Below are 46113 nucleotides of genomic sequence, written 5' to 3' on the forward strand. Positions count from 1 at the left end.
AAGACGGCTCGATATCCCGTTTGTGTGGCTACTTGATGCCGATAGCCTTTTACCACTTGATTTTGAGTGACCGTTGTTAAAATAATGGTGGCAATGGCGACACCTAGGGACCCTAATATCTGGCGAACCGTTGTGATTACTGCCGTTCCATGGGCAATCAAATTATCGGCTAATGAATTAGCACCTAAAGTGGTGGCCGGCATCATTACAAAAGCATTTCCGCCTTCAATTAGCATAGCAATTCCCATCATCGCAATTAAATTTAGCGACCTGGAACATACAAAAAGAATTCCCCATCCCATTGTGATCATGCCCATTCCGATTAAAAGGACGCGCTTAAAACCGATCCGATCAGCTAGTTTTCCTGTCACAGGGTTTAATAAGCTAAGTAGCACCGCCCCCGGCACTAATGCCATTCCAGAAGCAAAGGGTGATAAATGCAGGACACCTTGGTAATAAAGCGGAAAAATAATCGTGGTCACAATCAATGCAATGTAAGAAAAACCTGTCAATAAAACAGCTAGATCATAATTAAATGTTTTAAGGACACGTAACTCAAGCATCGGTTTCGTGGTATGAAATTGACGATAAACAAAATATACCAACATGAGTAAGCTCACTGCCAATAGTCCAAACTGGGCTGGCCAGTTAACACCCGGTTTCCCCAGCTGATTAATCACAAATAATAACCCAATCAAACCAACTGAACTGATAACCGATATAAAATCCAATTGCGTTGGCTTTAAAGTCATCACATTAGAAATGAATCGAAACGACAAGGCGAACACAAGCGTAATAATAAGCGCGAAAACGACAAACAATCCTTGCCAAGTGGTAAATTTCAAAACAATTCCTGAAATGATTGGGCCAATTGCTAAAGCCGACCCCATTACCAAACCAGCCACACCCATTGTCGCACCACGCGATTCAGCAGGTGTAATGGTCAGCATGACACTTTGATACGCAGGGAATAAGATCCCCACTCCAACAGCTTCTAAAATTCTTCCCAACATCATAATTGGAAAGCTAGGTGCCACCAAAATAATTAATGTGCCCACATCAAATAGTAATAAAACGGCTTGAAATAAACGTTTAAACGGCACGTTGTTTAGCAGCCACGGACTGATTGGCATCATAATACACATAATTAACATAAATCCAGTGGTCAACCATTGAATGGTAGTCGCTGACACTCCAAAGTACCGCATCAAGGTTGGATACGCGGTTGACAGTGAAGACTGACTGATTGACATCGTAAATGTGCCTGCCAACAAAATTGCCACAAACCAGTTGCGTAACTTTTGATTGCCTTTAAACCGACTTACTTGTTCCTCCAAAGAAATCACTCCCAACTAACCTATGCCTAAGTTAGAATCATTTTAAATCGATTTAATTGTATTTCATATTTAGTCTGATGTAAACTACACATGTCAATTATTCATCAAAGTGCATGAATTCAAGTTGAAGTAATCTAAAAAAAGTGATTAAATAAGTATACTTACTAAACGAAAGAAGGACCAACTATGGGCAGTGAAGTTGACGAAGCTTTTACAGAATTACAACGCCGACACGTGCGTATGACGCCGCAACGTCGCACAATTTTGACCTACTTAGTGACTCATCACAACCACCCTACCGTGGAGACCATTCACGAAGCTTTAGATCAACAAACACCCAATATGAGTCTGGCAACCATTTACAACACCTTAAAATTGTTTGTCGATTTAGGAATCGTCATCGAACTAGCCAATGGAGAAGATGGCGTACATTATGATTATTACAACAAACCTCATTATCATGCCATTTGTACCAATTGTGGCCGCATTGCAGATGTCTTTTATCCTGACTTTCCTAAAGTTGCACAACAATTGGAAAAAGAAGCTGCTGATCAAACGGGATATCAAATTACTGGAAATCACATCGAAGTTTACGGTTTATGTCCACAATGTCAGAAAAAACTAAATTCAAAATCATAAAAAGCATTCAAATTTTGTCATCAATTTGAATGCTTTTTTGTAAACTGCAAACCATGGCTTTCACGACACGCCATTATTTTTGCAGTAACCATCCTCAGGACAACTCCGCAAATCAGTAAGCGGCATTTAAACGTGGCTCCATGCGGGATTGCCATCCCGCCTCTGACCACACCTGAAACTACCTGTATTTGTTCACTTTCCTCAGGACAACTCCGCAAATCAGTAAGCGGCATTTAAACGTGGCTCCATGCGGGATCGCCATCCCGCCTCCGGCCACACCTGAAACTCCCTGTATCTGTTCACTTTCCTCAGGACAACTCCGCAAATCAGTAAACGGCATTTAAACGCGGCTCCATGCGGGATTGCCATCCCGCCTCCGGCCACACCTAAAACTACCTGTGTTTGTTCACTTTCCTCAGGACAACTCCGCAAATCAGTAAGCGGCATTTAAACGTGGCTTCATGCGGGATCGCCATCCCGCCTCCGGCCACACCTGAAACTCCCTGTATCTGTTCACTTTCCTCAGGACAACTCCGCAAATCAGTAAACGGCATTTAAACGCGGCTCCATGCGGGATTGCCATCCCGCCTCCGGCCACACCTAAAACTACCTGTGTTTGTTCACTTTCCTCAGGACAACTCCGCAAATCAGTAAGCGGCATTTAAACGTGGCTTCATGCGGGATCGCCATCCCGCCTCCGCCACGCTTAATTTCCGCTTACTAACCGATTTGCTCCGTTCACTTCTTTTTTTAGGACCGCTCGGCAAAACAAAAGGCGGAAATTAAGCACAACTCCCACGGGATCACGATCCCGCCTCCATCACTTTTCCCCCTGCTTTTTTCCGCTAAGCCCTAGGACCGCTCGGCAAAACAAAAGGCGGAAAATAAGCACGATTCCCGCGGGATGGTCATCCCGCCTCCATCATGCTTATTTTCCGCCTTTTACCGTTTTGCCTCGCGCACTCTACCTTACCTGCGCCGCCGTCATAATTGCCACCTTGTACACGTCTTCTTCACTCGCTCCTCGCGACAAATCCGACACCGGCGCATTCAATCCCTGCAATATCGGCCCAATCGCCTCAAAATGACCCAATCGCTGCGCAATCTTATACCCAATATTTCCTGACTGCAACTCTGGGAACACAAACACCGTTGCATGCCCTGCCACCTTCGAACCCGGTGCCTTACTTGCCCCTACATCCGGTACGAACGCCGCATCAAACTGCAACTCACCATCAATTTCCAACTCCGGTGCCTTCTCCTGCGCCAGCTTCGTCGCCTCCTGCACCTTTGTCACCATATCGCCCTTTGCAGAACCCTTTGTAGAAAAGCTCAACATCGCAATCTTCGGATCAATATCAAAGATCTCTGCCGTATGCGCGCTTTCCACCGCAACTTCCGCCAATGTAGCTGCATCCGGATCAATATTAATAGCCGTATCTGCAAAGATATAACGCTCATGATTACGCTGCATCACAAATGCACCACTAATTCGCTTCACACCCGGCTTGGTTTTAATAATCTGAAGAGCCGGACGAACCGTATCACCCGTTGCATGTACCGCGCCAGAAACCATGGCATCCGCCTTATGCAAATACACTAACATCGTCCCAAAGTAATTCACATCTGTCAGCATCTTTTGGACTTCTTCAACCGAGTTTTTGCCCTTGCGGCGTGCCACCAAAGCCTCAACCATAGCTTGCTTATCATTTTCAGGATACATATCTGGATCGATGATCTCCACATGTGCCAAATCCACATCATCTTTAGCTGCTTTTTCTTGAATTGTAGCTACTTTACCAAGTAACACTGGTTTTACTAAATCTTGTTGTGCTAACCGTGATGCAGCGGCATAAATCCGAGGCTCCTCACCTTCAGGAAAAACAACCGTCCGCTTTAAGCCTTTAATTTTTGCCTTTAAATTGTCAAATAAATCCATCATGAATTCCTCCCTGCTAACTCTGTGATTGCTTATTATTCTTCATTCTTAAAACGTTCAACTTCACGCGCAATTGCCAACTCTTCGTTAGTTGGTACAACCAAAACTTTAGCTTTGGAATCTGCAGCACTAATATCTCGTAACTCACCTTGCACCTGATTTTTTTCGTCATCAATCTTGAGTCCAAAGTAATCTAATTCGTCCACGATCATTTTCCGAACCAGCATGCCGTTTTCACCGATTCCTGCCGTAAAGACTAACGCATCAATACCATGCATTTCTGCGATATAAGCCCCAATATATTTCACAATATTATTGACAAAGATTTCGACAGCTAATTCCGCACGGCGACTTTTATGCCGAGCTTCCAAAACATCACGCATATCTGAAGAGATTCCAGAGATTCCCAACAATCCAGACTTAGTATTCAAAATTTTGATCATATCGGCAAAATTAGTAATCTTTAACTTTTCCATCAAATAATTCACTAAAGAAACATCGATATCTCCCGAGCGAGTCGCCATTGTGATGCCAGAAACCGGCGTAAAGCCCATCGACGTATCATAAGATTGTCCATTTAAAATGGCGTCAATGGAGGAGCCAGCTCCCAAATGCAAGGTGATCATTTTCAAAGCGCTTAAAGGCTTTCCAAGTAGTTTAGCAGCATCTAACGCTACTGATTGATGGCTTGTCCCGTGAGCGCCATACTTTCGTGCCCCATATTGGGTGTAATATTCATAAGGAATACTATACAAATAATTTTTCGGTGGTAACGTCTCGTGAAATGAAGTATCGAATACCGCCACATTAATTACATTGGGCAGTACTTTTTGCATAGCGCGTATGCCCACCACATTTGCTGGATTGTGCAGTGGAGCGTACTCTGACAAACTTTCGATTTGTTGAATCACTTTCTCCGTAATCTTGACAGAGCCCTTAAAGATCTCACCACCAGCAACCACACGATGTCCGACACCCGTGATCTCGTCATAACTTCTGATGATCTTTAGGTCAATCAACGCATTTAACACGATATTTATCGCCACTTCATGGTTTTTTACTGGCTTTTCAATTCGAATATTTTGCTGATCTCCATAAATAATTGTAAACGTAGACCCATCAATACCAATTCGGTCCACCTGTCCACTCGCCAAAACTTTTTCACTTGGCATTTCAAACAGTTTGAATTTAAATGATGAACTTCCTGCATTAATCGCAAGTGTTTTTTCCATAATTATTAAGCCCCACTCTTATTCTTTATGCCTGCAATTGAATCTTGATCACAATCTCACTTTACCGCGTTCAGACTAAATTCTCAACGCACATTCACATAAATTATACCTTATTGTTTTAAATAAGAAAACTCAATACATATGCCCATAAAAAAAGAGATTTGTTCTACATAACGTAAATTCATATAGAATAAATCTCTTGGAAATAGTTAAATTTTATTTGTTTGTTAACTTGCTTGCAGCTGCTTCATCCAGAATAACGGTGACATTTGCATGCTGTTGTAAGATACTTGCTGGTAAGTCTGGGGTATCTGGACCTTCAATCATCCCTTTAACTGCATCAGCTTTTTCAGCACCATAAGCTTCAAGCAAAATGTGTTTTGACTTCATAATTGAAGCTAATCCCATTGACAAAGCTTCCTTAGGCACATCGTCCTCGTTAGCGAAGAAACGTGCGTTGGCATCGATAGTCGATTGTGTAAGTGATACTCGGTGTGTGCCAATATTACGTGGTGTGCCTGGTTCATTAAAGCCAATGTGGCCGTTACGACCTAGACCCAAAATTTGTAAATCAATTGGATTGTCTTCAATAACCTTATCATAACGTTTGGCTTCAGCTTCAATATCCTTAGCTAAACCATTTGGTAAATAAGATTTTTTGAACGGCTTTTTGTTAAACAAATGTTCATGCATAAAGTAATTATAACTTTGGTCATTATCAGCTGATAATCCGATGTATTCATCCAAATTGATTGAAATAGAATCACTAAAATCTAGATCACTGGCAATAATGTCGTTATAGGTTGTAATTGGTGTGCTTCCAGTTGCTAAGCCAAAAACATGTGCCCCATTTTTCTTTGCATTCTCGAAAATTTTGAAACCTTCTTGGCCGCCTTCAACCTCATTTTTTACAACGATAATTTTCATGACTAATCTCCTTTTTGTTTTTGATGTCATTTTGTAATTGTAAACTTCAACTACCACACGAAATGTCCAGTCGAACCGAGCCAAAAACCGGCAACTTATGCTAGCTTCCTACTGTTCTTAATGCCGTTTTACAATCACAAAATCCAATTCATATTGGTATAGCCCAATTATATAATCTCCGCGTTTAAATTGCAAGGGTATAGACCAAAAAGTTCCTTTATTCAATCTTTCGGCTCTTTAATGACCTTGTTATGGCACGAAATCTAACATCACACCCCCGAAGGCTATGAGTTGCTCATTTCAATTTTTCTAGTTATACTAAACTCATATTTGAATACAGGGGTGCTGGATCCAATCCGGCTGAGATAAAAACTAGTGGTTTTTGACCCTCGAACCTGATATGGATAATGCCAGCGCAGGAAGTTGTAATCTTTACGTGATCATAAGATGGTCACGTAAAGATCCATTGAAACAGACAAAGCTTGAGCTGGCGATTTATCGTCGGCTTTTTATTTTGTTTCAAGAAAGGAAAAAATTATGAATACAAGTGTTGCCATCCAAATTCTCCCCATGTTGGAGGATGATCAAAAAGTTGTGGCTGTCGTTGATAAAGCAATTGAATACATCCAATCCACCGGTGTGTCGTATGATGTGGGCGCCTTTGAAACAACCATTGAAGGCGATTATGATCAACTAATGGAAATCGTAAAAAATATTACAAAAATTGCGGCCGAAGCAGGGGCACCACAGGTCATGACGTACGTTAAGATCGACTACAAGTCAAAGGGCAAGGTTCTAGGCATTCATGAAAAAACAGACAAATATCAACATTAATGTTTTGCCATTTTTACTGATTATTGTTCTCCTGTTCGTCTGGCAGGGAATAAGCTATTTTCAAATGGTCCCCACTTATCTACTGCCTTCACCGATCAGTGTTGTTCAGGCTTTTATCGCTGACTTCGGCACCTTAATGGCCAATGCTGGGGTAACTTTGTTGGAAGCTTTTTGGGGCTTATTAATCGGTGTCATCAGCGGTGTGCTTATTGCGATTGTCATGGATTTGTTCACCCCGCTTTACAAGGCCGTTTATCCACTTCTCGTGATTAGTCAAACAGTCCCTGCTGTTGCCATTGCCCCTCTTTTAATTTTGTGGTTCGGCTACGGCATGTTGCCGAAAATTGTGCTAATCACCATCACCACTTTTTTCCCGGTCGCCGTCGAAATGCTGAGTGGTTTTCGATCCACAGACCCGGATTTGATTCATCTCATGAACACAATGGGCGCTACAAAATGGAAACTTTACTACTATGTCAAATTTCCGAATTCCTTAAATCACTTTTTTGCTAGTCTTAAAATATCTGTTTCTTATGCTATTGTCAGTGCCGTTATTTCCGAATGGGTAGGTGGCTTTAGTGGTCTGGGTGTTTATATGACCCGTGTCATGAAATCATATGCCTACGATAAAATGTTTGCTGTTATTTTTTTAATTTCGGGATTAAGTTTGCTTTTAATCTGGTTAGTGACATTCATTCAACACAAAATAATGCCTTGGGAGACGAATAAAAAATGAAATTTTTCAAACCTTTTTGGAGTTATCTCGGTATCACGCTTTTACTCATTTTGGTGTTAAGCGGGTGTGCTTCCAACTCTCAAAACACAAAGACTAAAACCATTACGGTTGTTCTCGACTGGACGCCCAACACCAATCATACTGGGATGTATGTAGCCAAACAAAAGGGCTATTACAAAAAAAATCACCTTAACGTGAAGTTTGTTCAACCTCCTAAAGATGGTGCCGAGCAACTCGTGGCAAGTGGCAAGGCACAAATTGGCGTTTCCGCACAAGATACTTTTGCAGGTGCCATTGCTCGTCGTAACCCGCTACCAATCACCACCATTGCTGGAATTGTCCAGCACAACACCTCAGGCATTATGTCTCGTAAAGCAGATGGTATTACGGCACCGAAGAAAATGATGGGTAAACGTTATGCCACCTGGGACTTACCTATTGAGCAAGCCACCATTAAGCAAGTCGTCCAAGATGATGGCGGCTCCTATGGCAAAATAAAAAAAATTCCTAACAACAGTACCGACGAAGTAGCCACTTTAAGAGCTAAGCAAGCAGACGCCATTTGGGTGTTTTATGGCTGGGCCGGAGAAAACGCGCAAGTTAAAAACTTTCCGATTAATTACTTCTCGTTTCGTTCTTTAAATAAAGTTTTTGACTATTACACCCCAACACTCATCGGCAACGATCGCTTTTTAAAACGCAATTCTCAGGTAACCAAAGACTTCTTGAAAGCCACTGCTGAGGGTTATCATTTTGCCAGCAAGCATCCACAAACGGCTGCAAATCTCCTAATGGCCGCGGTACCTGAATTAAAAAGTAATCGTAAACTAATTTACGCTAGTCAACGCTATCTTTCGAAGCAATATTCATTGGGCACTGACCAGTGGGGAAAAATTGACGCTCAACGCTGGAATCGTTTCTACAGCTGGCTTAACCAAAATCACTTGGTCACTCAACAGCTGAAAAAGGATCAAGGCTTCACAAATCGCTATCTTTCAAAATGAGGGGTTCATATGATTCTTTTACAAACACAACATATTTCTAAAACTTATACACAACAACCAATCCTTTCTGACATCAACATTCACCTGAATCAAGGAGAACTTGTCAGTATTTTAGGCGTGAGCGGCATTGGAAAAACCACCTTATTCAACATCATCGCGGGTTTAATTGCGCCACAAACCGGCCAGGTCCTCCTAAAGGGACAGTCGATTACCAATCAAACCGGGAAAATCAGCTATATGCTCCAAAAAGATTTATTGTTACCCTACCGAACCATTATGGGAAACGTTATTTTGCCGGCTCTTATGCAAGGCGTGGCGAAACACGAAGCAGAGGAAAAAGCCGCCCCTTTGTTCAAGGTCTTCGGGTTAGAAAAAACCGAACGTCTTTATCCCAATGCCTTATCCGGCGGTATGCGGCAAAGAGCAGCCCTACTTCGAACTTATATGTTTTCCAAGGAGGTGGCCCTTTTAGATGAACCATTTAGTGCGTTGGATGAGATTACCAAACATCAGGTTCATGACTGGTATTTGAATTTAATGAAAAGAATCAACCTTTCCACCTTATTAATCACCCATGATGTTGATGAAGCCATTTTGCTTTCAGATCGTATTTACATTTTAAATGGCCATCCCGCAACTATTTCTAAGGAAATTCAAATTGATGCACAGTTAAAACAACAAGCTGATTTTGAATTGAGTCCCACTTTTCTTAAGTACAAACGACAAATTTTAGATCTGCTTTAAAATACACTTTAAATAGCCAAATCCTTTGCTTTCAATAAAGTTTTAGTTTATATTCTAGTTGAGTGCAGTAAAGCTTACGCTAATGCATTAGTTTCGTTACGACTTATTCTAATAATCAATCGTAAAGGAAATGTTTTTTGAAATTAAATTGATATCTATCTTAAAGGAGCTGTGACTTATGGCAAGTGAAATTGTATTTTTTAATCCCGGTGACTCACTAGGAAACTTTCATGATTACAATGAGGCGGTTCGCAGTGGTCAACTTTACAAACATAAAGACCAAACCCCTCATGAACTCGTAATTGCAACTGACCCTAAAAATAATGAAGAATATGTTGTTTTTTATGCTAAAGACGCCGTTGATCCGGCAGATAAGGATAAGCATGGCACCCAGTATCATGTCTCAAAGCATCTTTAAATTTTTGGCATGCGCCCTAACAAAGGAGGATTTGTCATGACTTTTGCAGAGCAACTTCTGACACAACGTAAACGAGCTGGTTATACGCGCAGTGCTTTAGCTAAAGAGCTAAATGTCAGTCCAGATCTCATCTCAAAATGGGAACATGGTGAAAACGAACCGAATGTCGACGAATTACGTCAGTTACATGAAATTTATCAAATCAGTCTGGATGAGCTCATATTGAATACATCCCCAAATAAAGCTGTAAATCCTTCCCGATGGCTTACGCAAATCGATAAAGCTTTAAAACGAAAATAACAAAATGTGCTTACGTTCATCAAATTTTAGATAACAAAAAAGGCTGAGGAATCACTCCCTCAGCATTTTTCTATGATTTAGTAAACATCAACGTTTGAACCGAATTCTGCTTCTAAATCTTCTAATAGTGTTTTTCTTTCAGTTTTACATTCTTTTTCAGAATATTTAATAAATAAAAACCTCGCTTCATTAATGCCTAAGCAGTGACAATCGTATTAACGATTTACTGTTTTTGGACATTAACAGCTTGTGGGCCACGATCGCTATCTTCAACATCAAAAGTAACTTCTTGGTTTTCTTCTAAAGTCTTGAAACCGTCACCTTGGATTGCTGAAAAATGAACGAATACATCGTCACCATTTTCGCGGTTGATAAAACCAAATCCCTTATCAGGGTTGAACCATTTAACTTTGCCTTTTTCCATGTGGATAAATCCTCCTAGCGCAGTGCGCTTTTTTAATTTTGTATCCCACAGCCAATTACGAAAGGAGTAATACTTGGAAACTCCGTACCTTTAATAACAAACTAATAAAACACATTAACCATAGCTTAACAGTTAACGCCACACAATACAAATAAAACGACCTATTCTTTCCATATATTTTTTTACCGGGCCGCAATATCTGTTGTGCTGTCCACATTAGCCGGGTATGATGGTTCTAGGGAGTGAGTTATCATGAATGATTTCTTTACATTTTTAATTATCATTAGTTTACTGGGGTTTATAATTTTGGAGATTATCAACCTCTACCATAAAGTTACGCACAATCGGTCTTTTTACACTAAAAAAAGCACCAATTTTATTTTGGCAACCGTCCTTATTTTTTGCGTGGCGATGTTTGGCTTTCTCAGTACTGATCCCACACCGTCAATGAGTACCCAGCCTGTTAAAAAAATTTATAAAACAGAAACCGTGGGTAAAGGTCAACTGACATCTGCTAAACTTCAGGCCTACCAACTGGCAAAAGTCTCATCTAAAGTCACCTCGCAATCTGATTCTGTTGTCAAACTTGCGCATCAAGCGACTTCTCAAAAGGAAGTCTACGCAACATCAGTTTCCGCACAAAAAGCGCAACAAAACTCAAAAAGTCTTGCCGCACAAAAAGCCTCAGAAAGTCAGGCCAAGGCGCGTACCAAACAGGCGGTACAAGCTAAAAAGGCCGTTGCAACTAAAGCGAGCCACACCAGTTCAAAACGTGATTTGGATACCGGATCGAAACAAATGATTATTGGTAATGTGAATTCACATATTTACCATGTTCCGGGACAAGCCGGTTATCATATGAACGCTCAAAACGCCGTTTACTTTAAAACGGAATCGCAAGCACAAGCTTCTGGGTATCGCAAAGCCAAGAGATAGTAAGGAGACCTCGTAAATGTTCATTGGTATCATTTTTTTAATTATTGCACTTTTTGCCATCATCGTGGCTTTTCGACAACGTAAAGACCGAATTTGGTTCATTTTACTGGCTGTCATCACCCTTTTTTTAAGTTGGAACCAAGCTGGTACTTACGCTCGTCATCGTGCGTTTCATCGTGAAAATATTAACTCAACTAAAGTCATTACCAAAGTCAATTCAAGTGCCAAAAAATTAGCAACTTCGCTCAAGACCAAAAACAGTCACTTGGCTACTGGTTTATCATCTAAATCTGCCTCTTTGAAGAAAAAAGCTGGTAAATTACATATGGCAATTGCCCAGTATCAGTCTAAGGCTAGCCAAACACGAACTCAAAGTACAGATCAATCCCAATTAGCTAATAAAACTTTTTCAGGTCAACAAACGATCCTTGTGAATCAAAATCAACCCGATTTTACCAGCCGTGATTTAGCCACAACACGTGGCGCTTGGCAAACGTATGGTAACTTAGACCACTATAATCGTGTCACCGCCGCCAATGCTTTACTAAACAAACGATTAATGCCAACGCAAGCGCGTGAAGAATTAGACGTTGATCCGACTGGCTGGCATAACAAAAAAACGGCCAATGGGTGGCTGTATAATCGTTGTCATTTGATTGGCTATCAGTTAACTGGACAAAATAATAATGCCAAAAATTTAATGACGGGCACACGTTCTTTAAACGATCCCGAAATGACCGTCTATGAAAATAAGGTAGCGGACTATCTAAAAGCATCTAAAACCCACTATGTGCGTTACCGCGTGACTCCTATTTTTCGTGGCAGCGAGCTAGTTGCGAGAGGTATTCAGATGGAGGGCCAATCAATCGGCAGCAACGCTATTCATTTTAATGTTTATATTTTTAATGTTGAATCTGGCTATACCATTAATTATCAAACCGGAACAAGCGTCAAGAAATGAGGTTGAGAAATGAAAATTGTCTTTCATATTGATGAAATTGCTAAGTGGCAAACAACTATTAGTAACATCACTAATGCTTTAAATTATGCACAGGAACAAAACGTAACCATAGCTTTAATTGTCGTTGTCAACGGTGCTGCCATTACAGAATATCGGGATCCTAAAATTAGAACATTTATCAAAAGTCATCGCACGCAAGTAACTTTTCACGCTTGCCAAAACGCGATGAATAGTCACCAAGTTACGGCGCAACAACTTCCCGATAGCGTTAAAATTGTTCCGGCTGGGATCATTGACCTAGCCCAGCTACAAGACCAAGGTTACCGTTACATCAAGCCTTAATGACCCTCTTCCAAAAGATTCTTTTGATATTCTAAATTACTTTTTGACTATTTCAATCAAAATTAGTGGTATGCTTAAGGAAGAGATGATTTTTAATCCTTCTTAAGTTTTATCAAGTATTTTAAAATAAATCAGCCTAAAATGAATTAAAGTTTTTTAAAAGGTAAGCCAAACCAAATACTGGCTTACCTTTTTGTGTGCTGAAAAATGATAGGAGTAAGATTTATGCAATCACAACAATTAACCTCAAATAAACAGGTTTCAAGCCACACTATTTTAGCCATTCTTGGGACTGGACTGCTTTCTTTTTGTGGTATTTTATTAGAAACCGCAATGAATGTCACCTTTCCCACGTTAATGCACACTTTTGGTGTCTCCATCTCGGCGGTGCAATGGTTGACATCCGGTTATCTGTTGGTTGCTTCCTTAGTCATGACCTTAGCCTCTTATATGCATAAACAATTTAAATTGAAACTCTTATTCATTTGGGCGGTTGACCTCTTTTTCGTAGGTCTCTTTTTATGTATTTACGCCATTAATTTTCCCATGCTACTCATTGGCCGTTTAATTGGCGGGATTGCCACAGGAATGTCTACACCGCTTTTGTTTGGGATCATTAACTATGATATCCCGGTTCAAAAACTCGGTCGCTACATGGCAATGGGAGCCATCATCGTTTCTATGGCTTCAGTAGGTCCAACCTATGGTGGTTTAGTGTTATTCCATTTAGGTTGGCGGGCAATTTTTTGGATTGTTCTTCCCTTGGCTGTCTTTGCGGCAATACTTGGTATTTTCAACATTAGACAAACCCGACCGATCCACAAAACACAATTAGACTTAAAGGGATTCCTTTGGTTAGCTGGTGTATTTGTTCTCATTTCTTTAGCTTTCAATGAGGCGGCTGTTCATGGTTGGGCAAGTCTTTTCTTCTGGATATTACTGCTATTAGGTTTTGCTTCAGGTTGGTTATACGCCAATCATGCGCTACACCTTTCCACAGCTTTAATCAATATTCACATTTTTAAATATCATCGGTTTGTTTTAAGCTTTGTGGCCTACGCCTTATGCCAATTAATCAACATTGGCATGAGTTTCTTATTGCCCAACTATGGTCAGTTAGTGGTTGGTGCAAACTCCTTATGGGCTGGTTTATTACTCTTACCTGGTAGCCTGTTACGCCTGTTTTTGATGCCTTTTGGTGGCGTTGTTTTAGACAAAAAAGGAGCTGCAATGCCAATTCTAACTGGAATCAGTACCACACTCCTTTCAGGAATTTTATTTTTAAGTTTTCAATCGTATTTAACGATTCCTTTAATGACTCTCTTTTATGCACTTTTTAGTGCTGGCTTTTCTTTAACCTTTAGTAATCTGCTGACAGATGGCATGAAACAGCTTCCTGGCGATCTCAAGGGAGATGGTAATGCCGCTTTTAACGCCATTCAGCAATACGCTGGTTCAATTGGGGCTTCCTTAATGGCTACTTTTATTTCGATTAGCCAATTGCACGCCAATGGTTTAACAACCACTCGTGCCACGGCTCGAGGAAGTATGCATGACTTTGTGGTACTCATTGTAATGGCATTACTCATGTTGGGGCTGCAGATCTTTAATTTTAGACTCGCTAAGCAAAAGACGAATGATAGTAAAGTTCATTAGGTGGCGTCAAAATAGTCTGCTATTTTAATTGCCTTAGGACAGCTTCACAAAGCAAGCAAGTAAAAATAGACACACCTTCCGCGGGATTACGATCCCGCATACGGTTCCGACTTTTTTGCTTTCCGCTGAGTCTGAGGACAGCTCCACAAATCAGTCAAAAAATATAAGCAAGGCTCCCAGCGGGATGCAATCCCGCTTCCGCCTTACTGTTTCTCTATTTTTTCCACCGAGCATTAGGACAGCTTCACAAAGCAAGCAAGCAAAAATAGACACACCTTCCGCGGGATTACGATCCCGCATACGGCTCTGACTTTTGGCTTTCCGCCGAGTCTGAGGACAGCTCCACAAATCAGTCAAAAAATATAAGCAAGGCTCCCAGCGGGATGCAATCCCGCTTCCGCCTTACTTATATTTTTTGACTACCGATTTGTTACGCTCACTAAATCTTTTTCCACCAACTTCTCCGCAATCTGCACCGTATTCCAGNCTCTGACTTTTGGCTTTCCGCCGAGTCTGAGGACAGCTCCACAAATCAGTCAAAAAATATAAGCAAGGCTCCCAGCGGGATGCAATCCCGCTTCCGCCTTACTTATATTTTTTGACTACCGATTTGTTACGCTCACTAAATCTTTTTCCACCAACTTCTCCGCAATCTGCACCGTATTCCAGGCCGCACCCTTCAACAAGTTATCCGACACCACCCACATATGGTAGTTACCAGAATTCTCCTCATCTGCTCGCACGCGCCCTACAAACGTCTCTCGCTTTCCTTCCGCATAAATGGGCTGTGGATACAATTGCTTAGCTGGATCATCCTGCAACACTACCCCAGGCGCCTTTGCCAATAACTGCTGAATCTTTTCTCGACTTGCCCCTTTTTCATCTTTCACTTCAAAGTAAACTGCCTCACCATGACCAATTCCAACCGGAACTCGCACACAAGTTGCCGTTACCTTAATCGCCTTTGCATTCATATCATCCAACATAATCTTCTTGGTTTCATGAATCATTTTCCATTCTTCATGCGTATAGCCACCATCTTCAAACACATCAATCTGTGGCAACAAATTAAACGCCAATGGATAATGCTTTGCTTCACCTTTCACAGGATAAATAGTGCTTGTCATCTCTTCGCCATTTAAATGCTGTTGTGCCTGCGCATTCATCTCATTCCATGCCTGCTGACCAGCACCCGAAGCCGCTTGATAGGTAGACACAATCACTTGTTTTAAGCCAAATGCCTTTCGAATTGGTTCCAAGGCAACCACCATCTGAATCGTTGAACAATTTGGATTAGCAATAATCCCATGATGCCGTTCTAGCGCCTTCTCATTAACCTCCGGAACCACCAAAGGCACATCCGGATCCATCCGAAACGCACTCGTATTATCAACACAAACAGCCCCACGTTTTACGGCTTCTGGCAACAATCGTTTTGAAACCGCACCCCCAGCTGAAGCCAAGACCAAATCAACTCCCTCAAAAGAATCAGGGGTTGCCTCTTCAACTGTGACCGGTTCACCCTTAAAGGTTAACTGTTTCCCTGCTGAACGTGATGATGCCAAAAACTTAACTGTTTTTACCGGAATTGTGGATTGTTCTAATTGTTGAATAAGCCGTGTTCCTACTGCTCCAGTTGCTCCTAAAATTGCGACATTATAGGTTTTCATCTACTTTACCCTCTTATTGTTTGCTTAATTCTCTATGCTACAGATGACTCAGACTTCGCAAAAGCTTCCAAATTAGCCATCGCAGCATGTAAATCTTCTACACTAGCGGCATACGAAATACGAATATAGCCTTCACCACCAGGGCCAAAAGCACTTCCTGGAATAACACCGACTTTAGCTTTTTGTGCTAACTCAGTGGCAAATTCGACTGAATTTTGTGAATAACGAGCCGGAATTTTAGCAAAGATATAGAACGCACCCTTTGGTGGTACCGTTTCAAATCCTAATTTATCCAAACAAGCAATGACATAATCACGACTCTTTTTATACTGAACACACATTTCTTTAGGATCATCCATTCCATTAGCTAAAGCCTCTGCTGCTGCGGCTTGCGCCGGATTAGATGGTGCCGTAACTAAAAAGGCATGCATTTTTGCGGCGTTTTTAATAAACCCAGCTGGTGCAGCAATGTAGCCCACTCGATATCCAGTCATGGCGTGCGATTTCGACAGTCCATTAATCAACACTGTTTGTTCTGGAATCATCGCTGCAATAGAATGATGCGTCACATCATATGTAAGCTCACTATAAATTTCATCAGCAATCACAAAAATAGGTTTTTGCGCGACAACATCCGCCAAAGCTTGTAACTCTTTTTCAGAATATTCGACACCTGTAGGATTATTGGGATACGTCAATATTAAAGCCTTGACGGCATCCCCCTCACGCGCCAAAGTCTCGTTCAAACGTTCGGCAGTTAAAATGAAGTGATCCTTCGAAGTGTCCACTTCCACCGGAATACCACCCGCAACGGTAACTAAGGGTACGTAAAGTGCGAAGGCTGGCGTGGGGATAATCACTTTATCTCCGGGGTTTAACATGGCTGATAAACTAGCCGCTAAAGCCTCAGTAGCCCCAATTGTGGCCACAATCTCAGTTTCAGGATTATAATCCAAGCCGTGCCTCTTCTTCAAAAATCCACTAATGGCATTGCGTAAAGCTGGTGTTCCTTTTTGCGCAGAGTAATGAGAATCATTGTTCTGAATACTGCGAATGCCAGCTTCTTTTACATGTTCTGGGGTGTTGAATCCTGGTTCTCCCAAAGTTAATTTAACGAGTCCAGGAATGCCAGAAATTTTTTGGTCAAACGCGCGGATCCCTGACGGTCCAATTGAATCTAATTTTTGATTGACTTGTCCTTTTAGTGCTGCACTTAATTCTGGCATGTAACTACTCCCTTATGTTATTTAATTTAAAACGTTCTCTAAACCAACTGCTAACTCTGATAATGTGGCAACTTGACGGACTGCAATGGCAACACCTTTCATAAAAGAGTCACGATTAAATGAATCCTGACGAATGGTTAACGCCTCTCCAGCACCACCGAATAAGACCTGCTCATGAGCGACATATCCTGGTAATCGCACGGAATGAATCCGGATTCCCTGATAATCAGCCCCACGTGCGCCCTTAACAGATTCTTTAAATTCTGGTTGAACCGGAGCTTTACGAGCTTCACTAATGGCTTGGGCTGTACTGAGTGCCGTCCCTGACGGTGCATCTAATTTATCCTCGTGATGCATTTCAATGATTTCAACATCGGGGAAATAAGTAGCCGCTTCTTTGGCAAATTTCATTAGCAAGACTGCTGATATGCCAAAATTAGGTACAATTAGCCCGGATGTTTGCTGTGTTTTAGCGAGTGCCTTGAGTTCTGTAAGTTGTGCTTCGTTTAAACCGCTTGTTCCCACAACGGGGTGAATATGGCTTTTTAAAGCAAACTTGGTATTTTCAAACACAGCCGTGGGCGTACTAAAATCGATCCACACATCTGCTGACTTCATTTCGGTTCCTAAATGATTGAAAACCTGTACATCATCAGCTAAACCATACTTTTGTGGTTGCAACTCAGTCACATGTGGACTGTACACGCCGACTAAGTGAAAATCGGCGGTTTGTTTAACCAATTCAACGGTCTTTTGACCCATTGAACCACGAAATCCGGCGACGATAACATTAATCATTTTTAACTCCTAACTGTGCTAATTTGGATGCTTCTAGGGCATCTTTTTTTAGCCCTAATGCTTGCGCTAAAGTTTGCTGTTCACTTTTATTCAACGGCAGAATTGGTAGTCGACACCCACCAACCTGATAGCCTTGCGCATTCAAAACAGCCTTGACTGGTGATGGTGAAGGATACAAAAACAAGGCTTGCATCTTAGGCGTTAACTTTCTTTGTAAACTTGCTGCCAAATTGGTATTTCCTTCATAAAAGGCATCCAACATTTGACGCATGTCTTTACCATAAACATGGGCAGCTACCGAAACAACGCCTTGAGCGCCAATGGCAATTGCGGGAAGCGCTTGTGCATCTTCACCGGTATAAACCATGAAATCTTCAGGGGTATTTTCGACTAAATATTGCAAATCATCCAACGTGGTACATTGTTTGACGGCCTGAATATTAGGATGGCTTGCCAACGCGACCACCGTGCCATTTGCCATCGTCACGCCTGTGCGACCAGGGATGTTATAAATAGCAATTGGAACTGGTGATTGATCAGCGACGGCCGTAAAATGAGCCTTCATGCCACGTTGATTAGGTTTATTGTAATATGGAACAACGACAAGCGCCATATCAATTCCAGGAATTTTACCGACTTCTTTAGTAAATTCAATGGTTTGTTTGGTATTGTTACTCCCAGTTCCAGCAATGACGGGTACCCGGCCGTCCACAATCTGTGCAAACTGAGTGTATAAATTCATTTTTTCATCATGAGTGAGATTGGGCGTTTCTCCGGTAGTGCCGCCAATAATAAACCCATGGCTACCGGTAGCTAACAGATGCTCCGTAAGTGTCTTGAGGCTTTTAAAATCAATCTGATCTTGTTCATTAAACGGCGTTACAATGGCAGTTAAAATATCTGCATTTTTAAACATGTTTCCACTCCTCACTTATTTTCCATACGATAACTTAAAAAGCCCTTGATGGCTTCAATACCTAATTTGATGGCTCGTGGATTGGGTTTTAGCGTTGCAGAATGTAGCTGCGACGTATCTGCCACTCCCAACCAAAACATGGTACCTGGAAACTTGGCTAACAAATACCCAAAATCCTCGCCTGTCATTGCGGGCTTAGTTTCAATGAATTGGACATGGGAGGCCGCCTTCATATACTGAATGAAATTGCGGGTCAACTCTGGATTGTTTTCCACAGGCCAGTAGCCTCCTTGATTTAAATCAACCACTACTTTTGCCTGATAACTCTCCGCAATACCACGCGCGACTTCGCGAATTCGTTGGTCAATGTGCGTGATCATTTTCTGCGTGAGTCCCCGAATCGTTCCTTCAAGGCGCGCATGACCCGCAATCACATTGCGAATACTTCCTGCATCAAACTTGCCAAATGTAATGACCCCGCCTTCAATCGGATCCACACTACGTGAAATAATGGTTTGCACCTGCACAATAAATTGGCTGGCTGCCACCACCATATCATTAGCGTCTTGAGGAAAGGCTGCATGGCCACCTTTACCGTAAAAATCTACATTTACTTCTGTCGTTCCGGCAAATAAAGTCCCCATTCGACATCCAATCGCACCGACAGGTAGTTCAGGATTATCATGCAACCCATAAAATTCATCTGGACGCCACTGACCTTGAAAAATTTGTTTTTCATAGGCCGTTTTTCCACCGTTGAGACTTTCTTCAGCTGGCTGAAAGAAAAACAACAAGTTATCCACAGGTTGGTGAACGGCAAAATAGTTTAATAACCCCAAGGCAACTGACATATGAATGTCGTGACCACAGGCATGCATCACTCCAGCATTTTGCGACGCAAACGGCAATCCCGTCTGCTCTTGCACAGGTAACGCATCAATGTCTGTCCGATAGCCAATGGTTCGTTGAGGTTGTTTCCCATGAATCAGCACCAATAACGCAGTGGGAAGTGCCTTAGGGGTCCGAATTTCTAAATAGGTCTGATCAAACTTGCGTATGGTCGCCAATAAAAAGGCGTGCGTCTGCTTTTCTTGCATAGCCAATTCAGGAATTTGATGTAGCTGTTGATAAATCTTAATTAATTCTGGTTCTGTTAATAAAGTTTGTTGAGTCATATCTTTACAGCTTTCTTAAAGTATCCTCTAATTCCGTTTTTGAACGTGTCTGGTCATCAATATCTTTCATTTTTCGAGCAGGAACGCCAGCCACCATCGTGTTAGGTGCCACATCTTGAGTCACCACGGCTCCGGCGGCTACAACAGCACCTTTACCTACATGAACGCCCTCTAAGACGACTGCATTGGCCCCAATCATGACATCATCATCAATCCGAACAGGTTGCGCCGATGCGGGTTCTACTACGCCGGCTAAAACGGTGCCGGCACCAATATGTGCATGTTTTCCCACGATCGCACGGCCACCCATAACGACCCCCATGTCAATCATAGTTCCCTCACCAATTTCTGCACCGATATTGATTAAAGCACCCATCATAATAACCGCATTGTCTCCAATCACAACTTGGTCACGAATGATGGCGCCGGGCTCAATTCGCGCATTGATATTTTTAGTATCTAACAGCGGAACTGCTGAATTACGCCCGTCATTTTCAACTTCATAATCTTCGATATAATTCTTATTTGCTTCAAGGAATGGTTTCACGTCTGCCCAATCACCAAAGATTGTGCCTATCCGATGTGCCACAAATGCACGAATTTCCCCAGGCACTTGAAGATGATCTAAGTCACCCTTTAAATAAACTTTAACTGGTGTTTTCTTTTTGGCATTACTAATAAAGTCAATGATTTCACGTGCATCTAATTGTGCCATGTCAAAACCTTCCTTACTCTCTATTTTTTAAATAACTTTCTATATTATATGGTATTTTCTAGTTAAACAAAACGCTCATCCAAACGAACAAGATCTTCATAACTTTCACGCCGAACAATTTGTTTGGCGTGCCCATTTTCGACAAAAACAACGGCTGGTCTTGGATTTCGATTGTAGTTGGAAGCCATGGCGTATCCATATGCACCAGTTGCGTTAAGTACTAAAAGATCTCCCGGCTGTGATTTGGGCAACGCCTGATTTTGAATTAAAATATCACCAGACTCACAATATTTTCCTGCAATGCGGACCGTTTCAACTGGCTTTTCATTGGCATGATTGGCAAGTACTGCCTCATACTCAGCCTGATAAAGTGCTGGGCGAATATTATCACCCATGCCACCGTCAACTGTCACATATGGTTGGATACCTGGAACATCTTTGCGAGAGCCAATGGTGTATAAACTATACCCGGCTGGTCCCGCAATACTGCGTCCTGGTTCAATCCAGATAGCTGGCATCTTGAGACCTTTTTCAGACACCCGTTTTTGAACGGCTTTCACAATGGCATCCACAAACGCTTCGGGTGCCAGCGGCTCATCGGCTTTAGTGTAACGAATACCAAAACCACCACCCACATTTAGAATTTGGGTTTCAAAGCCAAAATGGGCCTGCCACTCTGCTGCCAGATCCACCAATTTGTTAGCAGCCATCACAAATCCATTAACTTCAAAAATCTGTGACCCAATATGGGCATGGATTCCAATTGGTTCCATATTTGGATTACTCATCACTTGTTGCAAAGCTTCCTGCGCTTGACCCGATTGGATATCAAATCCAAATTTACTATCTTCTTGACCCGTTTGATCATATTTGTGGGTATGTGCAGACACACCAGGTGTTAAACGTAACATCACCTTCATCTGTTGATGTTTTTCTAGCAGAATCTCGCTTAACAACTGAATCTCATAGAAATTGTCTAAAATGACCACACCAATATGGTGATCTACCGCCATTTCTAATTCTTCACGTGATTTATTATTTCCATGGAAACTCACCTTATGCATTGGAAAACCGGCTTTGATGGCTGTATATAATTCCCCACCAGAGACCACATCAATATGGGCCCCCTCCTGATTGACCAACTGAAACATCCCAACTGTGGCAAACGCCTTGCTTGCGTAACTGACAGCATAGTTCACCTGATTACTTTCAAAAACTTTTTTGAATCGGCGAATCTGTTGACGGATTGCTGAAACGTCATAAGCTACCAATGGTGTCCCAAATTTTTGTGCTAAGGCCACGCTGTCTGCTCCGCCAATCACTAAATGCCCCGCATCATTTACTTGTTGTGCTGTTTGTTCGCTCATTTGTTTACCCCACCGTTACGATTATTTATGTCAATAAAAAAAGGATCTTTTTGTTTTGCGCAAACAAAAAGATCCCAGAATGAATTTCACGTATATTCTGTATCAATTGTCGATAGCGCCCCGCAGCCGACATATTTTGCTGCGACAGTTCGCAGTCTCTTAAACTACGCCCCAGCTAGCCGAACCCCCTATCCAGATCCAGTGCTTCGGCAACCGCCCCTTTCAACAGCTTCAAAGTTCGATAGAAACTCTACTGCTTACTCTTGTTGGTTGCAACCTCTTAAATTATTAAAAAGCTTATAATACTTTTTTAAGGTAGTCAAGTCCTTTTAACTGATTTTTACGGATTTCATCATGGTCCACATACATTTAAATCAAATTTTGAAGCTTATGATTAATTGCCTGTGACAGGTTCTCTTCAAGGTCATCAAGCTGTCAGAGCTACCCACAAACAATAAATTTAGGAGCACTTCTTACTATTACCTGGCAAGAAAAAATGCAGTTTCAATTCACAAAAACAAGTTGCTATTCAAAAATAAAATGCTAAAATTCACAATAACTAATTAAATTCTCATAAAAAATTATGCAGATAGATAAAAGGAGACGTGAACCATGAAAGTTGTTAAATTTGGCGGCAGTTCTTTAGCAGATGGCAGTCATTTTCAAAAAGTTATTCACATTATTCAATCTGATGTAACCCGCCAAGTAGTTGTGGTCTCCGCACCTGGTAAACGATTTGCTGAAGATACGAAAGTCACCGATCTGTTAATTACTTATGCTCAACAAGTAATTGCACAAAAACCAACTGAAACTATCGTTCAAAAAATTAGTCAACGCTACAAATCAATTGGTACTTTTTTTAATTTACCAGCTAGACCAATTGATAAAATCATCAAAAAATTGTGTTCTTTACCTGATGAATACTATCCAAGTCATGCCTATTTGATGGCTGCTTTTAAAGCACATGGTGAACGCCTGAATGCCATGTTACTCACCAGTGTATTGAATCATCTTGGAATTAAGGCACGCTTTGTCGATCCTTTTGAGGCGGGCATCATCGTTACTGACAATCCGGCAGATGCCACAGTAATGCCTGAAACGTATCAAAATTTGGCACAACTACACTTTAAAGATGAAAAATTGATTTTTCCTGGTTTTTTCGGCTTTACGCCTAACGGTCAGATTGCCACCTTTTCGCGCGGAGGTTCTGATATTACCGGTGCCATTGTCGCTCGCGGCTTAAAAGCTGAACTCTACGAAAATTTTACCGACGTCGATGCCATCTACGCGGTCGACCCACATATTGTCCCTCACCCAGAGGCCATTAAAAAAATGACTTACCGAGAAATGCGAGAACTCTCGTACGCCGGCTTTTCTGTTTTTCACGATGAAGCTATTATTCCCGCAATTGAAGGTCAGGTCCCAATCAAAGTTAAAAATACCAATCATCCTGATTTACCGGGAACATTGATTGTCCCAGAAACACATTTCACCCCTCATCACACTATTACGGGAGTGGCTAGTTCCGAACGTTTTGCCGCATTATATTTACACCGTTATTTACTAAACAAGGAAGTCGGTTTCACCTTAAAACTGCTTCAAATTTTATACAAATACGATGTATCCTATGAACACATGCCTTCCGGAATCGATGACTTAACCATTATCTTTGATAAAAATCAATTGAACCGTCAAACGATTCACGAAATGTGTCATGATATTCAAAACACCTTACATCCTGACCAACTGGACTGGATTGACGATTATGCGATCATCATGGTAGTTGGCGAAGGCATGCGGTCTAAAATCGGTACCATTGAAAACATCATTCGCCCGCTTGCAGAAAATGGCATTGGCGTGCATATGATTAATCAGGGCGCCTCACGAATTTCTATTATGCTGGGCACCAAACAGGCCGATGCCAAAAGAGCCGTTAAGGAAATCTATACACATTTTTTTAACACTGTCAGTACTGAAAGGAAGATTTTATATGCAGATTGATAAAGTTCATGGATCCGAAAATCATTTTTTTCTGTTGGATCAAACTGAATTACACAGTAAATTAAACGATCACGAGCTCATTACCTTTACCACCAAAATAACCAATCCACAAACTGGACTTTTAAAGGGTGCTGATGGTGTCTTAGTGGTGGATGAAGCTACCCATAAAGATGCGTTGGCACAGATGCGCGTCATTAATGCCGATGGCAGTGAAGCTTCCATGTGTGGCAATGGGTTAAGGACTGTTGCCCGTTATTTATCCCAAAAATTTCAGGTAGACCAATTTAAAGTTCAAACATTAAATGCGGATCTTCAGGTCAGCAAAGCCACACCTTTTGCAACTGGGGTGCCTGCTTTTAGCGTAGAAATTTCTCCTGTGTCTTTTGACGCTGACAAATTGCCATTTCACCGCGCAGAACATCGACAACTTATTAATAAAACTTGGCCCGAACTTCTGCCTGACCTAAAATTTACGGCTCTGTCTGTGCCCAACCCACACCTCATTAGCTTTGTTTCGGCTGAGGAATTAGCTTCCGACGACTTGGGCACATTAGGCAAACGCCTGAACGCACCTAATCCTTATTTTCCAGACGGCGTGAATGTGAGTTTTGCACAAATTCTCGATAAAAATCAGCTTTTTGTCCGTACCTACGAACGGGGTGTGGGATTCACCAATGCATGTGGCACAGGCATGTCAGCTACTAGCCTGGCATTCGCACTGACGCACCCCCAACAAGGTCATTTTGACCAAGAGATCACTGTTTATAATCCGGGCGGCTTAGTCAAAACGAATGTGCATAAAATTGCTGATACCTACACTATCGCGTTGATCGGAAATGCCACCGTCACCCATCATTTAGAAATTTCGGAAAGTGATTTGCACACGGCAACTTTAGATCACGTTCGCATTCGAGAAACCGAAGAGGAAACCAGCTATTTACAATTTGTGAACCATCTTCCCAAAATTAATGATATTGCTGTCAAAGCTTAAAAAATCCTCAGATTAGTTTTAAACTAGTCTGAGGATTTTTTTAATTTTACGATAACTGTGAATTTTATTGTTTTTGTTCTGCAACTTTTTGAAGCTTCCAGCCAGGCAATAAGTGAAATTCATAATCCTGACTCACAAACTGATGATTTGCTACGCCATTTCCAAATAACAAGCGCCATTCCTCGTTACGATAAACCCGTGTGGTTCGAGTTATCTTAACCTGATTCAACTTGGCCTTTTGTTTCAATGTCACATTGCCCGTACTTGGATTGGTCTTGGCTAACTTTTGTTGCAAAGGATTCGTAGCGTAGTAATAAATACGTTCATTTTTAGTCCCCAGCTGCCGGTACAGCAACACGTGTTTCCCCTTTACACTTGAGGTTAAAGGATAAGTCTGTGTCTGTTGTACTTCTTTCATTCCCAGATAAGTATTATAGTTAAGGGTCATTAACACAACACTGCCCACACTTATCACCAAGCCAACCAGTACCCAAATAAACTTATTAATTCCGCGACGCATAAAGATCATACTGCAAGCCAACAAAACGGTTCCTATAAATAAGAAAACGACAATCATATTAATAGCCCCCTCGCGTATCTTTTTTCAAGAGAAACGTTAGTAAAAAGCCAATCACGGCAAATACTGTCGCAATCAAAAAGGCATAACGGAATCCAACCACATTCGCATTCAAAGCTAATTTTTTAAACAGAATGGGTGTGGCATGTGCAACTGAGGCACTAGGTGTGTGACTGATCGTAAGACTAGACATAATCGAAACCAAGATCGCTGTTCCCATTGATGCAAAAACTTGGCGCGCCGTATTATTCACTACGGTTCCATCCCCAATTAAATTCAATGGCAAAGCATTCATTCCTGTTGTGGTAATCGGCATCATAACCATCGAAATGCCAAACATCCGGACCATGTACAAACAAGCTAAGTAAAAGACTGGTGTTTGTGCCGTAATGGGAATAAAAGAAGCGGTGGTTAAAGATAAAATAAACATGCCAGCAATGGCCATGTTACGGGCCCCCAAACGGTCAAAGACACGTCCAGTAATGGGGTTCATAACACCCATCATAATGGCACCTGGCAATAGCGTTAATCCAGAAGCCAGTGGCGATTCTCCTCGAACGGTCTGTAAGTAAAGTGGTAGGACCAACGTAAAGCCGTTCATAGACATAAATGAGACAGAAACTAAAATGGCAGATAGCGTAAAGTCTGATTGCTCAAATACTTTGAATTGTAGCAATGGATTTTTAATTTTTAATGACCGCCAAATGAAAGTTGCCACTACTAAAACTCCGAGAACTAATGTGCCATACACAATGGGATCTGTCCATGAATAAGTTCCCACTGACGAGAAGGCAAAGAGCATCGAGCCAAATCCAACCATGGATAAGAGGACGGATGTCCAGTCAACTGGGGCCTTTTTTGTAGGTAATACTTTACGAAGTGTGAAATACCCCATGATCAAAACAAATAATGAGATGGGCATAATGGCCAAAAACAGCATCCGCCACGAATAATTAATCAAAATCCAACCAGCAAAAGTCGGTCCAATCGCGGGAGCCAAGCCGACAACAATTCCGGCACTGCCCATCGCTGCACCTCGTTTAGAAGGCGGAAAAATGGATGTCATAATCGTTTGGTAAACTGGAGATGTAATTCCAACACCAGCTGCTTCGATTAACCGACCTGCCAAAATGGTCCAAAAGTTCTGGGCAAAATAACAGACAACGGTCCCTACAAAGAAAATGACAATGGCAGATAAGTAAAGTTTACGCGAATCAAACCGTTGTAAAAAGAATCCTGTGATTGGAATGACAATTCCCATCATTAGCATAAAGCCAGTCGTTAACCACTGCACGGTATTCGCTGAAATGTTAAAAGAGCTCATTAAGGTTGGAAATGCCGTTGTTAACATCGTAGAAGTCAAAAAAGTACTAAATGTTCCAATTAAAAGAGTAAAAACCAACAGAAGTCGGTTATATGGGCGGCCATTTTGGTCGACGGGTCGATCTTCTGCATTCGTACTGTTCATCAAAATGTTCACCTCAAAATTAATTTATTAATTATGTACATATAAAAAAGACACAAAGATTATTGTATCATATAAAATTCATAAAGCTCAAAAAATTGTCAGTTAAACTAACAAAATTTAGTCTCATCTCATAGTTAACGCATTTAAACTTGATTTAACCTTTCCCATTTATGATAAAAACGGAATTGATGAAACGTGACAAACTCTTTAATTTTGTTACCGGACATTATCAATTGCAATCTTAACCCGAAAGATTGTATGATTGTTACGGTTAAATTACAAAGCTTTTATTAATCTTAAGTCTTTTATTTGACAGCTGAATGGATGACTTTCATAATACAAGAGTTATTATCATCTGGAATATTTGCTAAAGACAGCTTCCATAGACTGGTTTAAGCAAAACAAACTCAGGGGGGAAAAGAGAAATTGGCTAAAAAAAATCAGGGACTTAAGTGGGGCTTACTGGGTCTCTGTCTCATTATTATTATCGCTGGCATTTTCATATGGCGTTACGGGCAAACGCATTTTGCACCTCACACCACCATTAATGGTCAGTCTGTAGGGCGTTTAACTGCTAAACAGGCAACCAACAAGCTTGCTGCCACTTCTACAAAAGTAACTAATCGTGTTTATCTGAATGGTAAATTACTGACTACTGGAAAAACACAAACGTTGGCTCCCGTTACTGAGACGCAAGTTCGTTCGGCATTGAAGACCCATCATGGCTTGTTCTCTTCCAAACAAAATAATGCTGTCAATTTAAGCAGTTCAGAAAGTGCCGTCAGTTATCGTACGAATGACCTCAAAGCACAAGTTTCTAAAGCATTAACGGCTTATAACAAACAGGCCACAGCAGCTCACCCAACTTACTATTACCTAAAGAACGGCCAAATCAAAACACAAGCTAGCACCAAAGGCACACAAGTTGATGTACAACAGGCTTTAAATAAATACCAGAAACAAATTAAGCAACTTAAAGACGTTAAAATCACGATTGCATATAAAAAACCAACCCAAACTCAAATTACGAGTGCAAAAAAAGTAAAACAAAGTTTGGAACAAGCACGTAAAAAGACATTGGTCTACCACGTAGGCGGGAAAAATTACAGTTTAAAAGGTAGTGACTACGTAGTCAACTCCACTCCCGGTGAGAAGGCAACTGTTGATTTAACTGCTTTAGAAAACAAACTTACCAAAATCAATAACAGTGACAGCACGCAAGGAAAGTCGCTTAGCGTCAAGCTCTTAAACAACGGTAAAACTGTGACCACTAATAACACATCCGAGTCCAATTACGGTTGGTCGCTAAATGTACAATCTGAGGCTAAGATGTTGGCAAATAAGTTCATTAATTCAAACGTGCAATCAAATGCAAAAGTTGATATGACCAATTATAGTGGCCAAAACATTAGTTATAATCGAAGCAGTGCCATTGGATCGACTCGTGTCGAAATTAATTTGACCACCTTACATGAATACATTTACGTAGATGGCAAATTAAAGGCCAACATTCCGGTTATGAGTGGTACTTTAACAGGTGGTAACAAGACACCAACTGGTTTGTTCCATATCTTGTATAAACAAAGTCCTTCAACTTTAACTGGAAAAAATGATAATGGTTCAAATTATTCTAGCAAAGTAAACTACTGGGAACCTATTACTGAAGACGGTGTTGGTATGCATGATAGTTCCTGGCAACCGTCCAAAGTCTATGGCAATCCAGAATACCGTAGTACGTATCATTCTCACGGCTGTTTGAACAACCCACCTAGCAAGATGAAAACTGTTTGGGAAAATACCTCTACAACAGAACCCGTTATTATTTACGAATAGGTCTAAACAAAGCGGCGAGATTTTTCTCACGCTTTTTTTGTATGGTTAAAAGATTGATTGTATTCTTAAGTCTTTTTCCAATATTTATTATTAAAAAATACGAAAAACCATTACGTTTCTCGCATACTATCAGTTTACCTATTCACTAACTTTGATAATAATTTTCCCTTGTGCATGACCTTTTTCTGAATAATCTAAGGCTTTCTGTGCATCTTGTAATGTAAAGATTTTATCCACAGCTGGTTTTATTTTATCAGCTTCAATCCACATTGTGAGCTGCGCCAACTCTTTACCATTGGCCTGCATAAACAAAAAATCATAAGACACTTTAGATCGCCGCTCCAATCGTGAAAGATTAAGCGTAACTAAACCAAAAAGTAGCATTTTAAACCAACCTAATTTTCTTTTTCGCGCAAACTTTGCGTCAGGTAAGCCTGATAATGACACAATTTTGCCATTCGATTTAACAATCTTAAATGCTTTTTCCAACTGTTTACCACCCAGTGTATCAAACACCATATCATAGTCTTGTAAAACAGCTTCAAAATCTTGTTTGTGATAATCGATGATCTGATCTGCGCCTAAAGTACGGACCCATTTTTCATTTTTTGCACTCGTAGTTGTGGCCACATAAGCACCTAAAATTTTGGCTAACTGAATGGCAATCGATCCCACACCACCAGCACCAGCTTGAATAAACACTTTTTGATTTGGCTTTATATTGGCAATCTCAACCAAGGCCTGATAACTAGTCAACCCGACCAATGGTATTGCTGCTGCCTGAACAAAAGTTAAATTTCGAGGCTTCAAAGCAATATCATCCACATTTACCGCCAAATACTCGGCAAAAGTCCCTATTCGTGAATCTCGTGGTCTGCCATACACTTCATCACCAACTTTAAACGCGGTCACTTGTTTACCAACTTTAACGATCACCCCAGAAAAATCATGTCCCAACGTTAATGGCATTTGGTGTTTTACCAGTAGTTTTACTTCCCCATCACGTGTTTTAGAGTCAATTGGATTCACACTTGCAGCTCGAATTGCCACCAACACATCGTTTGCACCAATTTTAGGAATTGGCACTTGTTTTGAAACCAATGGGCCATGACCATAGTTTTCGATTTGCATCGCACGCATTAACTTAGTCATTTTGTTCATTCTCCTCTACTAATCGTTCAATAATTGCGGCCGTTTTCTGCATAATGCCAAAGCTTTCGTTCGGCTGAACGGCATAATAATGCTTAGTACCATCTTTTCGAATCGAAACGAGTTGCGCTTCTTTTAGAATTTTCAAATGATGTGAAACAGCAGGCCGAGACAAATGTGTCTGCGCCGTTAATTGACCCACACGCATGCCATCGCACCCCGCTTCTAGCAAAGAAACCAAGATCGACTGTCGATTTTCATCCCCTAAGGCTAACAAGATATCCTGTGTTTGCACGAAACCGTCCTTAATCTTTTGAAGATCTGCTTGTCTACTCATTTTATCGTTCCTCCGTTGAAACATTTAAACCTTTTGAAACTATCTTAACGTGTTTCGTCACGAACCGCCACATTGGAAAAGAAAATCGAGACAAATAAAAAATCCAATCTATTTGCTAACAAATTGGATTTCTAAATCAAATATTAGTTGTGTTGTCCGAAAAAACTTTTTATCACATTTCTGGTCCACGCTGATAATTGTAAACTAATGCAGCTGACAATAAGCCAACACTGCCGACCAAAACAATAATTGTCATGATACGTGTTTGGTTTGGATTGATCAACAAGCCAAGTGGATAAAATGTGAGTTGCTTATCCATTCCAAATATGATGTAAAAAAAGGTTACTAGTGCTCCTAAAATACCGGTGTACATACTTCGCGTAATGATCGCAATTGAGCTCGCAATTGCACCCCATAAAAAAGCCGTCGACACACCCCCAAGCACGAAGACTGGTATCAATATTTGATGATTAAAATGATGCAAAAAAATCACCCAGACCAACATGAAAAAGATAGTAATCAGCATTTCTTCAAAGACTCGCAGCATCCAAATCTTTCCTAATGAAAGGGACTTAATGTTTAATAAACTCGAAAAATCACGATCACTTTCTGGATAATTGACAGTACCGATCAAAATAAAGCCTATCAAACTCATATAGATTTCCGTGACCATGGCTGCTTGGGTAAGTTGAATTTCCCGAAAACTTATCATCAATGGTAATAATAAGACTAACCCCAGACAAACTAACAATTGCTTATTCACGATAATTTGATGTTGATACCAAAGCACCCGTGCCCAATTTTTAACTGTCATCGCGTCGATCACCCCGTTTCATGGAATTAACCCACACGGCCAAGAAAAATAGAATAATACTCAAAACAAGGTAACAAAACCGATTCAAATAAATACTTTGCTCAAGTTTATGATAAAGGACCCAGTTATCGGCGATATTAAAGCGAATTAATGGTGACCAAGTTGTATAGCCATTAATATCTGTTACTCCTAACGTAAACAAGCTTAATCCTAAACTCATAATCAGTGTCAAAACAGGGTTAAATAATTGAACAAGTAATAAAATCACTGCCGTAATAAATATCAGCGTTGGCAGAACAAACAACGAGATCGTTTTGAAAAAGGCAAATGGATCAACAGTCACGTTTAAAAATTGACCGACTTTGATTAATTGAAAGGTTGGAAAGATTGCGAGTAACAACACGGCCACATACAACGTACCAACAACTACGAGAAATTTATATCCTAAATAACGCCAAGTTGGCAGCGTTCGTCCCCCAAAAACATCTTGGCAATGCTCCTGCGCTTCTTTGGTAAAGTACAAAAGGATTGGAAAAATGCTAAAGAGCATCATAATAATGCCCATGTAGTCGCTAAACAAACGCGCAAACGGTCGCGTGAGTTGATCGACTTTTAGCTTTTGGTGATAATTTTGTAAGGCCGTTTTGTAAGTGAATTTTTTACCACTCGCAAACAAAGTTGTTAACTGAGCGGTCTGATAAATCGAACGGCCACCAATAATCGCATTTATACGCCGCGTAGTTTTCAAAAATTGTGCATAACTTATTCGCTGATAAAATTTCTTCCAAGTAACCTTCGTCACTCGCTTTTGCGTGATTGGTTGTTGCATTAATCGCTCGTAGGCATCCCGAATTTTTTGTTGATCTCGTTTATTCAAGTGCACATTTTTCAAAAACATGAGCGGATACGTGGGATACGTATTCTCTTGGTAATTCATCTGTAACGTTCCTAACACATCTTTCATAAGCACTTGATGGTCTATTTGATAAGATTCTCCGAAATCCTTGCTGGTGACCGTGGGTTTCATAAAATAATTAACTGCGTCATACCGGCCGGCTTCATGAAGTTGCGTAATTTGATGATTGACGGAACTTTGATATTGTGTAAAGTACAGGGCAAATGCCGCAAGAATAAACGCTAAAAAAGTTAAACTCTTCACAAAAAGTCCTAGTTCTGTTTTAAAAATCTTCATCATAATCACCCCTAATTAAGGCCAAATATTTAGCTTCCAACTTATCTGGATCCTTCACAAAATCACTTGTTTGTCCTTTAAAAACGAGTGATCCTTTTTCTAAAATCAGCAATTGATCACTGATATGGGCAATATCTTCTACAATGTGCGTTGAAAAGATCACAATACGTTTTCTTCCCAATTCACCAATAAGTTGGCGAAAATTGTCTCGTTCTTCTGGATCAAGCCCTACAGTGGGTTCATCCACAATCAATACTTGTGGATCGTTCAATAGTGCTTGTGCAATTCCTACGCGCTGTTTGAGGCCACCCGACAATTCCTTAATTTTATATTTGCGATACCGAGTTAAATTCAGCCTTGTTAACAGTCCTTCAATCCGGTCCGTTAAAAGCGACTGCTTAATTTCAGATAATAGTCCTAAATAATTAAGGGCATCTTCTACTCGCATATTGCGATAGAATTGAAAATTTTGTGGCAAATACCCTATTATAGTCCGAATCTTCCGCACTTCTGTGACAGAAATGTGATTTATCAAAACTTCACCAGCATCTTTCTTTAACAAAGTCGCCATGATTTTCATCAAGGTTGTTTTTCCGGCACCATTGCGTCCCAATAAACCTACCACACCGGTTGAAATTTCAAAATTGAGGTGTTTTAAAACTGGTTGTTGCTTAAAACTTTTATTTAAATTGGTGACCTGAATTTCTGTCATGATTTATTTTTCCTCCGGATTCCATGTTAAGATCCATGATTAAACACAGTACCATTAAAATGCCCTGACTGAGCAATGTCGCGGTCAGTCCCGCATTGAGTAAAATCAAAACTAACGTTGTTAAAATCATCACAAGTACTAACATAACTTTAAGCCGTCGTTGCCATTTTAACTGTCGTCTTTTGGTTACTTGTGCTTCTAGTTGCGCATCTTTTTCTAATTGACCGACTTTATTCCACATGTGAATTAAGAAAATACGATCTTCATCATTTTTCTTCATTTTTCAACCCTCTTAATTTCCACTTTAACCGGCTGCACCGAATTCTGGCGTTTCCCGCACTAATATTCATAAGCTCCGCAATTTCTTTAAATTTGAATCCATAATAAAAGCGCAGAATAACCAGATGATAGTCCTCCGCCTTTAAAAGTGGCTTTAAACTTTGGACATAATCGCCTGGCTCAGCTTGCTCAAACGAAATCGTAAAATTATCAATATCCACTTCTTCAATGCGGCGATTTTTGCGAATCCAATCAATAGCCTGATTTTTTAAGGCTTTGTAGAGATAAAATTTAAAGGACACTGGTACCCCAATCTGCTTGCGTTTGAAATAGATATTGGCGAACACATTTTGCGTCAAATCTTGGGCATAATAATTGTCTTTAATAATCTTAGTCACGTAAGTAATGGCAGAAAAACGATACTTCACGACTAAAGCCTCAAAGGCATTCTGATCATCTGTGCGCACTACCAATTCAAACAGCTCTTCGTCGCTTAGCATTGTCCTTCCACCTCCCTACACTTATAATACGAATTTAATCTGCTAATTGTTACATCTTTTTCGATTATTTTTTCTAAGCAGCAAGCCTCATAACCGTTATAGAAAATTTGTTAAAAACAAAAAAGCTTAAAAAAGATGTTTGCCGTGCATCTTTTTCAAGCTCTTTAATTCTTTAATCTGGCGAAAGGTGTTTTTTCAATACGTATGAAAGCAAACCCCATTTGACGTGTAATCACAAGATTTTGTTAATTTATTAATTCAATCCGGTATTACATGCGTATCAGACACCTTTTTAAACCAAATCGCACTTTGTTTGACATAACGTTTTTGAGTTGGAAAATCAACGAAAAACAACCCATATCGTTTGCTGTAGCCATTGGTCCAAGAAAATTGGTCTTGCAAGGACCAAATAAAGTAACCTTTAACATTGGCCCCTTCTGCAATCGCATCCGCAATGGCACCAAGATATTTTTTCAAATAATCTATGCGTTTAGGATCCGCAAGTACAGTATTTTTATTGACGTTACCCGGTAATTCTTCTTTAAGACCAATGCCATTTTCGGTGACATAAATTTCAGGCACTAACGGATAGTCGTTGTGGATACGCATCAGCATATCATGCATACCTCGTGGATAAATTGACCAGTCCCAGTCAGTAGTTTCAATGTTGTCTGGACGTTTTTCCTCACCAACACCATGCAAACGTGCCACGGAAGTACCTTTAGCTCCAGTTCCATTGTGGACAGTCTCTGATTTTCCATTATATTCTCGTAACCATTTGCTAAAGTAGTTATTGACCCCCACAAAATCCAATTGATGAGCAGCTTTATCAATCACATCAAGCTCTTCTGGCGTTGATTTGAACATCTTCTGATTATTTTTATCGAGAATTTCTTTAACAAGTGCCAAAGTTTCTGGAGCATATTTACCGGCTAAAGTGCCATCTAGATATAAACGATTTTCTAAAGCATCCTGCAACGCTGCTGCATGCCGATCACCTTCACTGTTTGAATAGGGATAAACTGTTTGTAGCGCGTGCACAATTCCAATTTTTCCACCCAAATCCATGGATTTGTATGCATTAACTACTCTCGCATGAGCAATCATTTGATTGTGCTCTGCCTGGAATGTTTTATCAAATCGACCACTTTCAGCAGGTGGAAAAGTGCCATTCGTGTACTGTTGAACCGCCATCGAAGTTGGCTCGTTGATCGTAATCCAATATTTCACTTCAGTGAATTCCTGAAAACAGAATTTAGCATATGCTACAAAAGCATCGACCATCTCTTGACTCAACCAGTCACCAGCTACATGTAACCGCTCTGGTGTGTCAAAATGGTGGAGTGTCACAAATGGTTCAATACCGTGTTGCTTACATGAAGCAAACAATTTGTGATAATAGGCAACACCACGTGGCTCTACAGCCCCTGTGCCATCTGGAAAAATACGTGACCAAGCAATGGAAACACGAATGACTTGAACACCATACTTTTCTGATAATGCTAAATCTTCATCATAACGGTGGTAAAAATCTGCAGCGGGATCCGGCGCAAAACGTCCTTCTTTTTTTAGAAAATCATCCCAAAGTACTTGTCCTTTTCCATCTTCTTTTGTAGCTCCCTCAACTTGATATGCAGCTGTAGCGCCACCCATCAAAAAATCTTTAGGTAATGTTTTGCTCATGTGTAAACTTCCTCCTATTTAATATTATCAGCAACAAATTTAATTGCCTTATCTGCATCACGTGTTAGTTCAATATACTGTTTGCCAGTAGTCGTTAGCAGTTGGACATCATAAGCATCCGTAATCTTTTTAAGATTGCCTTTCATACTCTCCATTTGTGGTGCTAAAATAACAAGATCCATATCGTGGATTAAATCCATATCCTGACCATAGGCTCGTGCGGCAGCATGAAGCGGTAAATTTCGTTCTTTAGCAACTTTGTTCAATGCGTTAGCAAGAATTCCACTTGTCCCACCACCAGCGCATAAGACTAAAACATTTGTTTCTTTAGTAATCGTTGCCTTACCCTTATTTTCGCTAGGCATTTCAACTTCAACAGTAGAATTATTTTCATCTATTCCAGCATCGTTTGTTGCTCCAGCCAATGCAGCATTTCCTACTTCATTACCAACAGATTTCTCTGCTTGTTCTTTTTGCTCTTCTTTTCTTTCACCCTCAAGAAGTTGATTATCATAAATCTTGACAAATGGTAAGTAGAAAAGCACATCGCCAACCAGCATTAGAGCCACTGCAATAAATGACAATGGAGCTAATCCAGTACTAATAATAATTCCAATTGGACCCGGAATTGTCCATGGCAATGTATAAATCATACTGTTCATTCCCAATGTTGTGACAAAAAACTTAAAGATAACTACATTAAGCATTGGAGTCAGTACCATTGGCAAAAAGAAAATCGGATTCATAATCATTGGAGCTCCAAACAAGACTGGTTCATTAACTCCAAACGAAACTGGAATAAAAGTAGCCTTTCCTAAAGCTCGCAATTGTTTAGACTTACATACGATCAAGAACAAATAGGCAACAACTAATGTGGCACCGGTACCCCCAAAATTCATAACATAATCTTGGGTATTTACTGTCAAAACATGCATGGCTTGAGATCCACCTTGAACTAATTTCAAATTAGCAGCCGTATTTGCAACTTCAAATGCCACAACAGCTGGTTGAACAATGGAAGGACCTTGAATTCCAATAAACCAGAAGAACCCCATGGCACCACCAATAATGGCTAATCCAATATACGAGTCACTCGCAGTAAATAATGGTGAAAGAAGTGCAATAATACCTTCTGGTAAATTTTTCCCATCAAATAAAGCACGAAATCCAATATCAAATGCCCAAAAAACAACTACGGAGGATGTCAGTGGAATCAAATCCTTAAAAGTTTGTGAAATATTTTGTGGGACTTGGGCAGGCATTTTAATAGTGACATTATTTTTAATACATACATAGTAAATATTAGGAACAATCAGTCCGACAATATATGCTGCTAATAAACCTTGTGTACCCATGTCTGCAAGAGTAACCCCAGAGCCAGCTGTTTTTACTGCCAAAATAATAAATGCAATTTGAGATGCGATCATAACCGATACAGGATTAATTCTGTTTGTTTTTGGCAAACTTAAATTTTTATAGTCGATAAGATTCTTAGAAGTCGTTGCTGCAATAAATAACGATAGTAATCCCATCGAGTAATTATAAGCAGTTAATAAATGATTAGTAACTTTTGTACTCCAGAAAAATCCCCAGGTATTTGGTAAATAAGCAATTAATAGAAAAACACTAGAGAACAAAATAATGGGCATTGAAGCAATAAAGCCATCTCGAATTGCTGATAAATACGGGTTGGCAGCAATTTTTTCAAAAGCAGGCTTCATTTTATCTGCAATTTTTTCAAACCTTTTCATCACAATCTTCCTTTCTAATTCGATTCAATTCCTAATTTTTCTTCCATTTTTCGAATCCGTTTATATTCATCAATAAAAAATCGAACTTGATCCATGAGCATCATAGTAGTCATTAATGTATCTTGCCCGTGAACCATGATAAACGTCACATCCATATCTGTTCCACCAGCTTCTTTTGAAAGAAGTTGCGTTTGCTCATTATGTGCATCAACAATCGACTCATTTGCTTTTTTTACAAGAGACTCTGCCTCAGAAAATTTACCAGCTCTTGCTGCATCCAAAGCTTGAATTAAAGCTGTTTTTGCATCCCCTGCGTAAGCTACAATAGCGAAACCTACCATTGATATTTCTTCTTTAGTTGCCATAATTGAATCCTCACTCTCTAATTTTTTGACTTTTCATTAATCAATCTCTGTATATGGATAACAAAATACATTTTTTCATTATTGCTTAACTTTAAATTTAAGCGTCGTTCGAGTTCAACAAAAATTGCCTCAGCAATTTCTGCGGATTTTGGATAATTCTCCATTAACTCATCTTTGAGTTGGGTCATAAAATTTGTATTACCCGTTTCTTGATTATCAATTCGGTCCATCAAGTACTGCATATGAATCATTAATCGATCATAAAAATTTCGATTTTTCTCCGTTCGTATAATATGGTGTTGTTTAAAAACCGCTTGAACAACCGAATTTGCATCTTCGCGATTTTTCTGACCCACATCATCAACTTTAGTTGACGTTCCTTTCGCATTAATGAAGTGAAGTGCAATATTTTGCATTTCCGAATCTGGTAGACGAATATGCAAATTTTTATTAATTATTTTAAGTGCATCTTTCGCAATTTGATATTCAACTGGATACTGTTCATGCATATCTGGAACTAAACTCGCCTTATACTTTCCTGCTTCAAAAATTTGATAAGCGCCATAGATATGATCACTTAATGTAATATAAATATAATCCAAAACAGAAAACTGATACTTCTCTTTAGCATTATCAATAATTTCGAATGTCGTTGTCACAATATCCAATGGTATGTCTTTCAAAAGATACGATAAATTATCTTGAGATTCTTTAGATTCTAAGTAAAAAATTTTTTCGATCTTCTTCGATGACATGGAATCCCCCATCTTTTTCTTAAAGTAAACTCCTTTTCCCATGACAATAGCCTGTTTCCGATCTCCTAGGCTGACCAGAGCAACGTTATTGTTTAATATTTGGACAATTCGCATCATGCAATCACCTCCTCAAGACAAAAAAAGACAAGACCACAAACAATCAAGAAAATTGTTTGTGGTCTTGCCTAATTTGATAGTAACAATCCACCGATATTTTATGAACAAATTCATATTACATCATTCGCTATAAAATGTAAACGCTTTATTTTATTTTTGCTGATTTACTTTCTTTAAAAAGACCTCATACAACTAAGTCTTGGCAAGTATCACCACTTATTAATCTGCATTGTCAGGGCATCTGTTAGACAAAATTCACCATCCAAACCATATTTCTCTTTAATCAGCTAGAAGTGACTAAATTCTTCATCATATAGCTATTTTAGTTGTGAAATTTAATGATTATAAATACTTCAAAAGTGAAGTTCGATAAACTTTTTCGCCATCACCATCACGGATAATTTTCCATAGTTTTGCAGCATCCTGTAATTTATTTTGACGTTGTTTATTGATTGGATCCGCACAAAAATCTTTCACAAATTGATTCCATTGATAACTTCGATCATCTTCATGGGTATCAATTTTAACTTTGCCATCATGAATATCAATTAGTGTTTAAATTGTCATCGTTGTATTGTCTTGATGCTTGGCTTGACGAATGGCCACCGCCATCTGTTTGCTGAATTTAAAGTGAGGCGTTTTATAATAGGTCTCTAAAAAGGCGCGTAACTGTGCATTCAGTTTAACCCCATCTAAAATCTTTGTGGTTAAGGTTAATTCCGTGACCGTGTTTTTATTCTGAAAGTTTTTCTGCCTGCCGGACGGCAATTTGTGATCCAACTTTGTGATAATACGTTTATTTAATTCTGCTTAGACACTTTTACTGCTTCAATACGATTATGAACCCCTAACTTGCTAAAAATAGCTGATAAGTAATTTCGTACAGTCCCATCTGAAAGAAACAAACTTGATGCAATTTCTTTAGTAGAAACGCCTTTGTCAGCTTCTTTCAACACAGCCAACTCGCGACTTGTTAGCGGATTACTATCCGCCGATATCATATTTACTACCAATTCAGGCGCATAAATGGTTTTTCCGGCCATGATTTTCGTCCCTCCTTGCTTGATAAGCTGAGTATAGAAGTCTTTTTTCTGATTGTCGGCATTTATTGAATAAGTGGTTTATTTAGTTACCTAAGTGGTTCATTTATCCCAATAAAAAAAGACCCTCAAGGTTACCCTCGAAGATCATATCCAAACAGGCGATCCATAAAAATATGACTCAACCAAATCAAACTAATCATCCCTAGAATGACTGAATTTTGCATAACTGCTAAAGCTAGCAATGGACCTGCCAGCAACAGCGTATGGCCAAGATCGTATACAAAATTACCAACTCGTTCATTAACTAAAAAGCCGACTGCACTTATATCAGGAATCAAAATTCCAATTAAAAACCAACCCCAGCTATATTCATAATGGTTAAAATAAGCGAATATAACGGCGATTAACAAAACGCCAGCTTCAAGTTTTAAGAACCAAGCTTTCATTTTCATGTCAATTCACCTCACAAAACATGGTCCAAGATTGTATTACACAACACAATTAGTAAGTAAATCACGGTCATTGTTTTGAAATTCTGAACGTACATAAGGCTTCCCGTTCCACCAAATATTACGACTTCACTAATTATTCTTCCAAATTCTGGTAAGCGATGTAGCGACTTTGGTGCCATATATCTTCCCCAATAAAGTATGACTAGGATCGGAATTATGATTGCACCGAAAAAACTATAAAATCCGGTAAACCGCATGCCACATTTAATAATTGAGTAAATGGTAGCTAGTTCCACGCAGAATCGAACGGCGTCATTAATTTTTTTCATGTCTTTACACACCACCAGTTAATTCATTTCGTTTCAATCTCACTATCTCGTTTTTATCAGTATAACTTGAAACTAAGGTCACAGGTCAATGCATTTGCCCTCACAAATTAGCCTGCCACAAAGCCACCAAAAATAAAATTGATCCCTGGTTTATCGTTTTAATGCCAGAACATTACAAATACAGCATTAACAAGTTTTCGTCCGAGTGAAATCTTAATCTTTTTACCATCAGCTTGATATTTTCTTTGAAAGTAAACCGGCCGTTCATGCGCATAAATGCCGGCTACCCAGCTCTCTTGAGAATCCTTCTTCCAGTATAAAGGCTTGCTATATGGTTCACTCATAAGCACATCCACGTATTGGTACGCCCCAAAGAAGTTATCAGTCATAAATTGACGTATTCCTTTAGCATCATAGTTAGTTCTTGGTGCAGCCCAACGTGTCAGTTGATATTGATGCGTCAATTTCTCCCATTCTTCTTGCTTATCTTTAGGTAACTGTGACAGTGCTGCTGTAAATGGTTTCGTATTTGTGGGAGTTGTATAAATTAAAGCATGCGACAAATTGATAGATGTTGCTTGCCAAATTTGTAAGCTCTCTGGATGCGACTCAAATCGTTGATAAAGTTGCTTAATTTGATAACTTCGCCAAGCTCGCCAGACCAAGCCAAACAAGAAAGCAATTTCACCGGCAATCACAATGTATCCCGTCCACCCCAGATACATTGGATGACTAAGTACCAGCCAAATATTGTGACTTAATTGACCAAGAACCTGCAGCTTTGCGGCACCTGAACTGACAAGCACCAATTCAAATACAAGACCAACATAATTCAGGATTAACCCCATAAAGATAACAAAAGCTATCCAAAAGACAAACTGCGCCAGAATGTGCCAACTATTTTCATAATTAAGTGTTTTTTTGAATCGCTTATAGGATCGCAATGTCTGAATTAATTGTGCGTTTAGTTTGTTTTTATCCATTTTAAACTCCATTTTTTGGTAAAAGATGCTTAATTATACCATTATAAGCAAACTAAACCGGATAAAATAAAAAAAGTGTGTGCTTATCCATCAAAAATTCCAATGGGGCACACACAAATTCTTATTTATATTCTTGTTGATCGTCTTCTAAACGTTCCTCTAACACTTGAATGGCTTGATTCGTAGTTTCGATTTCTTCAACAACTTCCGACAAGGTCTGGCCTTCGGAACTATAACCCTTGTAGGTTGCCGTCACATACTCATTTTCTTCCAACTGACGCACACGTTCCCTTAAATTTCCCAATTCTTCAATTAAGCGTTCATACTCACGATCAGTCATCTCGCTACCTCATCTTCCTTAGTCTCTCTATCTACGCTAAAGCTTCCGGCGCCTCTAATTGAGGCCCTTTCCCTTCACGCGCCAAGACCCAGTTGTCATAGTTCCACTCCTCGGTGGCACGTCGTGAACGCATGTAATCCCAGCGCGATTCACGTTCCACTTCCATAACTTGTCCACCGGGACCAATCGTAACCCAGTTGTAAGACCCATTTGCATGGGCAAATTTCACCCACAAAACATCAAAGTCTACTCGTTGACCACGACCGGTCAGATAAAATCTTTTTAGGGTGTCGATTCGCATAAACTGTAGCCCTTGTGCGTAATCAGCATCTAAGTTTTGCCACACCCCAATCGCCTGTTGAACTAAACCGTCTTCACTAGGCAACGAGAGATCTGGATTTCCCAAAAAGTTATTATAACTAATCAGGCGATCGTCATCCCCAAAAACTAGCGTAAGGTGGGCATTATTGGGCACAATTGCTTGTTCGCGTTGATAACGTTCCACCCGCACTTCTTCACCATTTCTTTGGCGTTGGGTTGAAGACACTAAGCTAAAGCCATCAGGAATCATCAAGTCACGATCAAGCCGATTTTGAATCAATACATATTCAGCCATGTGAATCACTCTCCATTCTTTTTATCAACTACGACAACAAATCATCTAAACCAGTCTCCATTTTTCCCACCAACCGTCTTAGCATTAACACTTCATCTGAAGTCAACGCCTGAACAACCTCTTGATTAATTGTGGGTAATCGAATCACTAACTGCTGATATTTCTCTTGACCAAGCGGTGTTAACTTCACCACCCGAACGCGCTTGTCGTTGGCAGACTTTTCTTTTGAAACGTATCCTAATTTGATCAATCGGTTTAACCGCCTCGTCACATTGCTGGGATTTAGAAATATTTGTTTAAAAAGGTCGTCTTGCGTGATTTTGCCTTTATCTCCAATTTTTAAAATAAAAAAGTAAGTGCTGGCGCTCAGGCCTAAATCTTTGAGTTCGCTATTGAGATATTGACTAACTTTATGAGAAACCGTGTTGATTGCCCTAATATGGCCATCTAGTTCATTTTCTGACATGTTTTCGATCCTTTCTAATTGCATAGATAATATAAAATAATGCCCCGCACAGAAGTAAGAGTCCCGCCGCATACGTCCAGCGTTGTGCCAGTAAAAATGTTTGTTTTGACACCCCAATGGCCGTATCGATTTCGCGATGATTGAGTAGGGACAAAACGCGATAAAATATGACTGTCGATAAGGTCGTCCCCAAGACTAAACCGAATTCTCTGACCAAAGAATTGGTGGAACCCGCCATTCCTCGAAGCTTCGCGGGCACAGATTGCATGACAAGGACGCTATTAGGCGTGCCAAACACAGCCGTTCCCGCCGCCATCACAGCAGAAAGGACAATGAAGTACCACGGCTCAAGCTTTCCGGTCAAAAATAGCAACCCAACTTGAACTCCAATTAAAATCAGCATCCCCACAGCCATTTCGATATGTTGATTATAGTGGTCAGAAATATATCCTGCTGCTGGTGATGCAATCATAGAAACCACCGGTGCCACCATCAATAAAACACCCGAAAATTGTGTAGAATAATTTAAAATTAGCTGTAAATATAGAGGCGCCAAAATGGTGAAAAAGTAAGACACAATAAAACTTAGAAAAGCTACCACAATGCTTTTTCGAAACATAGCGTTACGAAAGATTGTTAAATTTAGTAAGGGTTGTGTCGCCCTTTTTTCCATTCTTACAAACTGCCAACTGAAAAGAATCATCAGGAGAAATAAAAGCACCGTAACCACGACATGCACATTTAACTGCATCGTCAACAGATAGAGACAACTAGCTGCCAATGCTAACAGCGTTGCCCCATGCCAATCAATCCCTTTTGCTTTTTGAGGCTTACTTTTCGGAAAGGCGACTAACTCAATGCCCAAACAAATAATGCCGATGGGTAAATTAATCCAAAAGATGTACCCCCATGGTAAGCTGCCCAATATGATCCCACCTAAACCGGGACCTGCTAAGGCACCTAACGAAATGAAAATACTTTCCACACCAAACGCGCTACCCAACTGTTTTGCAGGAAAAGTATCCGTGACAATCGCATAACTATTGGCCATCGTCATACTCGCACCGATACCTTGAACAAAACGGCCAACCAGCACTAGTTCTAAAACCTGACCCACTCCCGCGACAAAGGACCCTAGTAAGAAAATAAAAGTCCCAATTTCAAAAATTCTGACCCGTCCATACTGATCCCCAAATTGACCAAACAATAATAAAGTCGCACAAATTGTAATTAAATACACGGAAATAATTAAGGTTGTGGCCCCGGTCGCTGTATTTAAGCTCTGTGAGATTTGTGGAATGGCAATTGCTACAATACTGCCATCGACAATCACCATAAAAAAGAAAATTCCTAATATTGACAATATTAACCAACGTCTATTTTGTGATAGCATGTGATCACCCTCTGGATGTATCATGCGCTATTTTATTTGCTTAAGCAAATAAAATGACTTCATTTGCCCAACATACCTAAAAGGTCCCGCTGCTATCACTAAAAACAGTAATCAAAAAGGAGCAACTTTCTATCAGGAAGATAAGAAGTTGCTCCTTTTTATAAAATCATTTGATTCTAGTTTTCGTCATGTTTGCGACGCTTGATACCAAATAACGCTAACATCATGCCTAATAATGATACTCCAATCATTTCTTCGGTTTGGTCCTTATTTTCATCAGTCTGTGGTAACTTTCCTTGAGTAGCGTGTGTTAACGGCACATTCTTCTTAGTCGTAGTTCGTGTGCCCGCTACGCCATTAATCACATTAGAACCATGTGTGCCGTTCTGTTCGCCTAAAGGATGCCCACTGTTAGGATGAGCATTATGACCGTTAGAACCGTTGCTGTCTTGACCACCATTACCGCCATGATTGCCCGTATTAGGAGCCTCAGGTTTGTGTCCCGGACCCACTTCGCCAGGCTGTTTAATCGCTTGATAACGAACCACCACGATCGAATTTTCAGGTTGTGTCATGGTTGCGTTTGGAATAAGCTCAGCCACATCGCCACTGTGAGAGTAACCTGCAAGATCCGGCGTATGAACAGCTTCATAGACTCCTTGAGGGGTGTACGAAACTTCACCAGTAGTCTTGTTGGTTGCCACTTTATAAACAACCGTTTCAACGACATCATGCGGTGTCTTATTACCAGCACCCTGATAATGAATTGTTCGCGTAACGGTAATTTCACTGTACTCAATTTCATTAATTGGTGTATAGGTAACAGTCACTTTCAAATCAGTCGGTTCACTAGTTGAAGTTGTAGGCGTTACTTCACTCACATTGCCGCTATTCTTAAACCCATTAATTTCAGGTGTGTTAACAGCTGCATAACTTCCTTGTGGTGTATAGGTAGACACGCCAGTTGCTTTGCTTGTCGCCACATCATAGATCAAAGTTTGAACCACGTCTTTAGGTGTCCGCGCACCGGCACCAGTGTAATGAACTGTCCGGGTAACGGTCACTTGACTATGCGTGATCACGTCATGAATCGTGTACGTGCCGCTGACAAAGCTACCATCGCTAAAGTTGTAGTTAGGATTTGCTGCGGCAACTTTCGCTTTACCACTCTCATTTAAGATAACTTCGTAACTACCCACATTCGTTGGAACTCCATCAACCACTTGACCAGTTACCTTATCAATAAATGTGAAGTCATCATTTGTTAGATTACCAGGATCTTTAACCTTAGATCCAGGTGTCACAACAAAGGTCGGTGAATTTTCACCATAATACGACGTTGCATCACTGACACTGAAGCTTGTGGATTTGTCTGATGGATCTGTGGTGGCTGGAAGAATTGTATATTGTCCGACCCCACTTACGGAATCTGCCGTGTACTGGTAATTTGGATCCACCTTATTTAAGTTCGCAATGCCTGCGGCACTTAGTTGGACATCATAGGTGCCCACGTCGGTTGGGTCCGCCGTCTTAAACTCGAGATCGCCAGCTTGTAACGTGTACTTCTCGCCATTGCTCAACTCGACGCTGTATTTACTTTCGTCAAGCGTGCCGGCTTTCCCATCATAGGTTTTGCCATTCTGGCCACTTAACTGAATCGTCCCTGTGGCC

Annotated in this window: 49 protein-coding genes, 1 pseudogene and 2 riboswitches (1 of these 52 running past the window's edge); of the genes and pseudogenes, 14 read left to right on the forward strand and 36 right to left on the reverse strand. The window is 40.3% G+C overall.

Annotated features, from left to right (window positions below; translation table 11 throughout):
• Nucleotides 1-1337: the 5' portion of an MFS transporter gene (locus IV80_RS02945; RefSeq protein ID WP_057749285.1), read on the reverse strand. The gene continues 79 nt to the left of window position 1, outside the view; the window shows 1337 of its 1416 coding nt (coding positions 1-1337); its start codon is at nt 1335-1337; the stop codon falls past the left edge of the window.
• Between the two features lie 186 nt (nt 1338-1523).
• Between IV80_RS02945 and IV80_RS02950 the strand changes: the two genes are divergently transcribed.
• On the forward strand, nt 1524-1976 hold the full coding sequence (locus tag IV80_RS02950; RefSeq protein WP_057749288.1) for a Fur family transcriptional regulator: 453 nt from the start codon (nt 1524-1526) through the stop codon (nt 1974-1976).
• A 964-nt stretch (nt 1977-2940) separates the two neighbouring features.
• Here IV80_RS02950 and pta read toward each other — a convergent pair.
• The 3 genes from pta to IV80_RS02980 all read right to left on the reverse strand — a co-directional run bounded on the left by pta (nt 2941) and on the right by IV80_RS02980 (nt 6074).
• Nucleotides 2941-3915 (reverse strand): phosphate acetyltransferase, encoded by a 975-nt coding sequence (gene pta, locus IV80_RS02970; RefSeq protein WP_057749301.1) that lies wholly within the window; start codon nt 3913-3915, stop codon nt 2941-2943.
• A 35-nt stretch (nt 3916-3950) separates the two neighbouring features.
• Nucleotides 3951-5147: an acetate/propionate family kinase gene (locus IV80_RS02975; RefSeq protein ID WP_057749304.1), complete on the reverse strand. Its 1197-nt coding sequence runs from the start codon at nt 5145-5147 to the stop codon at nt 3951-3953.
• Between the two features lie 216 nt (nt 5148-5363).
• Nucleotides 5364-6074: a glucosamine-6-phosphate deaminase gene (locus IV80_RS02980; RefSeq protein ID WP_057749307.1), complete on the reverse strand. Its 711-nt coding sequence runs from the start codon at nt 6072-6074 to the stop codon at nt 5364-5366.
• A 328-nt stretch (nt 6075-6402) separates the two neighbouring features.
• A riboswitch (TPP riboswitch) is annotated at nt 6403-6513 on the forward strand.
• A gap of 98 nt (nt 6514-6611) precedes the next feature.
• On the opposite strand from IV80_RS02980, the gene IV80_RS02985 reads away from it, so the two are divergent.
• From IV80_RS02985 to IV80_RS03010, 6 genes are all read left to right on the forward strand, one after another.
• Nucleotides 6612-6908: a thiamine-binding protein gene (locus IV80_RS02985; RefSeq protein ID WP_057749310.1), complete on the forward strand. Its 297-nt coding sequence runs from the start codon at nt 6612-6614 to the stop codon at nt 6906-6908.
• Nucleotides 6880-7644, forward strand: a complete 765-nt coding sequence (locus IV80_RS02990; RefSeq protein ID WP_057749313.1) for an ABC transporter permease — start codon at nt 6880-6882, stop codon at nt 7642-7644. The genes IV80_RS02985 and IV80_RS02990 overlap by 29 nt, the downstream gene beginning before the upstream one ends.
• The gene (locus tag IV80_RS02995) at nt 7641-8648 is read left to right on the forward strand and encodes an ABC transporter substrate-binding protein (RefSeq protein ID WP_057749315.1); all 1008 of its coding nucleotides are present in this window, start codon (nt 7641-7643) and stop codon (nt 8646-8648) included. The genes IV80_RS02990 and IV80_RS02995 overlap by 4 nt, the downstream gene beginning before the upstream one ends.
• Before the next feature lie 9 nt (nt 8649-8657).
• Nucleotides 8658-9392: an ABC transporter ATP-binding protein gene (locus IV80_RS03000; protein ID WP_057749318.1), complete on the forward strand. Its 735-nt coding sequence runs from the start codon at nt 8658-8660 to the stop codon at nt 9390-9392.
• A 178-nt stretch (nt 9393-9570) separates the two neighbouring features.
• Nucleotides 9571-9810, forward strand: a complete 240-nt coding sequence (locus tag IV80_RS03005) for a hypothetical protein (protein WP_057749321.1) — start codon at nt 9571-9573, stop codon at nt 9808-9810.
• A gap of 36 nt (nt 9811-9846) precedes the next feature.
• Nucleotides 9847-10110, forward strand: coding sequence for a helix-turn-helix domain-containing protein (locus IV80_RS03010; RefSeq protein WP_057749323.1), 264 nt, complete (start codon nt 9847-9849; stop codon nt 10108-10110).
• A 223-nt stretch (nt 10111-10333) separates the two neighbouring features.
• Here the strand turns inward: IV80_RS03010 and IV80_RS03015 are convergent, their stop codons facing one another.
• Entirely contained in the window at nt 10334-10534 is a 201-nt protein-coding gene (locus IV80_RS03015) for a cold-shock protein (protein WP_057749326.1), read from the reverse strand.
• Nucleotides 10535-10786: 252 nt separating this feature from the next.
• Between IV80_RS03015 and IV80_RS03020 the strand changes: the two genes are divergently transcribed.
• The 4 genes from IV80_RS03020 to IV80_RS03035 all read left to right on the forward strand — a co-directional run bounded on the left by IV80_RS03020 (nt 10787) and on the right by IV80_RS03035 (nt 14429).
• Complete coding sequence (locus IV80_RS03020) at nt 10787-11470, forward strand: sunset domain-containing protein (protein WP_057749329.1); 684 nt, start codon at nt 10787-10789, stop codon at nt 11468-11470.
• A 16-nt stretch (nt 11471-11486) separates the two neighbouring features.
• A complete protein-coding gene (locus IV80_RS03025) occupies nt 11487-12431 on the forward strand; it encodes a DNA/RNA non-specific endonuclease (RefSeq protein ID WP_057749332.1) in 945 nt (314 codons plus the stop codon).
• A gap of 9 nt (nt 12432-12440) precedes the next feature.
• Nucleotides 12441-12773, forward strand: coding sequence for a DsrE family protein (locus IV80_RS03030; protein ID WP_057749335.1), 333 nt, complete (start codon nt 12441-12443; stop codon nt 12771-12773).
• Between the two features lie 225 nt (nt 12774-12998).
• Nucleotides 12999-14429 (forward strand): MFS transporter, encoded by a 1431-nt coding sequence (locus tag IV80_RS03035; RefSeq protein ID WP_057749338.1) that lies wholly within the window; start codon nt 12999-13001, stop codon nt 14427-14429.
• 602 nt (nt 14430-15031) lie between these two features.
• On the opposite strand, the gene IV80_RS03040 is transcribed toward IV80_RS03035, so the two are convergent.
• The 7 genes from IV80_RS03040 to lysA all read right to left on the reverse strand — a co-directional run bounded on the left by IV80_RS03040 (nt 15032) and on the right by lysA (nt 22296).
• Nucleotides 15032-16099, reverse strand: coding sequence for an aspartate-semialdehyde dehydrogenase (locus tag IV80_RS03040; protein ID WP_057749341.1), 1068 nt, complete (start codon nt 16097-16099; stop codon nt 15032-15034).
• A 32-nt stretch (nt 16100-16131) separates the two neighbouring features.
• Nucleotides 16132-17325 carry an aminotransferase class I/II-fold pyridoxal phosphate-dependent enzyme gene (locus IV80_RS03045; protein ID WP_057749344.1) on the reverse strand — a complete coding sequence of 398 codons (1194 nt, stop codon included), beginning with the start codon at nt 17323-17325 and terminating at the stop codon, nt 16132-16134.
• A 21-nt stretch (nt 17326-17346) separates the two neighbouring features.
• Nucleotides 17347-18123 carry a 4-hydroxy-tetrahydrodipicolinate reductase gene (gene dapB, locus IV80_RS03050; RefSeq protein WP_057749347.1) on the reverse strand — a complete coding sequence of 259 codons (777 nt, stop codon included), beginning with the start codon at nt 18121-18123 and terminating at the stop codon, nt 17347-17349.
• A complete protein-coding gene (dapA, locus tag IV80_RS03055; RefSeq protein WP_057749350.1) occupies nt 18116-19039 on the reverse strand; it encodes a 4-hydroxy-tetrahydrodipicolinate synthase in 924 nt (307 codons plus the stop codon). Before dapA ends, dapB begins: the two co-directional genes overlap by 8 nt.
• A gap of 11 nt (nt 19040-19050) precedes the next feature.
• Nucleotides 19051-20214, reverse strand: a complete 1164-nt coding sequence (locus IV80_RS03060) for an N-acetyldiaminopimelate deacetylase (RefSeq protein ID WP_057749353.1) — start codon at nt 20212-20214, stop codon at nt 19051-19053.
• 4 nt (nt 20215-20218) lie between these two features.
• The gene (gene dapD, locus IV80_RS03065; RefSeq protein ID WP_057749355.1) at nt 20219-20929 is read right to left on the reverse strand and encodes a 2,3,4,5-tetrahydropyridine-2,6-dicarboxylate N-acetyltransferase; all 711 of its coding nucleotides are present in this window, start codon (nt 20927-20929) and stop codon (nt 20219-20221) included.
• 62 nt (nt 20930-20991) lie between these two features.
• Nucleotides 20992-22296, reverse strand: coding sequence for a diaminopimelate decarboxylase (gene lysA / locus IV80_RS03070; RefSeq protein ID WP_057749357.1), 1305 nt, complete (start codon nt 22294-22296; stop codon nt 20992-20994).
• A 105-nt stretch (nt 22297-22401) separates the two neighbouring features.
• Nucleotides 22402-22586: riboswitch (Lysine riboswitch) on the reverse strand.
• A 322-nt stretch (nt 22587-22908) separates the two neighbouring features.
• Between lysA and IV80_RS03075 the strand changes: the two genes are divergently transcribed.
• Both IV80_RS03075 and dapF read left to right on the forward strand, forming a co-directional pair.
• Entirely contained in the window at nt 22909-24297 is a 1389-nt protein-coding gene (locus IV80_RS03075; RefSeq protein WP_057749360.1) for an aspartate kinase, read from the forward strand.
• Entirely contained in the window at nt 24287-25288 is a 1002-nt protein-coding gene (gene dapF, locus IV80_RS03080; RefSeq protein ID WP_057749363.1) for a diaminopimelate epimerase, read from the forward strand. The genes IV80_RS03075 and dapF overlap by 11 nt, the downstream gene beginning before the upstream one ends.
• A gap of 64 nt (nt 25289-25352) precedes the next feature.
• Here the strand turns inward: dapF and IV80_RS03085 are convergent, their stop codons facing one another.
• Together IV80_RS03085 and IV80_RS03090 are read right to left on the reverse strand one after the other, a co-directional pair.
• Nucleotides 25353-25865, reverse strand: coding sequence for a DUF4811 domain-containing protein (locus IV80_RS03085; RefSeq protein ID WP_057749366.1), 513 nt, complete (start codon nt 25863-25865; stop codon nt 25353-25355).
• 1 nt (nt 25866) lies between these two features.
• Entirely contained in the window at nt 25867-27333 is a 1467-nt protein-coding gene (locus IV80_RS03090) for an MDR family MFS transporter (protein WP_057749369.1), read from the reverse strand.
• A gap of 426 nt (nt 27334-27759) precedes the next feature.
• Between IV80_RS03090 and IV80_RS03095 the strand changes: the two genes are divergently transcribed.
• A complete protein-coding gene (locus IV80_RS03095) occupies nt 27760-29166 on the forward strand; it encodes a L,D-transpeptidase (RefSeq protein ID WP_057749372.1) in 1407 nt (468 codons plus the stop codon).
• A 138-nt stretch (nt 29167-29304) separates the two neighbouring features.
• Here the strand turns inward: IV80_RS03095 and IV80_RS03100 are convergent, their stop codons facing one another.
• The 22 genes and pseudogenes from IV80_RS03100 to IV80_RS03200 form a co-directional block, all read right to left on the reverse strand.
• Nucleotides 29305-30318, reverse strand: a complete 1014-nt coding sequence (locus tag IV80_RS03100) for an NADP-dependent oxidoreductase (protein ID WP_057749375.1) — start codon at nt 30316-30318, stop codon at nt 29305-29307.
• Entirely contained in the window at nt 30311-30652 is a 342-nt protein-coding gene (locus IV80_RS03105; RefSeq protein WP_057749378.1) for an ArsR/SmtB family transcription factor, read from the reverse strand. The genes IV80_RS03100 and IV80_RS03105 overlap by 8 nt, the downstream gene beginning before the upstream one ends.
• 172 nt (nt 30653-30824) lie before the next feature.
• Nucleotides 30825-31466, reverse strand: a complete 642-nt coding sequence (locus tag IV80_RS03110; RefSeq protein ID WP_057749381.1) for a hypothetical protein — start codon at nt 31464-31466, stop codon at nt 30825-30827.
• Nucleotides 31456-32658: an ABC transporter permease gene (locus IV80_RS03115; protein WP_057749384.1), complete on the reverse strand. Its 1203-nt coding sequence runs from the start codon at nt 32656-32658 to the stop codon at nt 31456-31458. The genes IV80_RS03110 and IV80_RS03115 overlap by 11 nt, the downstream gene beginning before the upstream one ends.
• Nucleotides 32645-33370, reverse strand: a complete 726-nt coding sequence (locus tag IV80_RS03120) for an ATP-binding cassette domain-containing protein (protein WP_057749386.1) — start codon at nt 33368-33370, stop codon at nt 32645-32647. The genes IV80_RS03115 and IV80_RS03120 overlap by 14 nt, the downstream gene beginning before the upstream one ends.
• Nucleotides 33339-33650, reverse strand: coding sequence for a hypothetical protein (locus IV80_RS03125; protein ID WP_057749389.1), 312 nt, complete (start codon nt 33648-33650; stop codon nt 33339-33341). Before IV80_RS03125 ends, IV80_RS03120 begins: the two co-directional genes overlap by 32 nt.
• Complete coding sequence (locus IV80_RS03130; protein ID WP_057749392.1) at nt 33637-34149, reverse strand: RNA polymerase sigma factor; 513 nt, start codon at nt 34147-34149, stop codon at nt 33637-33639. Before IV80_RS03130 ends, IV80_RS03125 begins: the two co-directional genes overlap by 14 nt.
• A gap of 258 nt (nt 34150-34407) precedes the next feature.
• The gene (gene lacG, locus IV80_RS03135; protein WP_057749394.1) at nt 34408-35832 is read right to left on the reverse strand and encodes a 6-phospho-beta-galactosidase; all 1425 of its coding nucleotides are present in this window, start codon (nt 35830-35832) and stop codon (nt 34408-34410) included.
• 14 nt (nt 35833-35846) lie between these two features.
• The gene (locus IV80_RS03140) at nt 35847-37583 is read right to left on the reverse strand and encodes a PTS lactose transporter subunit IIBC (protein ID WP_057749398.1); all 1737 of its coding nucleotides are present in this window, start codon (nt 37581-37583) and stop codon (nt 35847-35849) included.
• A gap of 14 nt (nt 37584-37597) precedes the next feature.
• Nucleotides 37598-37948 (reverse strand): PTS lactose/cellobiose transporter subunit IIA, encoded by a 351-nt coding sequence (locus IV80_RS03145; protein WP_057749401.1) that lies wholly within the window; start codon nt 37946-37948, stop codon nt 37598-37600.
• A gap of 17 nt (nt 37949-37965) precedes the next feature.
• Nucleotides 37966-38820 carry a PRD domain-containing protein gene (locus IV80_RS03150; protein WP_057749404.1) on the reverse strand — a complete coding sequence of 285 codons (855 nt, stop codon included), beginning with the start codon at nt 38818-38820 and terminating at the stop codon, nt 37966-37968.
• Between the two features lie 342 nt (nt 38821-39162).
• Nucleotides 39163-39297 (reverse strand): hypothetical protein, encoded by a 135-nt coding sequence (locus IV80_RS10230; RefSeq protein ID WP_261763752.1) that lies wholly within the window; start codon nt 39295-39297, stop codon nt 39163-39165.
• Nucleotides 39298-39375: 78 nt separating this feature from the next.
• Nucleotides 39376-39588: a hypothetical protein gene (locus IV80_RS03155; RefSeq protein WP_057749407.1), complete on the reverse strand. Its 213-nt coding sequence runs from the start codon at nt 39586-39588 to the stop codon at nt 39376-39378.
• A 32-nt stretch (nt 39589-39620) separates the two neighbouring features.
• Nucleotides 39621-39869, reverse strand: a pseudogene (locus IV80_RS03160) (response regulator transcription factor); the annotation flags it as partial.
• Nucleotides 39870-39994: 125 nt separating this feature from the next.
• Nucleotides 39995-40315, reverse strand: coding sequence for a DUF4260 family protein (locus IV80_RS03165; RefSeq protein WP_057749410.1), 321 nt, complete (start codon nt 40313-40315; stop codon nt 39995-39997).
• Between the two features lie 11 nt (nt 40316-40326).
• The gene (locus IV80_RS03170; protein ID WP_057749413.1) at nt 40327-40644 is read right to left on the reverse strand and encodes a YrdB family protein; all 318 of its coding nucleotides are present in this window, start codon (nt 40642-40644) and stop codon (nt 40327-40329) included.
• 158 nt (nt 40645-40802) lie between these two features.
• Entirely contained in the window at nt 40803-41627 is an 825-nt protein-coding gene (locus tag IV80_RS03175) for a hypothetical protein (RefSeq protein ID WP_057749416.1), read from the reverse strand.
• Nucleotides 41628-41748: 121 nt separating this feature from the next.
• A complete protein-coding gene (locus IV80_RS03180) occupies nt 41749-41967 on the reverse strand; it encodes a hypothetical protein (RefSeq protein ID WP_057749419.1) in 219 nt (72 codons plus the stop codon).
• Between the two features lie 31 nt (nt 41968-41998).
• A complete protein-coding gene (locus IV80_RS03185; RefSeq protein ID WP_186806046.1) occupies nt 41999-42565 on the reverse strand; it encodes a hypothetical protein in 567 nt (188 codons plus the stop codon).
• Nucleotides 42566-42611: 46 nt separating this feature from the next.
• Nucleotides 42612-43049, reverse strand: a complete 438-nt coding sequence (locus tag IV80_RS03190; protein ID WP_057749425.1) for a MarR family winged helix-turn-helix transcriptional regulator — start codon at nt 43047-43049, stop codon at nt 42612-42614.
• Nucleotides 43036-44442: an MFS transporter gene (locus IV80_RS03195; RefSeq protein WP_057749427.1), complete on the reverse strand. Its 1407-nt coding sequence runs from the start codon at nt 44440-44442 to the stop codon at nt 43036-43038. The genes IV80_RS03190 and IV80_RS03195 overlap by 14 nt, the downstream gene beginning before the upstream one ends.
• Before the next feature lie 176 nt (nt 44443-44618).
• Nucleotides 44619-46113 (reverse strand): MBG domain-containing protein (locus IV80_RS03200; RefSeq protein WP_157048826.1); only part of this gene is annotated, 1495 nt, incomplete at its 5' end.

It is taken from the genome of Pediococcus cellicola (assembly GCF_001438655.1).
Lineage (GTDB): Bacteria > Bacillota > Bacilli > Lactobacillales > Lactobacillaceae > Pediococcus > Pediococcus cellicola.

Bases quoted from the DNA above. Each gene is read 5' to 3' on its own strand.
- IV80_RS03085 (WP_057749366.1), bottom strand. From the start codon at position 25,865: ATGATTGTCGTTTTCTTATTTATAGGAACCGTTTTGTTGGCTTGCAGT.
- IV80_RS03010 (WP_057749323.1), top strand. From the start codon at position 9,847: ATGACTTTTGCAGAGCAACTTCTGACACAACGTAAACGAGCTGGTTAT.
- IV80_RS03175 (WP_057749416.1), bottom strand. From the start codon at position 41,627: ATGGATAAAAACAAACTAAACGCACAATTAATTCAGACATTGCGATCC.
- dapA (WP_057749350.1), bottom strand. From the start codon at position 19,039: ATGTTTAAAAATGCAGATATTTTAACTGCCATTGTAACGCCGTTTAAT.
- IV80_RS03030 (WP_057749335.1), top strand. From the start codon at position 12,441: ATGAAAATTGTCTTTCATATTGATGAAATTGCTAAGTGGCAAACAACT.
- lacG (WP_057749394.1), bottom strand. From the start codon at position 35,832: ATGAGCAAAACATTACCTAAAGATTTTTTGATGGGTGGCGCTACAGCT.
- IV80_RS03020 (WP_057749329.1), top strand. From the start codon at position 10,787: ATGAATGATTTCTTTACATTTTTAATTATCATTAGTTTACTGGGGTTT.
- IV80_RS03005 (WP_057749321.1), top strand. From the start codon at position 9,571: ATGGCAAGTGAAATTGTATTTTTTAATCCCGGTGACTCACTAGGAAAC.
- IV80_RS03015 (WP_057749326.1), bottom strand. From the start codon at position 10,534: ATGGAAAAAGGCAAAGTTAAATGGTTCAACCCTGATAAGGGATTTGGT.
- IV80_RS03000 (WP_057749318.1), top strand. From the start codon at position 8,658: ATGATTCTTTTACAAACACAACATATTTCTAAAACTTATACACAACAA.
- IV80_RS03120 (WP_057749386.1), bottom strand. From the start codon at position 33,370: ATGACAGAAATTCAGGTCACCAATTTAAATAAAAGTTTTAAGCAACAA.
- IV80_RS03025 (WP_057749332.1), top strand. From the start codon at position 11,487: ATGTTCATTGGTATCATTTTTTTAATTATTGCACTTTTTGCCATCATC.
- IV80_RS02990 (WP_057749313.1), top strand. From the start codon at position 6,880: ATGAAAAAACAGACAAATATCAACATTAATGTTTTGCCATTTTTACTG.
- lysA (WP_057749357.1), bottom strand. From the start codon at position 22,296: ATGAGCGAACAAACAGCACAACAAGTAAATGATGCGGGGCATTTAGTG.
- dapF (WP_057749363.1), top strand. From the start codon at position 24,287: ATGCAGATTGATAAAGTTCATGGATCCGAAAATCATTTTTTTCTGTTG.
- IV80_RS03075 (WP_057749360.1), top strand. From the start codon at position 22,909: ATGAAAGTTGTTAAATTTGGCGGCAGTTCTTTAGCAGATGGCAGTCAT.
- IV80_RS03060 (WP_057749353.1), bottom strand. From the start codon at position 20,214: ATGACTCAACAAACTTTATTAACAGAACCAGAATTAATTAAGATTTAT.
- IV80_RS02985 (WP_057749310.1), top strand. From the start codon at position 6,612: ATGAATACAAGTGTTGCCATCCAAATTCTCCCCATGTTGGAGGATGAT.
- IV80_RS02995 (WP_057749315.1), top strand. From the start codon at position 7,641: ATGAAATTTTTCAAACCTTTTTGGAGTTATCTCGGTATCACGCTTTTA.
- IV80_RS03115 (WP_057749384.1), bottom strand. From the start codon at position 32,658: ATGAAGATTTTTAAAACAGAACTAGGACTTTTTGTGAAGAGTTTAACT.
- IV80_RS02950 (WP_057749288.1), top strand. From the start codon at position 1,524: ATGGGCAGTGAAGTTGACGAAGCTTTTACAGAATTACAACGCCGACAC.
- dapD (WP_057749355.1), bottom strand. From the start codon at position 20,929: ATGGCACAATTAGATGCACGTGAAATCATTGACTTTATTAGTAATGCC.
- IV80_RS03150 (WP_057749404.1), bottom strand. From the start codon at position 38,820: ATGATGCGAATTGTCCAAATATTAAACAATAACGTTGCTCTGGTCAGC.
- IV80_RS03195 (WP_057749427.1), bottom strand. From the start codon at position 44,442: ATGCTATCACAAAATAGACGTTGGTTAATATTGTCAATATTAGGAATT.
- IV80_RS03045 (WP_057749344.1), bottom strand. From the start codon at position 17,325: ATGCCAGAATTAAGTGCAGCACTAAAAGGACAAGTCAATCAAAAATTA.
- dapB (WP_057749347.1), bottom strand. From the start codon at position 18,123: ATGATTAATGTTATCGTCGCCGGATTTCGTGGTTCAATGGGTCAAAAG.
- IV80_RS03100 (WP_057749375.1), bottom strand. From the start codon at position 30,318: ATGACTAAGTTAATGCGTGCGATGCAAATCGAAAACTATGGTCATGGC.
- IV80_RS03040 (WP_057749341.1), bottom strand. From the start codon at position 16,099: ATGAAAACCTATAATGTCGCAATTTTAGGAGCAACTGGAGCAGTAGGA.
- IV80_RS03190 (WP_057749425.1), bottom strand. From the start codon at position 43,049: ATGTCAGAAAATGAACTAGATGGCCATATTAGGGCAATCAACACGGTT.
- pta (WP_057749301.1), bottom strand. From the start codon at position 3,915: ATGGATTTATTTGACAATTTAAAGGCAAAAATTAAAGGCTTAAAGCGG.
- IV80_RS03170 (WP_057749413.1), bottom strand. From the start codon at position 40,644: ATGAAAAAAATTAATGACGCCGTTCGATTCTGCGTGGAACTAGCTACC.
- IV80_RS03180 (WP_057749419.1), bottom strand. From the start codon at position 41,967: ATGACTGATCGTGAGTATGAACGCTTAATTGAAGAATTGGGAAATTTA.
- IV80_RS03125 (WP_057749389.1), bottom strand. From the start codon at position 33,650: ATGAAGAAAAATGATGAAGATCGTATTTTCTTAATTCACATGTGGAAT.
- IV80_RS03140 (WP_057749398.1), bottom strand. From the start codon at position 37,583: ATGAAAAGGTTTGAAAAAATTGCAGATAAAATGAAGCCTGCTTTTGAA.
- IV80_RS03145 (WP_057749401.1), bottom strand. From the start codon at position 37,948: ATGGCAACTAAAGAAGAAATATCAATGGTAGGTTTCGCTATTGTAGCT.
- IV80_RS03110 (WP_057749381.1), bottom strand. From the start codon at position 31,466: ATGACAGTTAAAAATTGGGCACGGGTGCTTTGGTATCAACATCAAATT.
- IV80_RS03090 (WP_057749369.1), bottom strand. From the start codon at position 27,333: ATGAACAGTACGAATGCAGAAGATCGACCCGTCGACCAAAATGGCCGC.
- IV80_RS02975 (WP_057749304.1), bottom strand. From the start codon at position 5,147: ATGGAAAAAACACTTGCGATTAATGCAGGAAGTTCATCATTTAAATTC.
- IV80_RS03130 (WP_057749392.1), bottom strand. From the start codon at position 34,149: ATGCTAAGCGACGAAGAGCTGTTTGAATTGGTAGTGCGCACAGATGAT.
- IV80_RS02980 (WP_057749307.1), bottom strand. From the start codon at position 6,074: ATGAAAATTATCGTTGTAAAAAATGAGGTTGAAGGCGGCCAAGAAGGT.
- IV80_RS03165 (WP_057749410.1), bottom strand. From the start codon at position 40,315: ATGAAAATGAAAGCTTGGTTCTTAAAACTTGAAGCTGGCGTTTTGTTA.
- IV80_RS03035 (WP_057749338.1), top strand. From the start codon at position 12,999: ATGCAATCACAACAATTAACCTCAAATAAACAGGTTTCAAGCCACACT.
- IV80_RS03105 (WP_057749378.1), bottom strand. From the start codon at position 30,652: ATGAGTAGACAAGCAGATCTTCAAAAGATTAAGGACGGTTTCGTGCAA.